This is a genomic window from Sunxiuqinia rutila (genome assembly GCF_050589705.1).
Lineage (GTDB): Bacteria > Bacteroidota > Bacteroidia > Bacteroidales > Prolixibacteraceae > Sunxiuqinia > Sunxiuqinia rutila.
The window spans coordinates 409834-457409 of the sequence record NZ_JBNGOT010000003.1; the positions used below are offsets into that span (position 1 = coordinate 409834).

Consider the following 47576-nt stretch of genomic DNA (forward strand, 5'->3'; position numbering starts at 1 on the left):
CAATGTTGGAAAATCCTCTTTGCTGAATGCACTAACCCAACAGGAAGTATCCATTGTTTCGGACGTAGCCGGCACCACCACCGACCCGGTTGAAAAACCCATGGAATTGCTACCTCTTGGCCCGGTGTTGTTTATTGATACTGCCGGCATGGACGACGTTGGCTCACTGGGAGAAAAAAGGGTTCAAAAAACAAAGGCCGTTTTTGAGCGTACCGATTTGGGAATTCTGATTTCGACCAGCGAGCTTTGGGGTGACTTTGAAGAAGCAACCCTGCGCGAGTTAAGAGAACGGGAGATTCCGACAATCATCGTTTTCAACAAGACTGACCTGCACCAGCCTCAAGCTTGCCTACTCAACAACTTAACGGCCGATAAAATTCCCATTGTTGAAACCTCGGCAACCACCAAAGCCGGAATTGACTCCTTGCGCCAAACCATTCTGAAAACGGCCCCTGACGATTACATCAACCGCCCGGCAATTGTTGCTGACCTGGTTGGCCCGGGCGAAGCTGCCATACTGGTTGTGCCGATTGACAAGGAAGCACCCAAAGGTCGGCTCATTCTTCCACAGGTACAAAGCATCCGCGATTTACTGGATGGCGACTCCTTTTGCATGGTGGTAAAAGACCAACAACTTCCCGAAGCCCTGTCAAGAATGAACACACCCCCAAAACTGGTAGTTACCGACAGTCAGGCATTTACCAAAGTGGCGGCCCTTACGCCCCCCGAAATCCCGCTTACAGGCTTTTCCATCCTCTTTGCCCGGTTCCAGGGTGACCTCAACGCCATGGTACGAGGCGCAATGGCTATCGACCAGCTGAAAGCCGGCGACCGGGTTCTTATTGCCGAAGCCTGTTCGCATCATCCCATTCAGGAAGATATTGGAACCGTGAAAATCCCCAAGTGGCTTAACCAATACGTGGGTGGAAAACTACAAATTGAGCACGCCCGGGGCCGCGATTTTCCGGCCGACATCAGTTCTTATAAACTGATCATTCACTGCGGGGCCTGTATGTGGAACCGACGCGAGATGCTATCGCGTATTTTAAGAGCCGAGCAAGCGGATGTCCCTATCACCAACTACGGGTTAACCATTGCCTATTCGCTGGGCATTTTTGAACGGGCACTGCAACCATTCCCCGATGCGCTGAATATTTATAAAAAATGGCAGCCATCAAGCTAATTTAATGATTGAACCAACGCGCAATTTAAACTTTCACTCGGGCAAAATGGAAAAATGAAGTCTGCCGATTTCCTCAAAAGAGATGGTGCCTTGGTGCTTATTAAAGAAATTTACGCAAGCCCAAACACCACTATCAACACTTTAAATTGTTGCGACTCCCATTTTTGCCTAATTTAGCGAGGTTTTCATCCCGAAGAAAATAATAAACCAACAACCGTAATACCAGTGACAGGCATGAAAAAAGTTGCATGAGCAAAATACGTAAGTTATTTTAGCTTAATGAACTCAAATTCCTGTTGGACTTGGCATTACTAAAAATGAATGATTAACCATGAAGATTTTAATTTCGACGATCTGCATTCTTTTTACTCTGAATGCAACAGTTGCTCAAGAGCGCTACCTGGAGGAAATAACGGACTCTGTACAAACAGAAACCTTTACTTACATTCAAAAAGACGGTCAGCAGCTGGAACTTGATGTTTATACACCGGCTTTCGACAGTCAGGACACACGTCCTGTTCTACTATATGTTCATGGTGGTGGCTTTTCAGGAGGTACCCGTGACGGAGGTAGGATCCCCGCCTTTTGCAAAAAAATAGCCCGACGTGGCTATGTGGTCGTTTCCATCACTTACCGCCTCACGCGCAAAGGCACACCCACAGGCTTTGGTTGCGATTGTCCGGCTGATGAAAAAATGAAAACATTCGCTGCAGCCGTTGAAGACATTCAGGATGCCACCTATTTCTTAATTCAAAACCGGGAGCAGCTGGGAATTGATCCCTATCGGATCATCCTTTCGGGCAGCAGTGCCGGAGCCGAATCTGTGCTTATGGCTGCCTATCAGCCGCCCTATTGCTACGATCTGGATAAAGGACCGGTGAGCTATGCCGGTGTCATTTCAATGGCCGGAGCCATTCCCGACACCTCCATTATTTATGCAGAGTCAGCCGTTCCATCCTTGCTTTTTCATGGCACCTGCGACAACCTGGTTCCGTATGGCTCCGCTCCACACCATTATTGCAACGAAGACAAACCGGGCTACCTGGTTTTGCACGGCGGAAAAACCATTGCCGACCGCTTGCATCAGCTCGACAAACCCTACTGGCTTTATACCCTTTGCGGGGAAAATCACCGGATTGCCAGCTCGCCCATGGTAGAGCAATTTGACGAAATCATCAGCTTTTGCAATGACTTTGTCCTTCATCAATCCAAAAACCAAATTCATACCGTCATCCCTGGCAAACACAATTGTCAGTATCCTGAATTCGACTATTGTCAAAACTAAATTATGCACCAATGAGAACCTCGATTTTTTTAATCATGATCCTTTTATCAGCTACAAATTCCATATTCGCCCAGTCTGCCAACGTCGTCACGTACAACATTCGTTACGCCAACGAGGGAGACGGAGTTAATGCCTGGTCAAACCGGAAACTTCTGGTTACCGACCTGCTGCGTTTTCACGAAGCCGACATTATTGGACTTCAGGAAGCCTTATACGAACAGGTAACCGATATTTCCCTGCAGCTTCCCGGCTTTGACCAAATTGGTGTTGGGCGCGAGGATGGCAAAGCAGAAGGTGAATATTCGCCCATTTTTTACAACAGCCGAAAATATCAGCTGAAAGATCATGGCTGGTTCTGGCTTTCCGAAACACCGGAGGTTCCCAGCATGGGATGGGATGCTGCTTGCAAACGGATTTGCACGTACGCCTGGTTTGAAGACTACGATAAAAGGAAGACCTTTTGGGTTTTCAACACGCACTTTGACCATGTAGGTGACGAAGCACGGCTCAACTCCGCCCGACTGATTCTTCAGAAGATTGACTCGCTGAACACCAAAAATGACCCGGTTATTTTGATGGGCGATTTTAACCTGACGCCGGAAGCTGCGCCAATTGCCCGCCTCGAAACCCAGTTTTTCGACAGCAAAAAAGTTTCTGCACAGGCCCCTTATGGCCCGGAAGGAACCTACAATGCTTTTGACTTCAACAGTGAATTAAAAAATCGCATCGACTATATTTTTGTCAAAGGAAAAATTGAAGTGCTGAAGTATGGCGTACTGACTGACTCCTACGAGCAGCGCTATCCTTCAGATCATCTTCCGGTGTTGATTGAAGTGGCCTTTTAACACTGAACTTTTTGGGACTTCTGCTGTCCTAAAGGGTAATGAAATTTGATTACCTGATTATCGGACAAGGATTGGCCGGCACCCTGCTTGTACACGCCTTAAGAAAACGCGGAAAGTCATGCATGGTGCTGGATAATCCGGAGCAGCCCAAAGCCTCTGAAGTTGCAGCAGGAGTGATCAATCCTGTTGTTTTCAGGCGCCTAACCAAAAGCTGGCTCATTGATGAGCTTTACCTCCAGCTACTCAGCACCTATGCCGAGTTAGAACACGAATTTGGTACCCGCCTGTTTTATCCGCTCCAAATCAAAAAAGTACTCGGTAAAGGAGAAAATGAATTCTGGCGAAAGAAGGTTGCTGACGACAAACTTCAGAACTACCTTCTTCAGGAACCGGAACCAATCAGCTCCCCATACATTGAGGCGCCGTTTGGAGTTGGCACAGTCATCCAAAGCGGACGTGTTGACCTCAGTCAACTGATTGAGAGTATGCGCCAACAGCTTCAATCGGAAAACTGTATTCGGTTTGAGAAAGTTGCCTGGAATAAACTTACCTTACAGGAAAACCGGGTCATTTACCAGGACCTGGAAGCTCAAAAAGTCATTTTCTGTGAAGGCCATGCCGTTTCCCAAAATCCATTCTTTAAAAACCTTCAGTTCAAACATACCAAGGGAGAAATGCTTCGGATAAAAACGACCACTTACAACGAAAACTTCATCCTCAACAAAGCCATGTTTTTAATGCCCGAAGGAGAACAGTACTACCGACTTGGTGCAACCTACGATTGGAATGATTTAAGTACCACACCTCAGGAACATGCCCGAATTGAGCTGACGGAAAAACTCAGCACATTCTTCACAGGTACGTATGAAGTGGTCGATCACCAGGCTGGCATCCGGCCAACCACGCACGACCGGAGGCCGGTTTTAGGGCTTCATCCCCACTTCCCACAGCTGGGCATTTTTAACGGTTTAGGCTCCAAAGGAACCATGCTTGGGCCCTACTTTGCCCGGCAATTTGCCCGCTTCCTGTGTGACGAAGATCAGGCCATTCAGCCAGAAGTAAACATAAACCGCTACTTCCCGGAAAGAAAATAGTCCCATTAGCGGGCTCAAAACCACGAACGAAAAAGCTCCAAGGGTTCGAAAAAATAAAAAAGCGTATATTAACGTGCTAAACGTTGGATATCATCCTGCACCTCAACATAAACGACCTGAATCAAAACTCATGAAGGCCATGCAAAATACCGTTAGAATTGTTTTCCTGCGTACGGGACGTTCAAAGGTCTTTGCCTGGCTTCATCAATTAAAAATTTAAAGAAAACATCATTTGACGCATATCAAAATGATGTTAACAGAAACATAAATCAGAATCGTTTGAAAGCATTTGGCGAAATCATTATCAAGTTATCGGATCTCATTTGGGGGGCTCCTCTGCTGATCCTCTTACTCGGAGGCGGACTTTATTTTTTATTCATTTCTCGGTTGGCTCCGATTAAATACATTGGTCATGCCATTCAGATTTTACGTGGGAAATACGATGATCCTGAAGAAGCCGGACAATTGCACCACTACCAGGCACTGGCAACGGCCCTGGCCGGAACCGTAGGAATGGGTAACATTAGCGGAGTAGCCATTGCCATTACCACAGGCGGACCAGGAGCCATTTTCTGGATGTGGATTTCTGCACTGGTCGGCATTTCAACCAAGTTTTTCACCTGCTCGCTGGCGGTTATGTACCGCGGAAAAGACAATGCCGGAGAAATACAGGGTGGCCCCATGTATGTCATCACCGAAGGCCTTGGCAAGCGTTGGAAACCACTGGCCATATTCTTCTCCGTTACGGCCATGCTTGGCGTGCTTCCAATATTTCAGGCCAATCAGCTCACCCAGGCCATTAGCGATGTGGTGCTGCAGCCCAACGGCATTCCGGTATCCTTTACCAGCAGTCTGATCATCGGGCTGGTGCTGGCATTTATTGTTGCTCTGGTTATTCTAGGCGGGGTTAAACGAATTGGAAAGGTAACCGGACGTGTGGTACCTGTTATGATCGTCGTTTATATTGTTACCATTCTCTACATTATTTTCTCCAATTCCAGCGAAATACTTCCAAGTTTAAAACTGATTTTCAACGATGCCTTTACCGGCAACGCTGTTCTTGGTGGTTCGCTCGGGGCCATCATCATCACCGGGGTTCGCCGAGCCGCGTTCTCCAACGAAGCCGGAGTTGGTACCGCTCCCATGGCTCATGGTGCCGCCAAAACCAACGAACCGATTCGCGAAGGACTCGTGGCTATGCTGGGCCCCATTATCGATACCATTATCGTTTGCACCATGACTGCCCTGGCCATCATTATTACCGGGGTTTGGAAGCACAGCGAGGCCGACGGCATCACCCTCACCGCCGAAGCCTTTGACCAGGTCATTCCGTACGGTAGCTATTTACTGACCATTTGTGTCAGCTTCTTTGCGCTGTCAACCATGTTTGCCTTTCCCTATTACGGCAGCAAATGCCTGAGCTTTGTTGCAGGAACCCAATATCAAAAATGGTATCACTACGCGGTGGTTATCCTGGTCGTTGTTGGTTCCGTGTCGCAACTTCAGGTTGTGGTTAGTTTTTTAGACCTGTCTTTTGCCCTAATGGCCTTCCCCACCATGATCAGCGCCATTTTGCTTTCCGGACAGGTGCGCAAGGCTGCACGGGTTTATTTCAAAAAACTCGAACTCAAACAATTTTAACGCGTTAGCCAAAAGGTTTCTTACTTCAGTCCGCTTAAAATGTTCTCATAATCGCCATGTTTTTTATAACTTAGAGCCAATTATTTTTGAACGAACCATTGAATTAATCAACCATGAACAAAAACGTTTTACTCCTATTGGCCGTTTTCGCCGGGCTGCTTTCGTGCACCCCTGAAGAGCCAACCGATTTAACCCAAACCCAGGTTATTCCGAAGCCTGTATCAGTTACTGCTACCGGAAAAGCATTCCGACTATCAGACCAAACCAAAATCTATGTTCAGGCGGGCTCCAACCTGGAAGCCACTGCCCAATACCTGCAAAGCAAACTTGCCCCCGCAACAGGATTTCAACTTCCGGTTGAAGCTGTTAGCGACATGCCTTCGGCAGGGATTTTTATCAGCCTGACCAATGATTCAGAATTGGGAAATGAAGGTTATGAATTACAAATCGACAAAAAATTGCTCACCCTGAAAGCCAACAAGGCTGAAGGTGCTTTCCGCGGTATTCAAACCATCCGCCAGCTGTTGCCGCTTTCCATTGCCAGCAGCAGTGTTCAGCAAACCGACTGGGTGATTGCAACCGGAACCATTCGCGACTTCCCGGAATATGAATACCGGGGAACCATGCTCGACGTTGCCCGTCACTTTCTGGGGGTTGACGATGTAAAACACTACCTCGACCTGATGGCGTATTATAAATTCAACATCATGCACCTGCACCTGACTGATGACCAGGGTTGGCGCATCGAAATTAAATCGTGGCCGAAACTGACCGAAATTGGTGGAAGCACGGAAGTTGGTGGTGGCGAAGGCGGGTTCTACACCCAGGACCAATATACCGAGCTGGTCAACTATGCGGCCGAACGCTTCATCACAATCATTCCTGAAATTGACATGCCCGGCCACACCAATGCGGCTTTAGCTTCGTATGCCGAGTTGAACTGCGACGGCAAAGCCACAGAGCTATACACCGGCATTGAGGTTGGTTTCAGCACCTTGTGTACCGACAAGGAAATTACCTACGAATTTATTGACGATGTCATTGGCGAATTGGCGTCATTAACTCCCGGACCATACATCCACATTGGTGGCGACGAATCGCATGTGACTAAAAAAGAGGATTACATTCCTTTTATCGAGCGGGTACAAGACCTGGTTTATGCCCACGGAAAAACCATGATTGGCTGGGACGAAGTAACCCTGGCTAAATTGGACGAGCGCAGCATTGCGCAGTACTGGTCAAGCGCCGACAATGCCAAAAATGCCGTTCAGCAAGGCGTAAAAGTCATCATGTCGCCAGCCAAGAAGGCTTACCTGGACATGAAATACGATTCCTTGTCTACGCTTGGCTTGCACTGGGCCGGATACATTGAGGTTGACACGGGTTATGACTGGGATCCGACCAAGCTGGAAAAAGAAATTAGCCGGGAAAATATTCTGGGCATTGAAGCTCCGCTGTGGACGGAAACCGTTACCAATCGCGCCGATATGGAATACCTGGTATTCCCGCGTCTGGCTGGCTATGCCGAAATTGGCTGGTCGCCTGCCGAAGGAAAAAGCTGGGATGAATACAAAGTTCGCCTCGCTGCTCATGGTCAGCAATACGACACCTGGGGCATCAACTATTACCGGTCAAAACTAGTTCCCTGGGAGGAATAAGAAAGAATAAAAAACAACAAAAGGCTGTCTCTAAAAAGGCAGCCTTTTTAGTTCTCAGGCATCGAGCAGGCGTTCTGGTTCATTGAGCAGATGTTCAGGCGCATCAAGCAGACGGTCAGATGCATTGAGTGATTGTTACGGCACATCGAGCGGATGTTCAGACTCATCAAGCAGGCGTTCAGTCACATCGAGCAGACGTTAAAGTACATTGAGCAGGCGTTCCGGCGCATTAAGCAGCTATTTGGAATATTCGTTGAATGACCAGGACCCAACAAGCTCACAAACACAAAAGCCGAATTTTCACACCCACTCTGTCGGCTTGAAAATTCGGCTTATTCTTTCATCAAGGATCTTCCCTTTTACTTGCTGAGTTATTTCACTTCGAAGTCAAAAAGCTTTCTACCTTCCAAAAAGCCTTCCAGGCGGTCGCCAATGGCTACTGGCCCCACTCCGGCTGGCGTTCCGGTATAAATCAGATCGCCAATTTTTAGGGTAAAGTATTTCGAAACCTGGCTAATCAGTTCATCAATGGCAAAAAGCATGTAAGCCGAATCGCCCTGCTGAACCAAATCTCCATTCTTCTTCAGCTGAAACTTAATGGAATTCACATCGGGCAAGTTCTCTTTCGCCACAAAGTCGGTTGAAATCACGGCAGAGCGGTCAAAACCTTTTGCTTTTTCCCAGGGAAGACCTTGATCTTTCAATTGATTTTGCAGATCACGGGCCGTAAAGTCAATCCCCAAGCCAACTTCATCAAAATAGCGATTGGCAAATCGGGGTTCAATGTTTTTCCCCAAGCGGTTTATGCGCAAAATCAACTCACACTCATAATGAACCTCCTGGCTAAAGTCGGGAATGTAAAACGGGTCATTGTTCCGTAACAAGGCCGAATCCGGTTTCATGAAAATAACCGGTTCATCCGGAATTTCATTGTTCAATTCGCGAACATGCTCGCTGTAATTGCGTCCGATACAAATGATTTTCATATAAACGAGTTTTGAGTCCAGAGCAAGGAGTAGCGCGTCATAAGGAGCTTGCAAGTCACTAATGTCCCGCTACTCACTGCCTCTTCAATCTTTCATTCTCAATTTAATGGCGGTCAGCACTTTTTTGGTGTAAAGCGGAAATTCGCTGTTAATGATCCAACCAAAATAACCTGGCTGCTCGCGCAAAACTTTTTCGACAGGTACCCCTTTGTTTTTCCCAAAGTTAAAAACCTCTACCCCATCTTCATTGTATACAATACGACCCACAAAATCAACATTCCGGTCATACGAAGAGAACTCGCTCAATGCACTGACATCATTTTGGATCGGCTTCGTTTTTACGCCTTTATTGTCCTCATACACTGTCTCCTCATAAACATCCAACTGAGCCTTCAGCACATCGTAGGTGGCTTTGGTATCGGCCATCGCACTGTGAGCATTAACCAGTTCCTGCTGACAATAAAATTTGAAGGCAGCCGCAAGGGTGCGCTTTTCCATTTTATGGAAGATAGCCTGCACATCAATAAACTTGCGTTTCTTAAAATCAACGTCAACTCCAACCCGCAGAAATTCTTCAGCCAGCAAGGGAATATCAAAACGGTTGGAGTTAAAGCCTGCCAAGTCTGCTCCTTCCAAAAAGTTAGCCAGGGTTTTGGCAACTTCCTTAAATGTTGGGGCATCCTTCACATCTTCATCATAAATACCATGGATTTTACTGACATGCTCCGGGATCGGCATTTCCGGGTTAATCCGCAAGTCACGCTCTTCTTCGCGTCCATCCGGATGAATTTTCAGTAAGGCAATTTCCACAATACGATCCGTAACAATATTGATCCCTGTTGTTTCCAGGTCGAGGAAAACCAACGGATTCTTCAAGTTTAATTTCATGGGTCTTTCTTTCAATTTGGTACTCTGCCACTTAGCAGGGCGCTATTTTATTTTTTGACTGATTCAAACAAAAAAAACCTAACAAAACAAATCTTGTTAGGTTCTCATCATGCTATTAGTTACAATTTAAGCATTGATCATCATTGGCATCAAGAGCATCAATACATCCTCTTCATCAAACTCTTTTTCGGCTGGCAACAATAAGCCGGCCCGTGTTGGATCGGATAGCTCCACTTTAACATCAGCCGATGAAAGGTTCGCTAAGATTTCCAACAGAAAAGTAGATTTAAAACCAATTTCAATTTCATCACCTTCATACTGACATTTCAAACGCTCAACAGCCGAAATCGAGAAGTCGATATCCTGCGCTGAAACGACCAGTTGGTTATCATCAATATGTAGTTTTACCAGATTACTGGCTTGATTGGCAAAAACAGAAACGCGCTTAACCGTATTAAACAACTCCAAACGATCCACAATCATTTTATTGACGTTGTTGTTCGGAATTACCGAGTTGTAGCTGGGGTAGTTTCCTTCTACCAAGCGGCAAATCAGCTTGTAGTTGCTCAGGGTAAAGAAGGCGTTTTTATCATCAAACTGCAGTTTTACATCAAATTCTTCTTTCGGCAGCAGGTTTTTCAACAAAGCAGCCGGTTTTTTAGGAAGAATAAAAGACGACTCCACTTCAGCCTTGGCATCGCTGCGCTTGTAACGCACCAGTTTATGGGCATCGGAAGCAACAAAAGTCAGATCATCATTTCCCAGTTCAACAAAAATTCCGTTCATCACCGGACGAAGCTCATCATCGGCGGTGGCAAACAAGGTTTTCGAAATTCCATTCAACAAAACATCGTGATTGACTTCGATGGTTGCCATCGCTTCTTCCTTCAATGCCGGAAGCTCCGGAAAATCCTCTCCGTTTTGCCCAACGATACTGAACTTTCCATTCTCGGAGTAAATATCAATGGCCGATGTATCTCCATTAATCTGGAACGTCAATGGCTGCTCCGGAAATTCCTTCAAGGTATCATTCAGCAGTTTGGCCGGAATAGCAACATCACCATTGCCTTCCGTATTGTCCAAATCAAGGCTGGTAATTAAAGTTGACTCTAAATCCGAAGCAGTAATCGTTAACCGATTATCTTCCAGTTGAAACAAATAATTATCCAGGATGGGTAATGTATTTTTCGAGCTAATCACCTTACTGATTGCATTCAGATGACTTAGTAATTCGGTACTGGAAACAACAAATTTCATTCGTTTATCTTTTTTTATATTTTTCGATGGTAACTCTCTGAAAATAGCGCCGTTTAATCATCCTTGCGGAATAATAGTTGTCCGGCTATTTCCTTGATCTCTGTTTTATTCTTTTGGTCTTTTTACCGTGCCTTTACAGAACGATTTTTTAGCACAATCATACGAATATACAAACTTTGCCTTTTCTAACCTATGCTTTCATGCCAGATTTTATACAAAGTAATTAACCACTATATTTTCGACGTCGGATTACACTGAATATCAAGCCAAGTACAGAAATCAGGGCCAAAGGGATGAGCACATTGAACAGCTGCCAGAATAAGCGTTGCTCACGAATTTTAACTTTATCCAGCAAGCGAATTTGAAACGCCTGCGACCGCAAAGACATCAATCCTGTTTTGTCGCACAAATAACTGATGGCATGAACCAGAAATTCCTTATTTCCGAAAGTCTGCTGCGAATAACGGTCATAGCCCAAAGGCAGAATCTGAACCTGGCCGTTTCGCCTGGAAACCTGATTCGCAATCAGACTGCCATCCGCTATAACAATCATGCGTGCAGGCTTCGACCGATCCATCACCTCAATTTTCTGGGTATTGAAGTCAGTCAACATCCGGTTTTGAAACACCGAAGGGAATTGTCCTTCCAGCAAGACACCAGTCATCAGGTACTTTTCGTTAAACATGCTTTGGCTTGGGGGCTGGTTGATGCTTTGTAAACTGACCTCCAAGGGAGTCTGAATTTTCCGGGAATAGTTGGACGTATGCAAAACAACAGATTTCCGGATGGCCGGATCTTTTCCAACCGTGTCAATGGTACTCACAAATTCGGCCTTCAGCTGATTCAGGTTGCGGCTTAACACGTGCGCCTGCGAGGGTTTTAACAACGGAGAATAATACCAGGGAGCTGGTGTATATTTGGGGGGACTTCCCACGGGAGCAGTATTCACCGGAATCATCAGGCATTCCACATCCTGCACCAGGTTTGGATTAACCCGAACGCCATAGCGAAACAGCTGATCATTCAAATTTAAATCGCGCGAAAAAGCCAGGGTGGTCTCTCCCCTGCTCAGGCTATCAAGACTCACGCGCACCGGATCAATCAGCCAAAGCAGGTTACCGCCACGCATCAGGTATTGATCAATGTAAAACTTATCCTGTTCCGAAAAAGCTTGCTTAGGATCAGCAATTACCAACACATCGGGTAAGCTTTCGGCCTGAAACAGAGCTTCGGCACGCAAGTCGGTTACGTGAAAGTTCTCAGTCAGCGTTTGCCGCATATCACGGGTTTCCGGCTCTGTTAGTTCATCTTGTCCTTGCAGAAAAGCAACTGTGGGCTTGTTGTCCGTCAGTAAAACGTTAAACGCCCGCATCAGCTCATATTCCAAGGTTTCAACCGACTGGTTCAAATTTGTTTCCGACGACAAGGACGGATTGTTTTTCAGCAGGTTAATCCCAATATCATAATCCTTATACTTAATGACTGCCCCCGGAAAAATCAATTTCGTAACCGTCCCTTCATCACGCTGCAAGCGCAAATCCGTTGGACGAAGCCCCAGACTCACCAAGCGATCAAACAACTTGTTTTGTTCTTCGGTAGTACTGACCAGCTTATACGGATCGAGCAATTCATAATGAACCCGATAATCCGCATAGGCATTAATATCCTGTATTTTTTCCACCAAGGCTTGCTGCAGTTTGCGAAAGCCCGGAGGCAATTCACCATCCAGAAAAATATCCACTTTGATGGGAGCGTCAAGTTGCTGAATCAATTGTTTTGAAACCGGAGACAAGCTGTAGCGTTTTTCAGAAGTCAGATCAAGCCGAAAAAACCAGGATCCCGCCACCAGGTTCAAAACAAGCAATCCGCCCATAAGTATCGCCAGCTTTTTCAGTTGCTGATTCCTGTTTTTCTGTTTTTGCTGAAGTAAAAGACTGGTGACCACCAAAAAGAAAAAACTAAGGGAAAGAAAATAGATCAAATCCCGGGAATCCACCACGCCCCGGCTAACCGACAGATAATGTTCATTGATTCCAAGTTGAATCAGCATTTCACGAATATTCGGCGAAAAATTCAAACCGGCAGCCAGCTCAAATCCCTGGTAAGTCAAAAAAGAAACAAATAACGCCAGCACAAAAGCCAGCAACGGGTTGTCAGTCGTGGCCGACGCAGCCAAACCAATAGCCACATAACCTGCAGCCAGACAAAATAAACCTATAAACGACCCCCACGATGCACCGGCATCCCAATTTCCGGCGGGGTTACCCAGCTGGTAAACAGTGCAAAAATAAACCAAGGTTGGCAGTAAACACAAAAGCACAAGCACCAGTCCGGCCAGGTATTTGGCCCAAACCAACTGCAACAAAGAAATGGGACGAGTTACCAAAATTTCAAGGGTGCCCGACCGTTTTTCTTCGGCCAGTAAACGCATGGTTAAAGCCGGAACCAGGAACAAAAAAATCCAAGGGGCCAGCGAAAAATATCCATCCAAAGTGGCATACCCATTATCCAGCAGGTTGTAATTACCGGGAAAGACCCACAAAAACAAGCCATTGGCAATTAAAAAAACAAAGGCAACTAAATAGCCTGTGAGAGAACCGAAAAATGTGGTGATTTCCTTTCGAAATAAACTATACATGTATGCTTTCGTTTTTTACTCAAACGAAGATAAAAAAGATTAGCTGATTTTGTTTAACTTCTGGATCATCATCGCAGCGGCGCGTTGCGATGCTCCCGGCTGCCCCAGGTGTTGATGCAACTCATCATAACTCCTCTGTACTTGGCGCTGGTAATCCTCATCAGTCAATAAACGCTCCACTTCTGCGCGGATATTTTTCACCGAACATTGATGTTGCAAAAGTTCCTTAACGGCCATCCGCCTCAAGATTAAATTAACCAGCGACACCCAGGTTATTTTCACCAAATACTTTCCAAGCCAGTAAAAAAGTGCACCGCCATCCATCCGGTAGAGCACAACTTGTGGGCAACGCAAAATACCGGCTTCCAAAGAAACAGTACCGGAGGCCAGAACCGCAACCTTTGCCTGCTGCATAATTTCGTACGATTGGTTATACAGTAAGCAGGCTTCCGGGTAACCGGCCAACAATTCATCGTAAATAGAGCGGTCGATGTTGGGGGCAGCGGAAACTACCAGCTGGCAATGGGTAAAAGCAGAAGCAGCTTCAAGCATACGAGGCAACAAGGACTTAATTTCCTGTAAGCGGCTCCCGGGCAAAAGCGCCAAAACAGGCTTCCCACTCAAATCATGCTTCTTGACAAAGGTTTCAAAGTCAGCTTTAGAAGGCTTACTCATCACCTCATCCAAAACCGGATTGCCAACATAATTCACCTCATAGCCTAAGCCCTTGTAAAAATCAGTTTCAAACGGAAGAATGGTAAACATCTCGTCAACAAAGGCCTTGATCTTTTTGATCCGGTGTTTCTTCCAAATCCAAATTTTAGGTGAAATGTAATAAAATACACGAATACCATGCTTTTTCGCAAACTCAGCCATGCGCAGATTAAAGCCCGGATAGTCTACCAAAACCAGCACATCCGGCTGAAAGTTTAGCAAATCTTCTTCGCAGGTTTTAAAGTTCTTTTGAATGGTGCGCAGGTTCATCAAAACCGGTAAAAAACCCATAAAAGCCATTTCGCGGTAATGTCGCGTCAGCTGCATTCCGGCACGTTCCATCCGTTCACCGCCAAATCCCCTCAACCGGGCATCAGCGTCTTGTTTTACAATTTCTGCAATCAGGTTGGAAGCATGCAAATCACCGGAAGCTTCGCCAGCTATAAAATAGTATTTCATAAATTAAAGGGCTTTCGAAACAATAACGAAAAAAGCATATAAAAAGGTGGCTAACAAAACTCCCCGTGCGGCCAGGTCATATTTTCGTTTAATCAGCAACAAAAAAAGCAACAGGTTAGGCAGCACACAAAGGGTAAGCAACTTGACCAACATGTTAAAACGCCACAAATTCTGAACGTATTCAGCAAAACGAACTTCATTGTAGCGCGCCAAATACATCACCAAAAACATGATGAGTGGCAGCAACAAGCCCGGCCAAAAGCCAAACTTCAACTTATTGATATTGGGTCCGATTCCTGCCATCTTAAAACTTCCAGGTTCTCATTTGCTCATAGGTTGTCCGACAAGTCATATCGACATTCACCGGAACAATCGACACAAACTGGTTGTCCAACGCATGCATATCTGTGCCTTCCTGGTCGGGTTCAAAATTTTTAAAATAACCAGCCAGCCAATAGTATTCCCGCTGATGTGGATCCGTGCGTTTTTCCAATTCTTCCACCCACTTTCCGGCAGCTTGGCGGCACACTTTAATGCCTTCAATATTGCCTTTCGGAATGTTCACATTGAGGCTGACAAAGGGCGGCAAGCCTTTTTCGAAAACCGACTGAAAAACCCGGGCCACCCACATTTTGGCTTTTGAAAAATCGGCATCCGGCGCATAATCGCACAAAGAGAAGCCGATGGAGGGCACTCCATGCAAACAGCCTTCAATGGCTGCTCCCATCGTTCCGGAGTAGACTACACTGATGGATGAATTAGCGCCATGATTAATGCCGGAAATCACAAAGTCCGGAAGCCGTTCCACCAAATGATTAAAGCCCAGTTTTACACAATCAACCGGGGTGCCACTGCACTTGTAGGCAATGTATCCCTCTTCCTCCTCCACCTTGGTGGCTCGTAAAGGCTTATCCACAGAAATGGCATTCGACATACCCGACATGGCCATTTCCGGTGCAACAACTATCACATCTCCAAAAAGACGCATTACCTCAGACAATTCTTTCAAACCTTTCGCCTGAATTCCATCATCATTGGTAATAAATATTAGCGGACGCTGTTTCATTTTTTCCATTTTTTATGCGAACCACAAAGATAATCTTATCCCCTTGAATGGCTAAAAAATTCAAACCCTATTTTCGCCCGAAATAAACCAACTGACCAACAGACTCGTTAAACAAGTACTAAAACGTCAGATTATGGAAAAACTAAAAGATGCCGTTGTATGGGCCGAAATACCCGTCCTGAATTTTGACCGGGCCAAAGCCTTCTACTCCAAAATTTATGATTATGACATGTACGAACAAATGATGGGCCACCACCGCATGGGCTTTCTGCCAATGGATCCGGACGCCCGCGGAGTTGGCGGAGCCATTGTTCAGGGGCAAGGCTATACACCAAGCGCATTGGGATCCAAAGTTTACCTGAACGCTGGCAATGACCTTAGCCTGGTGCTTAACCGGGTAAGCCTGGCCGGAGGGAAAGTCATTCAGCCCAAAACAAAAATTACAGATGAAATTGGCTATTATGCCGTATTTGAAGACACCGAAGGCAACCATGTCTGCCTGCATTCCATGAACTAAACGCAACCCGCAGCAGCTAATTTAAATCTCTGAGCAGCGATGTGGTCCATCGGATCAATCATACGTCAATTCTTTAGAATGCCTGTCACTAATTAACCTCTAAATGAAAAAACGTGTGAAAGTCCTTGAAAAAAGTGACTAATAATAAACACAGATTCATATAGCAAGATGAATTTTGAAGCGTTCAAACTTTGTCTTGCTTTTCTTTCGAATGCATACTCCAACAAATAGTTTTTTCTTATCGGGGCAAGTTTAATGCTTCTTTCTCGAATTCATCCAACGCTCGTTTTTTCGGCCCCCTAGCGCTTATCCAACATCAAAAACATGAAATTAAGTTCATTATTAAACAAAACAAAAGCCCAGCGACCAAACAAAAAAAAGAGCATGCTAAGTTCTTTAAGACACTGACAACAAACAACGTAACTCACAAAAAGATTTATTTGAACAATTTATAAAAACATAAAAATTTTCGATTAATTTTATCTATTTGTAAATTCGCAATTCAAATTAATTGACTAGATTTACTTTCACTGAAAAGTAAACAATCAAACTAAAGTAACACCTAACGACATGGTTCTGCGAAAGAAAGAAGATACGGACAATATGCAAATAAGCGAGTTGAAACACTACAAACTGCGCATGCAGATTATTCGTTATCTCTATAAAAAATCGCCGCAGCCAGCTTCTTACCTCAGTAAGAAAACCCATGTTAGTTTACCAACCGTTCGAGCTGTCTTGGATGAGCTGATTACTGAAAAAATTATATGTATTACGGGAATAGGCCCTTCCAAAGGAGGACGCCGCCCAATACTCTACAGTCTTTTATCTGAGGCTTATTACATTATGGCCGTAGAGGTTGGGCACCATAGAGCCAAGGCATCACTTTTCAATTGTCACAACAAAGAGGTAACAGAAATCCATGAGTACACCACCAATATTGATGATCCACATTTTTTAGAACATACTAAAGCTGTTTTCGATCAACTGCTGGTTCAATCGGGGTTAAAACGAAGCCAGATTGTTGCTCTAGGAGTAAGTATGCCTGGCTTAATCGACTCGGTGAATGGCATTAACAAAACCATTAAGGATCCAAAGGCACAAGCAGTAAAAGCCAGACTCTCGAAGCATTTTAACATCCCTATCTATATTGAAAATGACGCCCGGATGCAGGCCTTAGGTGAATCCGTTTTCGGAAAAGCCCAAAAAACCAAAAACACACTTGTTCTGAACTGGCATTGGGGACTGGGGCTGGGCATGATTCTGGACGGACAAATTTACCAAGGGGCTAATGGTTCTGCTGGCGAATTCAGCCACCTTCGGATAATACCGCAAGGAAAGCTTTGCACCTGCGGGAAACAAGGATGCCTGCAAACCATCGCTTCCACACAAACGCTGCTGGACATGGCCAAGGCCGAAATAGCAAAAAAAACGCCCTCGCAACTAACCAGTAGTTACGCCAGCAAACCGGAAGAACTGGATGTAACCGCCATTACAAACTATGCTAAAAGAGGAGATGAGCTTTCCATCTCGCTCCTGCATCAATTGAGTTCCAATCTGGCATGGGGGCTTTCCATCCTCATCGAGCTTTATAACCCGGAATTGATTGTTTTAAACGGCCCCGTTACCCAAGCCGGAAAATACATTCTAATTCCCATTCAACAAGCGTTAAATCAATACTGTCTGGATAACATTATTGAGGATATTCGAATTGAGATCTCCGAACTTGGAGAACATTCCGGACTCAAAGGAGTGGCAGTCATGGTGTTTCAAAAATTATTCCGCGACAAATCAACAGACTCGCATTATTAATGCCTAATTACTTCCCGCTAATTTTCCACAATTTTACGATTCTAGTTTCGCTTAACAGAAACAGGCTCAACGCCTCTGCGCGACAATAGAAACCAGCGATAACTTCTTTTAACGACACTTTATTAGCAAAGTGTGAACTTAGATTTTAGGTGCTTGTTTTCATATTCAATTACCTGACAAAACTTATTTCAATAGTTTATTTCTAATTTTGAGTGTTAGAAACACAGGAGACATACGAGATGGAAAATTCAACTTACAATTTCACCCCACTTCCCGGATATGAAAACTTTGAGGCAACCACTCAGATTATCATCGCTGAAATTCTCAGGCGCAAACTGCCTTTCGAGATCATTGATGCCGATAACAATTTACTGGCGGTTACCTTCAACGATAAAGAATATATCATTCATGAAGGGACCATTTCAGACGCAAACAGCCTGATTGCCTATTGGATTTCGAATGACAAGTGGATGACCCGCCAGTTTTTGAAACGGCAAAACATCCGGCAAGCCCAAGGAGTCTTGTTACTGCGAAATTATGCGGATCAGCAGCTTAGCGTCATCAACTTTCCGGCAGTGGTAAAACCCGCCAATACCGATCATGGCATTGCTGTAAGCACCAACATCCAAACAACCGATGAGCTCAAAAAAGCCATAGAACAGGCATTTCAGTATTCCGATAAAGTGATCGTGGAAGAGTTCTTTTCCGGCCGGGAATACCGTTTCCTGGTTATTGATAGCGAGGTACGTGCCATAGCCTATCGCGAACCAGCCAATGTATCAGGCGATGGGCAGCATACCATCCGGCAATTGGTTGAATTAAAAAATAAAGGCAGGGGAACCGATTACCGGCATCCGTTGTTAAAGATTACGATTGACGACGAAGTGCTCCGACACCTTAAAGCATCATCACTGAATCCGGACAGCATTTTGAAACCGGGAGAAAAAGTGTATTTACGCAAGAATTCAAATTTAAGTACGGGCGGCGATAGCATTGATGTTACTGACGATATGCCGGACTTTTACAAACAAGTAGCTATCCGCGCAGCACAAGCCGGAGGCCTCAACATTGCCGGCATTGATATCATTATTCAGGCAATTGATCAAACGCCATCTCCTGAAAACTACATTGTAGTCGAACTTAATGCGCCAGCCATGCTCTCGATGCACGATTTTCCCTACATCGGCAAAAACCGACAGGTAGAAAAATACGTCCTCGACAGCATTCTGAATTCAAAATAAATGGCACTTGCCCGTTTAAGCGGACAAGGAAAATCAACAGGAGCATGACATTGCAGGCTCCCATTAATTATTCATGGTACCATGACGAAAATCGAGAAACAACAAGAAATACTCCATAAATCACAGCTGGTTGCTTATTTTGAGCGGGGAAACAAACCCCCGGAAGACTGGGGAATTGGAACTGAGCACGAAAAATTTCTCTACGATCAAAGTTCTTTAAAACGGTTGGACTACGCCTCTGAAACGGGCATCCGAACCATTTTAAAACACATGCAGCAAAATGGCTGGCAGCCCATCATGGAGCAAGACAACATTATCGGGCTCAGCCAAAATGGCGCATCAATCACCCTGGAACCCGGAGGCCAGTTTGAGCTTTCGGGCAAAAATTTCAAAACCATCCACCATACCTTCATTGAAACCAAAAAGCATTTTGAAGAGCTAAAAACCATCTGCCAGAAATTCGGTTTTTTCAGCCTTCCCATGGGAGTCGATCCTTTATGGCAGGTCGATGAGCTTCCCTGGATGCCCAAGTCCCGCTATGTAATCATGCGGAATTACATGCCCACCAAGGGAAAACTGGGACTAGATATGATGACCAATACAGCAACAATTCAGGTAAACCTGGATTACGCCAGCGAAGCAGATATGATTCAGAAAATGCGCATTGCACAAGCCTTACAGCCCATTGCAACAGCCATTTTTGCCAACTCCCCTTTTTCCGGAGGAAAACCCAACGGGTATTTAAGCTATCGTGCCCAAATCTGGAACGATACGGATCCGGATCGTTGTGGCTTTTTGCCCTTCATTTTTGATAAAGGCTTTGGCTTCGAACGTTGGGTGGACTACTTATTGAATGTCCCCATGTATTTTATTTATCGCGACCAGGAATTTCTGCCTGCTCATGGAATGACCTTTAAGGATTTTTTGGATGGGAAACACGTACTAAAGCCCACCATCAACGATTGGGAAGTGCATGCCTCCACGGTATTCCCCGATGTACGTCTCAAACAGTTTATTGAAATGCGCGGAGCCGATGCAAGCTGTGTCAATCACATTGCAGCACTTTCAGCCTTCTGGGTTGGCTTGCTATATGACGAACAAAGCCGAAACGAAGCTTATGAGCTCATCTCAAAATGGACTGTCGAAGACATGCAGGCCATCCGGGCTCAGGTACCTAAAGCCGGACTAAATGCGTCCTCTGGTAACATCCATGTGGGGCAAACGGCCAAGCATTTATACCAACTTGCACTGGACGGACTCACCCGCCGATCGCAACTGTGGGGCTCCGAAGATGAAAGCCAATACCTCAACCCGGTACGTGACATTACCGCTAGCGGTATCACTCAAGCCGAAAGGTTATTGCAGCGCTTTCATACCGTGTATCACGAAGATGTAAGGGAGTTGCTATACACCTGGCAAAAGTTACAGTTACAGAGTTGCCCCAAGGAATAAAAAAATACGGATCTGCTGTCGGAACAATCCGGCAAATACAAAAGCATATAAACAAGGCATGTTTTCAAAACTAAAGTTCTTAATCAACTACATGCACCAATATCGTTGGTGGTATACCGGAGGAATTTTCTTCCTGGCCCTTACCGTCTGGATATCGGTTTCCATTCCCGAATACATTCAACAGGCTATCGACCTTATTGCCACAGGACGTTCAGGCAACGAAACAGCCTTCAACACCAATGTACTGATTATTGTTGGGCTGGCTGTAAGTTTGATTATCGTACGCTCGCTCTCCCGCATTCTGATTTTCATTCCCGCGCGGCTAATTGAAAAACAACTAAAAGGCGAGCTTTTTAAAAAGTTAGCCTCCTTCGGAAAAGATTATTACGATGAAAATGCCACGGGAAGCATTATCTCCCGCATTAATAACGATATCAACGGAGTGCGAATGATTACTGGATTTGGCTTTTTACAGATTGGTAACATCCTGTTTTCTTTATCGCTTACCCCATACAAAATGTGGCAACTCTCCCCCATCCTCACCTTGTACTGCATCATTCCGATGGTAGTTATTTTTGTGGTGGTGCGTATCGGGATGGCCGTGATGGTGAAAAACACCCGGCGGCAAATGAATATTCTTCAAAAGCTCTCCGGAAAAACCATTTCTTTTCTGTCGGGAAACAGCGTCATCAAAAGCTACAACATTTATGACTATGCCGAGCAGGAAGTTCAAAAAGAAAACGTTTCGCTGTTTGAAGCAACCCTGAAAATCACCTGGATTCGCTCCTTTATTATGCCCCTGCTTGCCAACCTTGGACAGATTCTCAAAATTGTAGTTCTGCTGGTTGGCGGAATGTACGTCATCAACGGGGAATTCACCATTGGAGAACTGACAGCCTACATCGCTTATGCAGCGCTGCTGAGCCATCCCATCATGGGGCTAGGTTGGGTGCTTACTATTTTCCAGCAAGGCTTTGTTGGTATAAGCAGTCTACAAACCATCAGAGATCGCCAAGGTCCCGATGAGCAGCGTCAGTTGCTTCCTCAACAGGAAAAAGAGCAACTATTCCAATCGGGCATCGAGGTTAAAAACTTAAGTTTTACCTACCACAATGGCAACCGCCCCGCCTTGCAAAACATCTCCTTTTCCATCAAGCCCGGACAGGTTGTTGGAATCACCGGGCAGGTTGGCTCCGGAAAAACAACCCTTATCAACTGTTTGAACGGTTATTTGCGTCCGGAAAAAGGCATGATTTATTTTGGCAAGAACGATGCTGCCGAACTTAAAAGTGAAGTAATCCGGTCGGCCGTCCGTACCGTTAGTCAGGAAGTTTTCCTTTTTTCTGACAGCATTGAAAACAACATTGCCTTTGGATCGTCTCAGGCTGCAAAACGAAATAATTTCGATGAAGTTATTTATAAAAGTGCATTTGCCGATGAACTGGCTCGCTTCACACACCGCGAAAAAACACTGGTAGGCGAAAAAGGCATTATGCTTTCCGGCGGTCAAAAACAACGGATAAGCCTGGCCCGGGCTCTTTATACGCCTTGCGACCTGCTTATTCTCGATGATGTATTTTCTGCAGTTGACACCGATACCGAACGGTTCCTGATCAAACAAATCTTTGAACAACGAACAGCACAAAGCCTGATTGTCATCTCAAACCGGATCAGCGTACTGGAGAAAACAGACTTTACGCTGGTGCTTGAAGACGGACAGATGGCTGCCAAAGGAACCCATCAGGAACTCCAGAATCAGTCAGACTTCTATCGGGAAATACTGAATCTGCAACAGGAAAGCTAGTAAAAAACGACAACTCAAGCGCAATGATAAACGCAACTCAAAAAATATTAAAAACAAAAGACTGGCAATTGCTTCAGCGATTTGGACGCTATTTTATTCCCCATAAAAAATGGCTCCTTTTCAGCATTGCGTCCATTCCAATTACAACAATTGCAGGTATTCTGTTTTTATGGCTGGTCGAAAATATTGTAGACAACTACATTGTACCGGGCAATAAAGAAGGCCTGCTCCTGCAGATTATTCTGCTGGCTGGGGTCCTCATCCTCAACCTGCTTTTTGACGGAATTTACAGCTATTCGTTTTCCAAATCAGGCGGGCTGGCCATTGTCGACGTTCGAAAAAAACTATTTGGTAAATCCCTGCGTTTTCCATTAAGCTATTTTGATAAAAAACCAATCGGAGTAACCCTTTCGCGCCTAACCAGCGATATGGAATCCATCTCTGAATCCTTCGCTGCCGGTATCCTTGGCCTGCTGGCCGACAGCATCAAAACACTAGCGCTGGTCGGTTACCTGTTCTATCTCAACTGGCGCCTTACCTTGGTGTTACTGTTGGTTGTGCCTGTCATTATTCTGGTCATGCGTTATCTTCGCAAAAAAATAAGAGCAGCCTACAACAGTTCGCGCTCCAGCCTGGCCAAGTCTGCGGCTTATTTGCAGGAAGCGCTGAACGGCATGAAAACCATTCAACTTTATGCTGCGGAAGAGGAAGCTCTAAACAAATATGACCAGCTGAACAAGCAATATTGCGATGCGCAAAACAAGTCGAATGTATACGACTCGGCTTTATATTCATTGGTTGAAGGCATCACCTCCATTGCCACGGCTTTGGTCATTTGGTATGGGGCCATTCAAATCTGGGACTTCGGCTTCACCATGGGGGTGCTGATTGTGTTTGTCACAACCCTCGAACGGCTTTTTGTACCTGTCAAACAGTTTGCCCAGCAAATTTCAACGATCCAACGAGCCTTGTCGGCCCTGGAGCACATCAATGAATTATTTGAGCAGCAAGTGGAAGATCCCTCAGAAGACCGCAGCCAGGCAAAACCACAAGCCCTGCCACTCCACGAAATCGAATTCAACAATGTTTCCTTTCGGTATTCTGAAGATACGCCGGATGTTTTAAAAAACATCTCCTTCAAACTTCGAAAAGGCGACCGCCTGGCCTTGGTAGGCACAACGGGCTCCGGTAAATCAACCATCATTAAACTGTTGGCCAAAACCTACACCGGCTATCGCGGATCCATCAAAATCAACGGAATTGAATTGACAGAACTGCCACTGGCGCAGATTCGCGAAACCATATCGGTTATGCAACAAGACATTTTCATGTTCAACAATACCATCGAATTCAACATTTCGTTGGGGCGCGAATCCATTTCACAGGAGGATGTCAAGCAGGCGGCTTCCTTCGTTTTTGCCAACCATTTTATTCACCAGCTGCCCGGAGGCTACCAGTTTGTGATTCAAGACAACGGAGACAACCTTTCGAAAGGACAGGCCCAGCTCATTTCGTTTGCACGGGCAATTTGCAGCAACAGCGAATTGATTATTCTGGATGAAGCAACCAGCGCAGTAGACTCCTTAACGGAACAGTACATTCAGCAGGCCATCGCCAATATTTTCTCGTTAAAAACGGTGATTGCCGTAGCTCACCGACTCAGCACAATCAAAAATTCGGACCTGATTCTTGTTTTAGAAGACGGACAAATTATTGAACGAGGAAACCACGAGGAACTGCAAAAGCAAGGCGGAAAATACGCGCAATTACTGCATCAGTTTGAAGAGGAAAATAAAGGTATTGAATAAGAACATCAGATAAAAAAGACGGCCACTCCCAATACGGTGATGATGGCTCCTATAATTTCTTTCCAGTTGACCCTTTCCTTAAAAATAAGAATGGCAGGCGGAATTATCAGTACCGGAACAATGGCCATAATGGTAGCGGCAATACCTGCCTTGGTGTGCTGAACGGCAAGCAGCGAAAAGGCCACGCCCAGAAAAGGTCCGAAAAAAGCGCCCAGACTGATTCGTTTCATGGCCGATGTATTTTTTACCGCAGCCCACACCCGCTGATAACGTTTCATGAAAAGCAACAGCAGGCCAAAGCCAACAATCCCAGTCATTACCCGAATTTGTGAAGCAGCAAAAGCGTCATAATCTCCCATTCCCTTTTTGCTTAGCACCAATCCTGTAGCCTGTCCGAGCGCACCACCCAAGGCAAGCAAAATACCCGACACGCTGTAGGCCGAAGTTAAGCGCTTTCGCATTTTCACCCCGCCATTCAAGGCACTGTTCTCCCGTTTCAAAATAACCATACTGATTCCCCACAGGGTAATGCCCATCCCCACCCAGTTCATTGGCGACAAAACTTCACCCAGCATGAAGTACGAAATAAAGGCGGTGAAAGGTGGTGTCATGGCCATGATGAGCATGGAGATGCGGGCCCCCACAACAACAAACGCCTGAAACAAGAGCAAGTCACCAATAACAAAACCGATTAGGCCCGATAATGCCAGCCAGCCCCACTGATACGAGCTTGCATCGAAAGGGAACCACATACCTCGCGAAATCTGCGTATAAATGGCGTAGATAAAGAAAGCAATGATTAAACGAATCAAGTTAACTGCCAGCGAACCAACTTTCTTCCCGGCCGACTCAAAGGCCATGCTGGTTACGGTCCAAAACACAGCCGTTAACAATGCGGCAATTTCACCCCAATAAGCTGCCATTAGCTAAAGTCCTCCCTATTGGAATGATAAAAACTGATTTTCAGATACAGACGGTAAAAACTGGTCGTTACTTTCATTTGAGGAATAATTTCAATGGCCCTAAAAATAATTAAATAATTCAGCCCCATCCTCCTGTCCTTCAATTTTACAGGCATTTTTTCTGATTCGATAAGATTCCTTTATCTTCGAAAATAAAAAAAAGATGCGACTGTTAATTATCAATAGTGCAGAGCCAGACGTAAGCGAATTTGCCGAAAACATTGCCCGGATTCTGCAAAGCTTGCGGGTGAACTATGATCTGATCAATTACTCATCCTGTTCTGAGGTTAACTGGTCAGTCTACCAGGGCGTACTGATTTCCGGCTCTCCTCAGGGCGATGATATTGTCGAACATCATCAGCCTTATTTTCAGTGGATCAAATCCTTTTCAAACCCCATTCTGGGAATTTGTGCCGGACACCATATCACCGGAGTCATGTACGGGGCTGAATACCTACGAAGCCGTGAACCTGAGTCCGGCGATTGTACCGTAGAAATTGTTCAGGAGGATCCGATATTCGCTGGTTTTTCCAAACATTTCACCGTTCGGCAAATGCACAATGACTCCGTCAGTTTACCTCAAAATTTTATCCATTTAGCCCAGTCGGCGGTCTGTTACAACCAGGCCATGAAACATTCAGAAAAGCCTTTGTATACGTTCCAGTTTCACCCCGAATACCTGAATCCGAAGCTGATTGAGAATTTTGTCGCCATTTGTACCCAAAATAGAAAGTGATTGAACCGGAACAATAACTTGCCATTACTTTTTGATGCTTTTTTGCCCGCGAAGCATCAATTAAGAAAAACATTGCGTTAATTCGCATGATCAAATCTGAAGACCATTCTTCATTTTTGTTACTCATGAATGAAAGGCCGCCTAACCAACGGCCTTTCTGTTTTATGCTGATCACAGTTTATTCGGTTCAACCCGTTTTCAGCACAGCCTGAAAACGAAAAAGCCAGTGTCCTCTGACACCGGCCTTCACTCATTTTTGGCAAAATGTGCATTGCCTTTACAGCAATGCGATAGTTCAATTTAAGTTTCTCCCAAAACTATTTTTCAAAAATAACCGCCTGCTCATGCACTCCACTAACGGCACGTCCTGATGGATCAGCATTGTTTTGAAACGAAGCATCCCAGGCCAAGGCTTCGGCCGTGCTGCAAGCAATTGAAGGTACCGAAGGCACACAAGCAGCAGCTGCATCAGAAGGAAAATGCTCTTCAAAAATGCTGCGATATAAATATTCTTCTTTTGATCGCGGGGTGTTAATCGGGAAACGGAAGTTGGCATGAGTCATCATTTCGTCCGACACCTGCTCTTTGGCTATTTGTTTCAAGGTGTCAATCCAACCATAACCCACACCATCCGAGAACTGCTCTTTCTGCCGCCAGGCCACACTCTCGGGAAGCAGATCTTCGAAAGCTTTGCGTACAACCCATTTCTCCATGCGCCCATTTCCGGCCATTTTGGCTTCAGGGTTTAAGCGCATCGCCACATCAATAAATTCTTTATCCAGAAAAGGAACACGCCCCTCAACGCCCCAGGCTGCCAAAGACTTATTGGCCCGCAAACAATCGTAAAGGTTGAGTTTATTCAGCTTTCGCAAAGTTTCTTCGTGAAACTCTTTGGCATTTGGCGCCTTATGAAAATACAGGTAGCCCCCAAATATTTCGTCGGCCCCTTCACCTGTGAGCACCATTTTAATCCCCATCGATTTAATCACACGTGCCAACATGTACATTGGAGTCGATGCCCGAATGGTGGTTACATCATACGTTTCGATGTGATAGATGACATCCCGGATCGCATCAAGCCCTTCCTGAATGGTATAGTGAATCTCGTGGTGAATGGTGCCGATATGATCGGCCACTTTGCGGGCAGCCACCAAGTCGGGCGAGCCATCCAGTCCAATTACAAATGAGTGCAACTGTGGCCACCAGGCATCTTTCTGATCACCATCTTCAATGCGCTTGGCCGCATATTTTTTTGCCAATGCCGAGGTTACGGAAGAGTCTAGTCCTCCTGAAAGCAGCACCCCATAAGGTACGTCTGACATCAGTTGCCGATGCACAGCGTCTTCCATCGCCTTTTTCAAATCTGAAACACTGGCCTTATTATCCTTCACATTTTCATAGTCCATCCAGTCACGGCTCCACCAGCGCTTGATTTCACCATCTTTGCTATACAAATAGCTGGCCGGCGGAAACTCCTGAATTTTGGTGCAGACACCCTCTAACGATTTCAATTCTGAACCAACATAAAAGTTACCCGACTTATCCCAGCCCATATAAAGCGGAATTATTCCAATATGATCGCGCCCAATCAGGTAAGCATCATTTTCTTCATCGTACAAAGCAAAAGCAAAAATACCGTTCAGGTCATCCAGAAAGTCAACGCCTTTTTGCTTATACAAAGCCAAAATAACTTCACAGTCAGAGCCCGTTTGATACGCATAGGTAGCTTTGGTTTGCTCACGAATTTCGCGGTGATTGTAAATTTCGCCATTCACTCCAAGAATAAGCTTTCTGTCTTCACTATACAAGGGCTGACCTCCGGATTCGGGATCAACAATAGATAAACGCTCGTGGGCTATAATCGCTCTGTCCCCACAATAAATGCCAGACCAGTCTGGTCCACGATGTCTAAGTTTTTTGGATTGTTCCAAAACCTGAGGTCTCAATTCCTGCGCATCTGTTTTTAAATCAAATACACCTACTATTCCACACATATTGCCAGTAATTTTTAAAATGAGTTATCAATTTGATTTATTCTTCAATCAAAAGTAATCATTTTGACTTCACATCAAAGATTGAAATGACATTTTTTCGATAAAAGTTCATTTTCAATATCACAAACATCATATCACAGGTGTTTTTTGCTCAATTTGCAAGGACTGCAAACTGCAATCTCGATCAAGGAGTAAATGAGAAAACCTGAAGCAAACCCAGAAAAAGAAAGAACCGAAAGCTGAAAAGCCAGCAAGCATTTCGCATAAAAAACAGCGACCGGCAAACGCCAAACGTAAATTCAGGAAAGATTGAAGCAAAAAAAAGCAGCTCATCAATGAACTGCTTTTTCTGATTCTATTTCGTTTTCTACAAGAAAATCCACTGGGTAACAATGTAAACCGGCAATAAAATAATGAGTGAGAATTTAAGGATATAGCCAAAGAAACTTGGCATATCAATTTTATTCTCTTCGGCAATTGCTTTCACCATAAAGTTGGGGCCGTTACCAATGTAGGTCATGGCTCCAAAAAACACAGCTCCCAAACTAATGGCTTTCAACAAAACTTCAGGAATATTTGCCACCAGGTTTGCACCTGCAAACTGATCGACCATCCCTAAGGCCAGGTTGTGAAAAGACACGGCTGTTGGCGCATTATCCAGAAAAGAACTCAGCGTTCCGGTGGCATAGTAAAAATGCAAGGGTGTCGACAATCCAAACGAATGGGCATTTTCCTTTAAGTACAACAAAGCCGGAACCATGGTAATAAAGATTCCGAGGAACAGATAAGCAACTTCAATAATTGGTGCCCAGGTAAACTTGTTCTCTTCGTAACGCATTTTTTTGTTGGTAAAAACCAATGACAAAATGGCCATCAATAAAATTACGCCTTCGCGAATAAACCCCAGGTAATGATTATCGTGAATGGCGTGAATGTATTGCTGGTTTAGAAAAGCAACAGCCAATACCACCCCGATCAGAAAAACAAAGTTAAGATTCCCTGTCAGCTTAATGGGCTCAACATGTGAGCGGTCCTGCACAATTGATTCTGCTGATTCTTTTTTGTGGTAGTAAGTATCAAAAATGAAATAAATCAACAGCAACAGCACGTTGGCAAAAAGCCAGGGGCCAACCAAGCCAAAGAACCAGGAAAACGGTGCTCCACGCAAGTACAACAGAAATAAGGGAGGATCTCCAAGTGGTGTCAGCATTCCTCCGGCATTGGCTACAATGGCAATAAAAAAGAGGATGGTGTGCACTTTAAACTTACGCTCTGAGTTGGTTTTAATCACCGGACGGATCAACAGCATCGCCGCGCCAGTAGTTCCCATAAATGAGGCAAGCAAACCTCCGATAGCCAAAAAAAGCGTATTAACAGCCGGCTTGGCCTCAATATCACCCTTCAGGTGAATACCGCCGGTAATTACAAAGAGGGCGCCCAACAAAATAATGAAAGGGACATAGTCGAAAAGCATTTGGTGGATTAGTTCATGATGCAGGCCGCGAGCAATCAGAACGATTGCCAGAGGGACTCCCAGAATCAATGAAACTTTTAACTTATTTATATTTTCCTCCCACCAGTGATGGAAAAATAAAGGACCTATTGCAATAAAGAGCAACATAGCCACAAACGGTAAGGATAACCATAAAGGCATACTTTCTACTGTTCCATGGTTCATAGTCAAACTAGTATTAATTTTTGATTCGATGCCGAAATTAAAAAAATATTTCCCAACACGATTGCAATATATTTTATAACATTCCTGGAAAACCAGCGATCAAGCTTATTTATTTCAATTCTAAATCCATAGGAAATATCCAAGCCAACAGCTCTAACCAACAAAAAAAGGGACCGAAGTCCCTTTTTTCTATATTCTGAAGCTGTTTTTCTTACACATTAAATCGGAAGTGCATGATATCGCCATCCTGAACGACATACTCTTTTCCTTCCACCGCCATTTTTCCGGCTTCCTTACAAGCTTGTTCGGAGCCCAGTGTCACAAAGTCATTGTATTTAATAACTTCGGCGCGGATAAATCCCTTTTCAAAATCGGAGTGAATAACGCCAGCCGCCTGAGGAGCTTTAAATCCTCTATGATAGGTCCAGGCCCGCACTTCTTTTACCCCTGCCGTAAAATACGTTTCCAGTTGAAGCAACTCGTAAGCCTTTTTAATCAGCTTATTCACGCCAGACTCCTTCAAGCCCAGGTCTTCCAAAAAGAGTTGACGTTCTTCAAAGTCCTCCAACTCTGCAATATCGGCTTCCGTGGCAGCTGCAATCATCAACATTTCTGCGCGCTCATCTTTAATGGCTTCTTTAACAGCGTCCACATAAGCGTTTCCATTCACTACCGCTGGTTCATCCACGTTGCACACATACAACACCGGTTTATTTGTCAGCAACTGCAGGTCTTTGGCCAGCTTCATGTCAGCTTCGTCCAGTTCAACCGTACGCGCTGATTTTCCCTGCAGCAAAGTCTCTTTATACAGCGACAGCACTTTAAACATGCGTTTCGCTTCCGGATCGTTACCGGTACGTGCTTGCTTTTCAACTTTGGCAATGCGGCTTTCTACAGTTTCCAAATCTTTCAGCTGCAACTCAATATCGATGGTTTCTTTATCCCGAACCGGATCAATAGTGGTATCAACGTGGGTAATATTCTCATTTTCAAAACACCGCAACACATGAATAATGGCATCTGTTTCGCGGATATTCCCCAGGAATTTATTTCCCAATCCTTCGCCTTTACTTGCTCCACGCACCAACCCGGCAATATCAACAATTTCAACCGTTGTAGGCAACACACGCTCTGGCTTAACCAGTTCTTCCAGTTTTATCAGTCGTTCATCCGGAACCGTAATCACCCCAATATTGGGTTCAATTGTACAAAAAGGAAAGTTTGCCGACTGTGCTTTCGCATTTGACAAACAATTGAACAAGGTTGACTTTCCAACATTGGGAAGTCCTACAATACCACACTTTAAAGCCATTCTTTCTCTTCTTAAAAATTGAGGGGCAAAGTTAATCCTTTTTGACTATTTTTGGACATCCAGACTTTGAGCGGCAGAATAATTTAACAATGCTGTCTGAATTAACGGGTTGAGAGCAGCACTGCCGTGAATCGCCCTCTTGTGTGAGGCCTTTTTTCATCAACAAAAAACCAACATGCGCTGCTAAATTGCGACGCTGCATTAAACTTTTAAGAACAAAACGAATCTATCGTATAAAATCATCCGGCGAATTCATGAAAAGCGACCAGCAAATTATAGCTGAACTAAAAGACGAAAGTACCAAGCAGGCAGCTTTCCGTGCTTTAGTGTCCCGTTACAAAGAACGGCTGTACTGGCATATCCGTAAGATTGTGCTGAGTCATGACGATGCCGATGATGTTTTGCAAAACACCTTCGTTAAAGTTTGGCGCAACATTGAAGGATTTCGCGAAGAATCGGGTTTATTTACCTGGTTGTTTCGAATTGCCACCAACGAATCGCTGTCCTTTATTTCGCAAAAAAAGAAGCGGGCTTTTATCAGCCACGAGGAAACCAACACCTATATCCTGGAGAACCTGGAAACAGATCCCTATTTTGATGGCGATGACATTCAGTACCGCTTGCAAAAAGCCATTGCCCGCCTGCCCAACAAGCAAAGACTGGTTTTTAACATGCGCTACTATGATGACATCAAATACCAGGACATGGAAAAGATTCTTGAAACATCGGCCGGAGCGCTCAAAGCATCCTATCACCATGCCGTTAAAAAAATTGAAGACTACTTAAAATCAGAAGAGTAGAACCTAAAAAATCAAAAGTCATTAAACTTTTTTTAATACAAAGAGTCAAAGCAACGATGAAAGAAAAGAAAGACATATGGACTGAATTGCAAAATCCACCCTCCAAACCACCTTTTAAGGTGCCGGAAGGTTATTTTGACTCGTTGGAAGATCGCATAGAAGCGAGAATTGCCAAGGAAACAGAACAAGTTTCATCCCAAGGCAAACTCATTCGCATGCTCAAACCTGTTTTAGCCATGGCGGCCAGTTTTGCCCTGATCTTTATGCTGGTTTATTACCCGCTGAGTGTTTTCCTGCCTTCCTATTTGGCAAAAACATCCCAGGAATCGGTGGAAAAACCCAATACCTTATCCGAAGATGAACTGTTATTTTCTTATTTTTCTGCCTCAACAAACTCTCTTTATGACTTATTTGGAGACGAAGAGGAAGTTCAGGAGGAAGTTGACGCAGAAGAACTTTTGGATTATTTATCGACAGAAATGAACGAAACGGAAATCTTTGCTTCTTTAAACAATTGAAAGTAAAAACATGAATAAGATGAAAAAACTTATTTTATTTCTGGGAGTCCTTCTCCTGACAGCAAGCTACGTAGCAGCACAGCCAGATATTAAACGCAATGATGACTGGATGCAAAAAATAAGAGCAGAGAAGATTGCATTCCTGACCACAAAACTGGAGTTAACACCAGAAGAGGCTCAAAAATTCTGGCCGGTTTACAATGAGTTCGAAGAAAAACGTTTCGAGATTCATATGAAACGAAGACATATGGAAAGACATACCATGGACGAACTGGAAGGCTTAAACGAAGAACAGCTCAAAAAAATTTCGAATGATTTTATCAACTTGTTTCAAAAGGAAGCAGACCTGATGAAAGAATACAACGAAAAATTCTTTAAAGCTCTACCTCCCAGAAAAGTGGTTAAATTTTACGACATGGAAAATGATTTCCGGTCGCACATGCTTCGTGAATACCGACAAAAACAACGCGGTGAAAAACGATAACCTAAAAGAGGCCGAAAATTCGGCCTCTTTTTTTTATGCAAATTTCCCCTTCTCCAGGAAAGCAATTGTTTCATTAATTCCTTCATACATCAATGTATCCTCGCGTACAAAGGAGACATGTTGCCGATACTCTTCCAAAAATCCGGCCAGGTAGTCAGAGGTTTTAAGCGGCCGTCGGAATTCCATAGCCTGTGCCCCATTGTACAATTCGATTGCCAATACTTTCAAGACATTATCAGTTACTTTCAACACTTTTGTGGCTGCATTTCCTCCCATACTCACATGGTCTTCCTGTTCGTTGGACGAAGGAATGGAATCGACCGAAGCCGGTGTACACAGCTGTTTGTTTTGACTAACAATGGAAGCTGCTGCATATTGCGGAATCATAAAACCGGAATTCAATCCGGGATTGGCTACCAAAAATTCGGGCAAGCCCCGTTCTCCTGAAATCAGCCGGTAGGTTCGTCGTTCTGAGATGCTGGCCAACTCAGCCATGGCAATGGCCAAAAAGTCGAGCGAGAGTGCCAGCGGTTCGCCATGAAAGTTTCCTCCGCTAATGATCAGATCATCGTCCGGAAATACCGTGGGATTATCAGTGACCGAGTTGATCTCAATTTCAACCACTCGCGATACATACTCCACAGCATCCTTTACCGCGCCATGCACTTGCGGAATGCACCGAAATGAATAAGGATCCTGCACATGGTCCTTTTTCCGGTTGATCAGCTCGCTGCCTTCAAGCAACTTTCGGAAATTTTCTGCCGTATCAATCTGTCCGGCATGTGGCCGAATTTGTTGCACCTGCGCCATAAATGGCTCAATCAGCCCATCAAAACTATCCAGGGAAATGGCCCCAATTACATCGGCATATTTTACAACTTTAAAAGCTTTTAGCAAGGTGTACACCCCATGAGCACTCATAAACTGGGTTCCGTTCAATAAGGCCAAGCCCTCTTTGGCTTCCAGCCGGATTGGCTCCCAGCCCATTGCTTCCAACACTTCAGCCGATTTTACTTTTCTGCCTTGATAATTGACTGTTCCCAGTCCCAACAAAGGCAAAAACAGCATGGCCAGAGGAGCCAGGTCGCCACTGGCTCCAAGCGAGCCTTGCTCAAATACTTCGGGTAAAATAGCTTCATTAAATAGATCCAGGATGCGCTGTACCGTTTTAAGCTGCACCGCTGAATTCCCTTTGGCCAGGGCATGTGCTTTCAAAAGCAACATCAGGCGAACAACATCCTGCGGAACTTCGGTTCCAATATTACAGGCATGCGAAACCACCAGGTTTTCCTGCAGTTTGCTCAGTTCAGCCTTGGAAACCTTGATATCGCACAAGGCTCCAAAACCGGTATTGATGCCATAAATCGGATCTTCGCTTTGAGCCAGTTTCTGATCCAGAAAAGCTTTTGATTTTTGAATTAACGCAACTGATTCCTCAGAAAGAATCAGCTTTTTCTTTTCTTCCAGAATTTCTTCAATAATCTGGAAACTTAAAGGCTCCGGGGTAATATAATGACAATTAGACTCCATCTTTTTTTATTTTAATCATTCAACAATTCGTTGTTCAATTTAAAAAGAAGAGTCCCGTTCAGGGGCAACGTATGTCGCTGCCAATGGCCTTTACCGGCCGGTCATTACGCCCAATTGGTCTGGTTTTGCTTGTCTGCATACAAGCAAGAACGTCAAATTCAAACTACTCAGAAAGGATTTTTATCAGTTCTTCGGGGCTTACCAATTGCTGATCGCCCGATTTCATGTTTTTCAATGTTAGTTTTCCTTGCTTAATTTCTTCTTCTCCAACCATCACTACAAAAGCGACTTGCTTCCGATCGGCCCAAGTCATTTGCTTCTTCATTTTGGCAGCTTCCGGGTAAATCTCCGCATTCACCTTATTAGCACGCAAACGAGCTAAAATAGGTAAACAGTAAGCTTCTTCCTTTTCACCAAAATTGACAAACAACACCTTGGTTGAAGCAACGGCTTCATCCGGGAACAGCTCCAGCTGAGTCATCACATCATAGATGCGATCGGCGCCAAACGATATACCAACACCTGATACATCCGGCATTCCAAAGATCCCCGTCAGGTCATCGTAGCGACCACCACCACAAATGCTGCCTATTTGAACATCCTTTGCTTTTACTTCGAAAATTGCTCCGGTGTAATAGTTCAATCCGCGGGCCAGCGTTAAGTCCAGCTCAACTTCAGTGGTTAACTCAAATCCGGAGAGGTAAGCAAACAGTGTGCGCATTTCTTCCACGCCTTTTTTCCCCACGGTTGAGCCACCAATCACTGCTTCAATCTGATCGAGTTTTTCGGCATTGCTTCCACTCAATTGAAGAATGGGCTGCAACTTATCCACAGCTTCCTGCGACACTCCTTTGTCCAGCAATTCCTGGTTTACTTTTTCAAGGCCAATTTTATCAAGCTTGTCGATGGCAACCGTGATGTCGATTATGCGATCAGCTTCGCCAATGGTTTCAGCAATACCGGCCAAAATCTTCCGGTTGTTGATTTTCACCACCGTAATAATGTTCAACTGATTAAACACATCGTTGATGATTTGCACCAACTCCAGCTCATTAAGCAGTGAGGTGCTGCCAATCATATCCACATCGCACTGGTAAAACTCGCGGTAACGCCCTTTCTGAGGACGATCGGCACGCCAAACCGGTTGTATTTGGTAACGCTTGAAAGGAAAAGAAATTTCGTTGCGGTGTTGCACCACATAGCGGGCAAAAGGAACCGTTAGGTCATAACGTAAACCTTTTTCCGAAATTTTGTTGGTCAACCGAACGCTGTTCCGTTCCTGCAACTCATCTTCAGAAACTTTGGAAATAAAATCGCCTGAATTCAGAATTTTAAACAGCAGCTTATCCCCTTCTTCTCCATATTTCCCCATCAAGGTTGAAAGGTTTTCCATAGCCGGCGTCTCAATGGGTTGAAAACCGTAACGTTGAAAAATTTCCTTAACCGTGTCGAAAATATAATTCCGGCGAGCCATCTCTACCAGTGAAAAGTCGCGTGTTCCTTTTGGAATTGAAGGTTTCTGAGCCATAATCTGTTTTTCTAAATTTCGAACTGCAAAAGTAACTAAAAACAAGAAAAGCCGGAATTGATCCGGCTTTTTTCAATACTTTTTCTTTTTTACTTCAAAAAACGAATAGACCAGGGATAACGATAGAATTCGCCCTCATTCGCTTTTAGAGCAGCAATAATGGTAAATACCATAGCTGCAACACCGATAATGGCCAATAGCAAAATACCGATGCCGATAAATATCAACATTCCGGCAATAACTCCCAGAATGGTAACGGTAATCTGAAAGTTTAAGGACTCTTTTCCCTGATCTTCCACAAAATCATACTGGTCCTTTTTCAGTAAATAAACAAGAAGAGGTCCGATAATGTTACCTGCCACAGGGATTATAAAGCCGGCAAAAGCAGCAACATGACAAAGCATTCCCCACATGCGCTCGTCACGATCATCAATTATTCTATGCATAATTTATTTTTTTCTACAAGATAGAGAAGCACGCGCTTAATTCAAAAAAAGAAACAAATTCTTCAAACTCAAATGACACGAATACTGAAAATTACTTTTCGATTCGGATCCGGGCATCCACGGCCAGTATTTTATCGCCTTTTCCCAATAAGGGGTTAATGTCCATTTCTTTTATCTCCACAGCAAAACGAAGCATGCTGGATAAGCGAACTATAATTTCGGCAAACTTCCGCTGATCAGCGCCTTCCTGCCCGCGGTAACCTTTAATGATTTTATACGACTTCAGGTTTTTAATCATCGAAGAAGCCTCGCATATCCCCAATGGAGCCAAGCCGGAAGTCACATCTTTCAGCACTTCCACCATGGTGCCTCCCATGCCGCAAAGAACAATATGTCCAAAACGATCTTCGTACTTGGCACCAACAAACAGTTCGATGCCAGAGGCCATTTCAGCCATCAACACGGCCTCGGTTTCCGGAATATTCATCAAACGGTTAAACTCATGCAGCACCGTTTCCTGGTCGTGCACATTAAGCACCACTCCCCGCACATCGCTTTTATGCACCGGCCCAATCACCTTCATCACCAAAGGCCAGCCAAGTTCTGCAGCGGCTTCTATCGCTTCCTCCGGTGTGCCAACCACCAACTCTTTTACACGTGGAATGCCAGCTGCATCAAACAACCGGTGAACCATTTCGGGCGGCTGGTAGCCATTATCGGCCTGATCAATAATCCGACGAATTTCGGGTATATCCACACCATCCAGGAAAATCTCATCGGTATGCGGTTTGGGCGTATTGGCTACTTTAGCCAAAGCACGTCCCAACAAAACCTCGTCCGGGAAGTTGACATTGCCTTCGGATAAAAAATACGCCACATCATCGCTAACGTTAATTACTGAAGGTAAGATGGGATAAATCGGTTTTTTGCACGTATGCATTTTTTTATTGAGCACCTCATACACGTCGCCAACCGGGAACAAACCGGGGCTTCCGTAAATAACAGCCATACCATCCACCTCTCTGAAATCATTGTCGCAGGCATCAATAATTGCCCCCAGCTGTTCCGCATTGCCGGTTGCCAGAAAATCAATAGGATTTTCAACCGAAGAGCCAGGGAATAACTCTTCTTTCAGCTTCTCCTTGGCCGGCGAATCCTGAATCTGCGGAATCTTAAGACCGCCGGCTTCAAGCGCATCTGTCAGCATCACTGCCGGGCCGCCGGCATGGGTAATAATCGCCATGCGTTTGCCTTTCATTTCTTTACACATAAATACGCAACCTATAGTGGTCAACTCTTCGCGGCCGTAACAACGCACAATTCCCGCTTTTCGGAAAAGCGCCTCTACCGCCAAGTCTGAACTAGCCATAGCTCCGGTATGTGACGATGCTGCACGACTTCCGGCATCGCTGCTTCCGGCTTTTATCGCCGCAATTTTACAGCCTTTTTTGATGAGCGAAGACGCGTGCTTCAACAGCTTATCCGGATTCTGGATGCTTTCAATATAAAGTAATTTGACACGTGTACTGGTTTTTGGGTCAAACACATCGTCCATAAACTCCAGCACATCTTCAACTCCTACCTGGGCGGAGTTGCCCACAGAAAAAACACTGGCAAAATGAAGGCCTTTGGGAATACCCGATTCCATAATGAATACCGCAGTAGCGCCCGAACTCGAAATAAAGTCGCAGCCCATCTGGTCGAGTTTGGGAACTGGCGTGGTGAACACACTGGCATGAGCCGGAGTGATAATTCCGATGCAGTTTGGCCCAATTAAGGAGGCACCATAGTGATTGACAATCTCCACAATTTCCTGTTCCAGCTTTTTACCGGCTTCGCTTTCCTCACTAAATCCAGCTGAAATAATGATGATGCCCTTGGTGTTCTTGTCGCGACACAGCTGCAAACAGATGTCCGGACATAGTTTGGCCGGCACAGCCAGCACGGCCGTTTCAACCGGTGGCAGTTCGGCAACCGACCGAAAAGCTTTTAGCCCCTGAACCAAGTCTGTTTTGGGGTTGACGACATACAAGTCACCATCAAAATTATTATCGATCAGGTTTTTGAGCAGTTTTCCTCCGGGCTTAGCCACATCGTTTGAAGCGCCAATAACAGCAATGCTTTTCGGCCAGATGAGTTCTCGTGTCAGCATATTTTCAGTTTATTTTTATCAAAAATACGAATTCCCTGCACTTAGCTCCTGATATTATTCAGGATGAAGCAGAAAATAATCCGCAAAAAAGACGGGCTGCAGGAAATGGCATTTTACAAGTTCTTTTTTTTGAATAGTTTTGCCATTAGCAATGGGAAACATCACCGAACAAAGAATCATGGTTCACTGCGACTTCTCCGAGTCGATGAATGACGCAATCGTCCATGGATTGCGGATAGCCGGTATTTTTCGAAAAGAGTTGTGCTTGTTTCACCCCTTACAGGAAAAGGGCAAAGCCGATAAACTGGCAGTGCAAAAGGCCTTAACCACCATTATTCACCGTTTGAAAAAAGATGTGTCCACCATTCCCATGTCCAGTTTGACTCTGAAAGGAGACCTGGCCAACTGCATTGACCGTGTTGCTGAACAATACGATGGCGTGATGCTGGTGTTGACCTCCGAAAAGCTGAAAGGCAAACTCAAGGCTTTACAGATCAGCCAGATTCCGTTTTTATTTGTGCAGGGACACACTCCCGAATCACTTCGCTACAAAAAAGTGATGCTGCCTATTGATTTTCGGAAAGTAATGAAAGACACCTCACTGTGGGCCAGCTATTTTGGAAGATTCAACCAAGCGGATGTCACCATTTTAGGTGCGACTGAAAAGCCGAAAGATCATGCTAAAATGATCGGCAAAAACTTAAAGTTTATCACCCAACTATATACCAAACTGCTGATTGATTTTCAACAAACCAGCACCCCAAAAAACAGTTTTGGGCTTCCACACCGCGCACTTGAACAATGCCACAAGGAAAAGTATGACTTACTAATCATACCATCGAGTAAAAACATCAGCCTGATTGATCTTCTTATCGGGCTTCCGGAAACAAAAATTCTGAAAAAGGCGGGGCACCTTCCTGTGCTGTGCATCAACGCCAAACGCGACATGTATATTCTGTGTGATTGATGCCTGTTGGAGTTCCTATAATTCAAAATTTTATTATTCCTTTGTAGAACGACCTGAAAACGGGTCAAATCAACCATTCAATTCTTTAGAATCATGCGTGTAATCCTTGTCATTACTCTTCTGTTTACTGCCTTTGGTAGTTTTGCTCAAAAATTTGAATATGATGTTTTATTTCACGGAATTGGCGATAACCGGGAATATTTTAGCGGAGTAGCAAACTCGCAAACCATCCTTGGAGAACGAAGCAGTTTTGCCGTTGGCACAACCATCGATGGCGTGCATGAATTCCGAATCGGCCTGAGTCATTTGTTTGAATTTGGCAGTGAAATTGCGGATCAGAAACCGAAGCTGACAGCGTATTATCATTATTCGGATGAGCAAAAAGAATTTTACTTCGGGGCTTTCCCCCGCATGGGACTGATTGATTTTCCGTTGGCCTTAATTACCGACACCTTTTTGTACTACCGCCCCAATATTGAAGGCTTGTACGGTAAATACAACTGGGACTGGGGCCATCAGAGTGCCTTTGTAGACTGGACCGGACACCAAACCGTCAGTCAGCGTGAAACTTTTATGGCCGGTTTCTCGGGCGAAATGCGTCAACAACATCTTTTCTTTCAGAATTACATTACCCTCTTTCATTATGCCGGCACCAGCCTGCGTCCGGAAGGGGAAAATATTCACGACAACCTGGCGGCTGCTTTTTTTGTGGGTTCCGACCTTGATCAGCTGCTCCCCATTCACAATTCCTACCTGAAAATGGGTTTACTTCACTCCAAGCATCGAGAGCGCCATGTTTCTGATGGCTATGAAAATTCCAGCAGCTTGTTGGCCGAGTTGTATGGCGAAGTGAAACAGTTGGCCTTACGCTCTACCCTGCATGTGGGCGCTGGACACCGGGTAATGAATGGTGATCGGTTTTACGATGCTGACAGCTACTGGCGAACCGATTTTATTTGGCGTTTCATTTCCAGCGAGCATGTGGAAGGCCGCTTCAACCTGTCGTTGCATCTGCTTGACGGAAACGACCTGGATCAATCACAACAGCTGTCACTCATTTACCGCTTTGGTAATTAATCCTTCAAGCACGCATCGTGTAAACCGGAATATTATTTCGAGCTGAATCCTTTTTTCAAAAAAAAAAGAGATGGCCTTCGAAAAGACCATCTCCTCCATACTTTTTTATAGACTTAAGTTATTCGCGGATCAAATCCATTTCGTCCAGCAAATAACCTGCCCCGGCAAACTTATCAACGATAAACAAAACGTAGCGAATGTCGACCATAATGTTGCGGCACTGATCCGGATCAAACATGATGTCGCTCATGGTGCCTTCCCAGCAACGGTCAAAATTCAATCCAACCAATTGTCCTTTGGCATTAATGGCCGGGCTTCCGGAATTTCCACCCGTTGAATGAATAGAGGCTGTATAAGCTACAGGCATTTGCCCATCCTCTCCGTATTCGCCAAAATCAGCCGTTTCGTAAAGTGTTTTCAGCTTTTCAACCTCTATATAGTCAGGATTTCCAAGTTGGTATTTTTCCATTATTCCCTGTAAAGTTGTGTGATGAGAATATTCAACACCATCACGCGGTTGGTACCCTTCAACCTTACCATAGGCGACACGCATGGTAAAATTCGCATCGGGATAGAGTTGTGCATTTTTTTCCATGGCCATAATGCCCTTCATGTATTGTTTTTGCACACGGGCTATGTTGCTTTTAATATCTTGATAAACACGCTCAATATTTTGCTGATAATGCTGACGCAAGCCGTTGTACAATTTTATCACCGGATCCTTTTGCAGTTTATCAATGGCTTTGGAATCAAATTCAGCTACAATCTCCTTTAACTTGGAAGCATCAGCTAAAACGGATTTCTGATACACTTTACGAATCAGTTTCTCGTCATTGTACTTCGCCAGCAAGTCGGTAAACTCCTTTGGCAAAAAGCTTTGATCCAGGTCAGCTCGCAAAAGCCGAAGCAATTCGGTGAAAAGTTCCTGATCGGTGCCCAGGTCATAATCATCAAAATAGTCCGTCATTTTCTGATCCAGCGCTTTCCGAACAAGTCCCTGCTTTTCTCCGTCCAGTCTATTCCAGCCTTTATCATTGCGGGGGAAATTTTCTGCCAGTTTGAAAATATCAATTCCTTTAAAAACAATTTCCTGATAATAATTATTCGCCTTTTCATAAGGCTGCAAGTTGATATACAACTGTTCAAACTGAGGCAACACCGAAGCGTAAGCTTCTTCCAAGGTATCGTTCTGCATATACCAAACCTCAAAGTCAGCTTCGTAAGCTTCCTTTACCATGATGGCATTCAGTCGGTTCAACCCGCGAATTTCCCCTTTCCAGCGTTTCCATGAGTTACTGGTGCTTGCATACTTCGACGCATATTGAATGCGTACTTTCGGATCCTGTTCCATATGCTTTGAAAAGATATCCAAAATAGCAGTTCGGATTTTGATCCGATCCGGGTTACTCTGGTTGATTATCATATCCACCGCTTGCGAAGGCAGGTACTGCTGCGTGGTTCCCGGATAGCCCATCAACATCATGAAATCGTCCGGATGAACTCCGTTCATTGAAATTGGCAACCAGTTTTTGGGTTTGTAGGGTACATTATCTTCCGAATAAGGAGCCGGCTCGTTATTGGCATTGGCGTACACGCGAAATATGGAAAAATCGCCGGTGTGACGGGGCCACATCCAGTTGTCGGTGTCACCACCAAACTTCCCAATAGCCGATGGCGGAGCCCCCACCAGGCGCACATCAGTGAAAACCTGATACACATATAAAAAGTACTGGTTGCCGAAATACAAAGGTTTAACAATGGCTTCATACTTCCCCTCTTCCGATGCCTGTTGCTGAATCCGACGGATATTGTAATCCAATTTGGCTTGCAAGGAATCGCCTTCCAACTGTTCAGTCCCTGCGAATACAGAATCAGACACATCTTCCATCCGGTCCAAGAATTTGGCAGTCAATCCCGGGTTAGCCAGTTCCTCTTCCTGCGACATGGCCCAAAAACCATTGGACAGGTAATCCTGCTCTACCGAGCTATGCGACTGAATGGCCGAATAACCACAATGATGATTGGTCAGCAGCAAGCCTTTATCGGAAATCATTTCGCCGGTACATCCTCTTCCGAAAATGACCACGGCATCTTTCAAACTATTCTGATTAACACTATACACGTCTTCAGCACTCAGGCGAAAGCCCATCTGCTGCATTTCTTCGATGGTATATTTTTCCAGTAAGGTGGGAACCCACATTCCCTCTTTTGCCATGCTTGAAAAACAAAGCATTGACACAAAAACAAAAAGAATTAATTTTTTCATTTATAGGTAATTTTTCTGCAATACAAATTCAGCAACACGCTTTGGAATTGTGGTGTTGGTTATCGATAAGCAAGGAACTTGCGCCCTAGAATTTCTTCAGGAACTGATATACTTTATGAACCGGAAGTCCCATTACATTGAAGAAGGAACCTTCAATTTTATTGACGCCAACAAAACCAATCCACTCCTGAATTCCGTATCCACCTGCTTTATCATAGGGTTGGCAACGCTCAATATAGTATTCAATTTCATCATCGGCCAGTTCATCAAACCAAACTTCGGTTACCGCATGAAACGAATATTTTCGATTGGCCGATTGAATATTAACCCCGGTAATTACCTGGTGTTGGCTTCCGGATAAATGCTTGAGCAGGTCAATGGCTTCCTGTTTTGTTGCCGGTTTTCCAAGGACTTCCTCATCTTTCCAGACAATGGTGTCGGCAGCAATAACCAGGCAATTATCGCCCAATTGTTTGCGCACGGCAGTTGCCTTCAGCTCGGCCAAATACTCGGGAATAGCGGTCATTCCCAGCTCCGGCGGAAAATACTCCTTTACATCTGAAACATGAACTTCAAAATTAAGACCGAGTTCTTCCAGCAAATGCTTACGCCGAGGCGACTTTGAAGCCAATACCAGCCGATAATTTTCTAAATTTTGTAGTACCATTAGGTTGATCTCCAAAAATATGAATGTTCGTTAATCCAGGTATCTTGTGCCTTCATTACCTGTTCGATGATATCACGGGCACAGCCTTCTCCCCCTTTCTTATCCGAAATATAAGAAGAAATTTCCTTTATTTCGCTGACAGCATCCAAGGGACAAACAGCCACACCAACGGCTTGCATGACCTCGTAATCGACCAGGTCATCGCCCATGTAGAGCACGTCTTCCATGGTAACACCTGTTTTTTCAATAAAATCATGGAGGCATTTCATTTTGTCGCGCACGCCCATGTAGATGTGCTCCACTCCGAGGTTCTCGTAACGTGTTTGAACCAATTCCAGATTTCCTCCGGTTATGATTCCCACCTGGTACCCCATGTTCAATGCATTTCGAATGGCATAGCCATCCTTTACGTTAGCCGTCCGAACAGGAACTCCTTGCTCGTTCAGGGGCATGGTATCCAACGATAGCACGCCATCAATATCAAAAATAAGTGCTTTAACTTGCTTCAGTTTATCTTTAAAAAACACCATGGTATTAGTTGCTATTTTTAGTTTTATAAATGCTTTCAGAGACAAAGCTATAGATTTTCTGTAATTCGGGCTTGTCAGCCAATAATTGCAGGTGTTTATTGATGATTGTTTCATCAAACCTCACAGCTGGGCCAGTTTGCGCATCGCTGGGCTTCAAGTCTTTTACTTTTAGGGCTGTTTCAAGAATCAAGGGTTGCAATAATTCAAAATCCATTCCCCTTTCTTCTAAAAGACTGTCCCCCAGATGATAAAAATGATTCACAAAGTTACAGGTGAAAACAGCTGCCAAATGCAGAACTTTCCGTTCTTCGGAATTAATGGATCGTACCGTTTCTGATAAACGACCAGCCAGTTTATGCAGCTCGTCATAAAATGTCGCAGTGCTGGCTTCCAAACAAATCGGGATACTTGTAAAGTCGACATCCCGCTTTTTAGAAAATGTTTGAAGGGGATAAAAAACACCGTACTCGCCAACATAAGAAGCCAGCAATTTCATCGGAACACTTCCAGCAGTATGTACCACCCAGGCGTGGTGTCTGAGCTGGTCCAAAACCTGTTCCAATGCATCATCTTTTACTGAAACAATAATTAAATCTGTCTCTTCCAGCTGAGCCAAATCGATGGTGTACCGACAATCTAAAACAGTGGCTAAGGTTTGGGCTGAACTTTGGGTTCGGCTATAGACCTGGTTTATATGGAGTCCGGCCTGTTTTAGTGCTTTACCCAGTTGGGTGGCTAAGTTTCCGGCTCCTACCAAACTTATATTTCTAATCATAGTTACTTCAATTCTGAATTATCAAAGTAACAAAAAAACCGGCTAAAAACCGGTTATTATAAGGAGTTTTGGTAGCGTCTGCCCACCTCGTCCCAATTAATGATATTCCAGAAGTTCCCGACATAGTCGCCCCGGCGATTTTGATAATTTAAGTAATAGGCATGTTCCCAAACGTCAAGAGCCAATAGCGGTGTACCTTGTTTTTCCACTACATTCATCAAGGGGTTATCCTGATTGGCTGTGGAGGAAACAAATAATTTACCATTGGCGCCCAATGAAAGCCAGGCCCATCCACTTCCAAACTGCGTTTTTGCCGCTCCTTCAAATTGCTCTTTAAATGCTTCAACCGAGCCAAAGTCAGCCTCGATGGCAGCCTTAAGCTGATTATCCATGGTTGTTTTGTTCGGACTCATGTTTTCCCAAAAGAGTTGGTGATTGTAAAAGCCACCACCATTGTTCCGGACAGCCTCACCGTGTTGATCAATTTTTGCAAAAATTGATGGCATTGGTGTTTGCTCCAGTTTTGTGCCTTCAATGGCTTTCATGAACTTAGCAAAATAGCCTCGGTGATGCTTGTCGTAATGCAACTCCATGGTTTGTGCATCAATGTTTGGTTCAAGGGCATCGTAAGCATAAGGAAGATCAGGAAACTGATGTCCGCTGAAAACTTCTTTTTTACTTTCACTACCGCAAGCCACCAAACCTGAACCGATAATGGGGGCTGCCACGGCCATTTTTCCAACTAGATTGATAAAATTTCTTCTTTCCATACGTTCTTTTTTCTACTTTTTTTAAACATAACAGCAGAAAGAAAAGAATGTTTTCATTTTAATATGAAGCTTTCTGCTAAATTAAAATTGAAAAGAAACAAGCAGTGATCGAATACTTTAGGCACAAAGCATGGACATCATCAAGCAAAAGCTATTTCGTTATTGTTCGTTGTTTACCCCTCGAATAAAAAGACAATAGAAAAAGGCAAAGAAGCTACTTCCAACGTGCGTTTCAAAATTGGAGTCGCCAAAGTTTGCAATAGCCATACTAATCAGAAATAAAAGAAAGAACGGATTTCGATAGGTTCCAGTCCAAATTACCGGATAGGCAATTGCGAATAAAATCCAAAGACATCCGATAAGTCCAAACTTCACCATATAATTCAAGTATTGGTTGTGTGCATCCGCAAAACGATCAGGATCCATCTGCGCTTTATTCTCAAGGTAGGCCGTATGGTAGGCTTCTTTCCAGTTTCCGGTTCCCACTCCAAGCCAAAAATGATCCTTAATAATAGTCAATGCAGCTTTGGTATATTCCATGCGCTGTGCCAATGATTTATGATCGGCATAACCCGTTTTAAAATACGTATCCAACTCCCAAATGCTGGTATACACTCTGGGATAAAGGGACAATCCCCGTTTGGCCAAAAGATAATTACTCACTCCGGCTTCTATGTTCTCAATATCCTTTTTGCTAAGCGAAGTCACCCCTGCAGCATCCTTGCGCAGATTTTTAGAAGTTAAATACCGAACCAAGGTGTACTTGACCTCGTAGCCATTCACATCTTTCTCTCCATATTTCAACCGAGCACGAGCATCCCAGGCTTCCTGCATCTCCTGTTCATTCCAATACAGGCCAACATAGTGTCCATTCTCCAACTGCTGGTCATCGAAATCATGCCGATAAGGGTTTCCTTGTGCAGTCAGGCTATCCAGTTCAGCATAGTTAACCAAATCAACCGTATAAAACCGGTCAACCGCATAATACATATAGCCGAACGGAATTAGCAAGATCAGGACAACTGAAGCCAAGGCCAGAAAACGAACCAATCGCGTCTTCATTTCAGCAATCACTATAAACAAGCCAACGATAGCTGTTCCCATAAAAGTAAGTAAGCCCGTAAAAGATTGGTGCCACACCAAGAAAAGCAACAGAGATATAATTAAACTGATAGCGGCAAGTTTTAAACCTCTCTTAAACATTGACCAATGCCGGTAAAGAAAAACCGAGATGATAACCATGGCAAATACCACTTGAAAACTGAAACGAATATGATGAATGAAACCAAACTCCTGCGCCTTTAGCACAGACAACTCATCTTGTAAGTAAAAGTTAACGACAGTTATTAAGGCCGAAGCAGAAACCGCGCCAACAAAAAGCCTTAACAGGTTGTTCAACTGCCTCAATTTAATGGAACACCCGTTTATAAAAGCTAAAGGAATGATCAGGTAAGCAATATTCTTTTGCAAATCGTAAAAAGCCCACTTCGAATCGGTGGAAAAGAAGCTTCCGATAAGATAAACCAGGTAAATACTGCTGAAAAAAAGTAAGGATTTATTTTGACTGAATCGCTTTGCGACAGAACCATTTTCTCGTGACCAAAAAGAAACCAGCAACAATAAGACACCAGCAATGGAGATAAGTGCCTCGGAAAAGGGTAATGCGACCACAAAAAGTGCAAGCACTCCGTAAAACCAGTTGATATCTTTCAATTGAATCATTCAGGTACCAAAAGTATAAAACTTAAGTTTGATTGCCCTAAAAATTATCCAACCTCCTTAAAATAAAAAACCCGTTGCTCCGAGGAACAACGGGTTTAAAAAGAAAGGCGACGACCTACTCTCCCACATTTCTGCAGTACCATCGGCGCTGGCGGGCTTAACTTCTCTGTTCGGAATGGGAAGAGGTGGGACCCCGCCGCAATAATCACCTAAATTCTTGCTTTGCTTACTACTTCAATCTAATCTTGAAGCGTACTCAACACTTAAATACGTTTAACATACCGGGAAAAAATGTAAATTAACCTAAAACCTTAAAA

39 protein-coding genes and 1 rRNA gene (1 of these 40 running past the window's edge) are annotated in these 47576 nt (G+C 44.4%); 18 read left to right on the plus strand and 22 right to left on the minus strand.

Annotated elements, in window-relative coordinates; genetic code table 11:
- The 6 genes from hydF to ACRD6K_RS05300 all read left to right on the plus strand — a co-directional run.
- On the plus strand, nt 1-1183 hold the 3' portion of the coding sequence (hydF, locus tag ACRD6K_RS05275) for a [FeFe] hydrogenase H-cluster maturation GTPase HydF (RefSeq protein WP_430972368.1). 50 nt of this gene lie to the left of the window's left edge; the window shows 1183 of its 1233 coding nt (coding positions 51-1233); its start codon lies off the left edge, out of view; its stop codon occupies nt 1181-1183.
- A 331-nt stretch (nt 1184-1514) separates the two neighbouring features.
- Nucleotides 1515-2468, plus strand: a complete 954-nt coding sequence (locus tag ACRD6K_RS05280) for an alpha/beta hydrolase (RefSeq protein ID WP_430972369.1) — start codon at nt 1515-1517, stop codon at nt 2466-2468.
- Nucleotides 2469-2479: 11 nt separating this feature from the next.
- Nucleotides 2480-3313: an endonuclease/exonuclease/phosphatase family protein gene (locus ACRD6K_RS05285; RefSeq protein WP_299584622.1), complete on the plus strand. Its 834-nt coding sequence runs from the start codon at nt 2480-2482 to the stop codon at nt 3311-3313.
- A gap of 38 nt (nt 3314-3351) precedes the next feature.
- Complete coding sequence (locus ACRD6K_RS05290; protein ID WP_430972370.1) at nt 3352-4407, plus strand: NAD(P)/FAD-dependent oxidoreductase; 1056 nt, start codon at nt 3352-3354, stop codon at nt 4405-4407.
- Between the two features lie 279 nt (nt 4408-4686).
- Nucleotides 4687-6048: an alanine/glycine:cation symporter family protein gene (locus ACRD6K_RS05295; protein ID WP_430972371.1), complete on the plus strand. Its 1362-nt coding sequence runs from the start codon at nt 4687-4689 to the stop codon at nt 6046-6048.
- A 113-nt stretch (nt 6049-6161) separates the two neighbouring features.
- Nucleotides 6162-7706: a beta-N-acetylhexosaminidase gene (locus tag ACRD6K_RS05300; protein WP_430972372.1), complete on the plus strand. Its 1545-nt coding sequence runs from the start codon at nt 6162-6164 to the stop codon at nt 7704-7706.
- Nucleotides 7707-8077: 371 nt separating this feature from the next.
- Here ACRD6K_RS05300 and ACRD6K_RS05305 read toward each other — a convergent pair whose 3' ends face one another.
- The 7 genes from ACRD6K_RS05305 to surE form a co-directional block, all read right to left on the minus strand.
- Complete coding sequence (locus ACRD6K_RS05305) at nt 8078-8692, minus strand: fumarylacetoacetate hydrolase family protein (protein ID WP_430972373.1); 615 nt, start codon at nt 8690-8692, stop codon at nt 8078-8080.
- 84 nt (nt 8693-8776) lie between these two features.
- Nucleotides 8777-9580: a 3'-5' exonuclease gene (locus ACRD6K_RS05310; RefSeq protein ID WP_430972374.1), complete on the minus strand. Its 804-nt coding sequence runs from the start codon at nt 9578-9580 to the stop codon at nt 8777-8779.
- Nucleotides 9581-9706: 126 nt separating this feature from the next.
- Nucleotides 9707-10837, minus strand: a complete 1131-nt coding sequence (dnaN, locus tag ACRD6K_RS05315) for a DNA polymerase III subunit beta (protein WP_299584135.1) — start codon at nt 10835-10837, stop codon at nt 9707-9709.
- Nucleotides 10838-11060: 223 nt separating this feature from the next.
- A complete protein-coding gene (gene gldG, locus ACRD6K_RS05320) occupies nt 11061-13475 on the minus strand; it encodes a gliding motility-associated ABC transporter substrate-binding protein GldG (RefSeq protein ID WP_430972375.1) in 2415 nt (804 codons plus the stop codon).
- Nucleotides 13476-13514: 39 nt separating this feature from the next.
- Nucleotides 13515-14648, minus strand: a complete 1134-nt coding sequence (gene lpxB, locus ACRD6K_RS05325) for a lipid-A-disaccharide synthase (protein ID WP_430972376.1) — start codon at nt 14646-14648, stop codon at nt 13515-13517.
- Nucleotides 14649-14651: 3 nt separating this feature from the next.
- Nucleotides 14652-14951 carry a hypothetical protein gene (locus ACRD6K_RS05330; RefSeq protein ID WP_430972377.1) on the minus strand — a complete coding sequence of 100 codons (300 nt, stop codon included), beginning with the start codon at nt 14949-14951 and terminating at the stop codon, nt 14652-14654.
- Between the two features lies 1 nt (nt 14952).
- Nucleotides 14953-15723 carry a 5'/3'-nucleotidase SurE gene (gene surE, locus ACRD6K_RS05335; protein ID WP_430972378.1) on the minus strand — a complete coding sequence of 257 codons (771 nt, stop codon included), beginning with the start codon at nt 15721-15723 and terminating at the stop codon, nt 14953-14955.
- Nucleotides 15724-15847: 124 nt separating this feature from the next.
- Here surE and ACRD6K_RS05340 point away from each other — a divergent pair, with 124 nt between their 5' ends.
- The 6 genes from ACRD6K_RS05340 to ACRD6K_RS05365 all read left to right on the plus strand — a co-directional run bounded on the left by ACRD6K_RS05340 (nt 15848) and on the right by ACRD6K_RS05365 (nt 24345).
- Complete coding sequence (locus ACRD6K_RS05340; RefSeq protein WP_430972379.1) at nt 15848-16231, plus strand: VOC family protein; 384 nt, start codon at nt 15848-15850, stop codon at nt 16229-16231.
- 570 nt (nt 16232-16801) lie between these two features.
- A complete protein-coding gene (locus ACRD6K_RS05345; protein ID WP_430972380.1) occupies nt 16802-18040 on the plus strand; it encodes an ROK family protein in 1239 nt (412 codons plus the stop codon).
- Nucleotides 18041-18279: 239 nt separating this feature from the next.
- Complete coding sequence (locus ACRD6K_RS05350; RefSeq protein WP_430972381.1) at nt 18280-19281, plus strand: glutamate ligase; 1002 nt, start codon at nt 18280-18282, stop codon at nt 19279-19281.
- 81 nt (nt 19282-19362) lie between these two features.
- Nucleotides 19363-20733 carry a glutamate--cysteine ligase gene (locus ACRD6K_RS05355; RefSeq protein WP_430972382.1) on the plus strand — a complete coding sequence of 457 codons (1371 nt, stop codon included), beginning with the start codon at nt 19363-19365 and terminating at the stop codon, nt 20731-20733.
- 58 nt (nt 20734-20791) lie between these two features.
- Nucleotides 20792-22537, plus strand: coding sequence for an ABC transporter ATP-binding protein (locus ACRD6K_RS05360; protein ID WP_430972383.1), 1746 nt, complete (start codon nt 20792-20794; stop codon nt 22535-22537).
- 23 nt (nt 22538-22560) lie between these two features.
- Entirely contained in the window at nt 22561-24345 is a 1785-nt protein-coding gene (locus tag ACRD6K_RS05365; protein ID WP_430972384.1) for an ABC transporter ATP-binding protein, read from the plus strand.
- A 5-nt stretch (nt 24346-24350) separates the two neighbouring features.
- Here ACRD6K_RS05365 and ACRD6K_RS05370 read toward each other — a convergent pair whose 3' ends face one another.
- Nucleotides 24351-25268, minus strand: a complete 918-nt coding sequence (locus ACRD6K_RS05370) for a DMT family transporter (RefSeq protein ID WP_430972385.1) — start codon at nt 25266-25268, stop codon at nt 24351-24353.
- A gap of 202 nt (nt 25269-25470) precedes the next feature.
- Here ACRD6K_RS05370 and ACRD6K_RS05375 point away from each other — a divergent pair, with 202 nt between their 5' ends.
- Nucleotides 25471-26043: a type 1 glutamine amidotransferase gene (locus tag ACRD6K_RS05375; RefSeq protein WP_430972386.1), complete on the plus strand. Its 573-nt coding sequence runs from the start codon at nt 25471-25473 to the stop codon at nt 26041-26043.
- 317 nt (nt 26044-26360) lie between these two features.
- Here ACRD6K_RS05375 and asnB read toward each other — a convergent pair whose 3' ends face one another.
- The 3 genes from asnB to ychF form a co-directional block, all read right to left on the minus strand.
- Nucleotides 26361-28037 (minus strand): asparagine synthase B, encoded by a 1677-nt coding sequence (gene asnB, locus ACRD6K_RS05380; protein WP_430972387.1) that lies wholly within the window; start codon nt 28035-28037, stop codon nt 26361-26363.
- A gap of 367 nt (nt 28038-28404) precedes the next feature.
- Nucleotides 28405-29715, minus strand: a complete 1311-nt coding sequence (locus ACRD6K_RS05385; protein WP_430972388.1) for a sodium:proton antiporter — start codon at nt 29713-29715, stop codon at nt 28405-28407.
- Nucleotides 29716-29926: 211 nt separating this feature from the next.
- Nucleotides 29927-31027, minus strand: coding sequence for a redox-regulated ATPase YchF (gene ychF, locus ACRD6K_RS05390; protein WP_299584185.1), 1101 nt, complete (start codon nt 31025-31027; stop codon nt 29927-29929).
- Between the two features lie 254 nt (nt 31028-31281).
- On the opposite strand from ychF, the gene ACRD6K_RS05395 reads away from it, so the two are divergent.
- From ACRD6K_RS05395 to ACRD6K_RS05405, 3 genes are read left to right on the plus strand one after another with little or no spacing between them, the layout of a single operon-like run.
- On the plus strand, nt 31282-31827 hold the full coding sequence (locus tag ACRD6K_RS05395; protein ID WP_430972389.1) for an RNA polymerase sigma factor: 546 nt from the start codon (nt 31282-31284) through the stop codon (nt 31825-31827).
- 56 nt (nt 31828-31883) lie between these two features.
- Entirely contained in the window at nt 31884-32345 is a 462-nt protein-coding gene (locus ACRD6K_RS05400) for a hypothetical protein (protein WP_430972390.1), read from the plus strand.
- Nucleotides 32346-32364: 19 nt separating this feature from the next.
- The gene (locus ACRD6K_RS05405) at nt 32365-32829 is read left to right on the plus strand and encodes a hypothetical protein (RefSeq protein WP_430972391.1); all 465 of its coding nucleotides are present in this window, start codon (nt 32365-32367) and stop codon (nt 32827-32829) included.
- Between the two features lie 33 nt (nt 32830-32862).
- Here the strand turns inward: ACRD6K_RS05405 and hutH are convergent, their stop codons facing one another.
- The 4 genes from hutH to ACRD6K_RS05425 all read right to left on the minus strand — a co-directional run bounded on the left by hutH (nt 32863) and on the right by ACRD6K_RS05425 (nt 38485).
- Nucleotides 32863-34359, minus strand: coding sequence for a histidine ammonia-lyase (hutH, locus tag ACRD6K_RS05410; RefSeq protein ID WP_430972392.1), 1497 nt, complete (start codon nt 34357-34359; stop codon nt 32863-32865).
- Between the two features lie 163 nt (nt 34360-34522).
- Nucleotides 34523-35887: a histidine--tRNA ligase gene (gene hisS, locus ACRD6K_RS05415; RefSeq protein ID WP_430972393.1), complete on the minus strand. Its 1365-nt coding sequence runs from the start codon at nt 35885-35887 to the stop codon at nt 34523-34525.
- Nucleotides 35888-35976: 89 nt separating this feature from the next.
- Nucleotides 35977-36333 carry a DUF4870 domain-containing protein gene (locus ACRD6K_RS05420; protein WP_299584203.1) on the minus strand — a complete coding sequence of 119 codons (357 nt, stop codon included), beginning with the start codon at nt 36331-36333 and terminating at the stop codon, nt 35977-35979.
- Between the two features lie 91 nt (nt 36334-36424).
- Nucleotides 36425-38485 carry an acetate--CoA ligase family protein gene (locus ACRD6K_RS05425; protein ID WP_430972394.1) on the minus strand — a complete coding sequence of 687 codons (2061 nt, stop codon included), beginning with the start codon at nt 38483-38485 and terminating at the stop codon, nt 36425-36427.
- 178 nt (nt 38486-38663) lie between these two features.
- Between ACRD6K_RS05425 and ACRD6K_RS05430 the strand changes: the two genes are divergently transcribed.
- Complete coding sequence (locus ACRD6K_RS05430; protein ID WP_430972395.1) at nt 38664-39452, plus strand: hypothetical protein; 789 nt, start codon at nt 38664-38666, stop codon at nt 39450-39452.
- A gap of 93 nt (nt 39453-39545) precedes the next feature.
- Nucleotides 39546-40529 carry a hypothetical protein gene (locus tag ACRD6K_RS05435; RefSeq protein ID WP_430972396.1) on the plus strand — a complete coding sequence of 328 codons (984 nt, stop codon included), beginning with the start codon at nt 39546-39548 and terminating at the stop codon, nt 40527-40529.
- A 118-nt stretch (nt 40530-40647) separates the two neighbouring features.
- Here the strand turns inward: ACRD6K_RS05435 and ACRD6K_RS05440 are convergent, their stop codons facing one another.
- The 7 genes from ACRD6K_RS05440 to rrf form a co-directional block, all read right to left on the minus strand.
- Nucleotides 40648-42795 carry a S46 family peptidase gene (locus ACRD6K_RS05440; RefSeq protein ID WP_430972397.1) on the minus strand — a complete coding sequence of 716 codons (2148 nt, stop codon included), beginning with the start codon at nt 42793-42795 and terminating at the stop codon, nt 40648-40650.
- An 85-nt stretch (nt 42796-42880) separates the two neighbouring features.
- Nucleotides 42881-43462, minus strand: a complete 582-nt coding sequence (locus ACRD6K_RS05445; protein WP_430972398.1) for a Maf family nucleotide pyrophosphatase — start codon at nt 43460-43462, stop codon at nt 42881-42883.
- The gene (locus ACRD6K_RS05450) at nt 43462-43992 is read right to left on the minus strand and encodes a KdsC family phosphatase (protein WP_430972399.1); all 531 of its coding nucleotides are present in this window, start codon (nt 43990-43992) and stop codon (nt 43462-43464) included. The genes ACRD6K_RS05445 and ACRD6K_RS05450 overlap by 1 nt, the downstream gene beginning before the upstream one ends.
- Nucleotides 43993-43996: 4 nt before the next feature.
- Nucleotides 43997-44767 carry a Rossmann-like and DUF2520 domain-containing protein gene (locus ACRD6K_RS05455; protein ID WP_430972400.1) on the minus strand — a complete coding sequence of 257 codons (771 nt, stop codon included), beginning with the start codon at nt 44765-44767 and terminating at the stop codon, nt 43997-43999.
- Nucleotides 44768-44823: 56 nt separating this feature from the next.
- Complete coding sequence (locus tag ACRD6K_RS05460; RefSeq protein ID WP_430972402.1) at nt 44824-45537, minus strand: superoxide dismutase; 714 nt, start codon at nt 45535-45537, stop codon at nt 44824-44826.
- Nucleotides 45538-45696: 159 nt separating this feature from the next.
- The gene (locus tag ACRD6K_RS05465) at nt 45697-47259 is read right to left on the minus strand and encodes an O-antigen ligase family protein (protein WP_430972403.1); all 1563 of its coding nucleotides are present in this window, start codon (nt 47257-47259) and stop codon (nt 45697-45699) included.
- 102 nt (nt 47260-47361) lie between these two features.
- A 5S ribosomal RNA gene (gene rrf / locus ACRD6K_RS05470) occupies nt 47362-47472 on the minus strand.
- Nucleotides 47473-47576 lie beyond the last annotated feature (104 nt).

Excerpts from the sequence above, each read along its gene's own strand:
- ACRD6K_RS05280 (WP_430972369.1), top strand. The coding sequence starts at position 1,515 with ATGAAGATTTTAATTTCGACGATCTGCATTCTTTTTACTCTGAATGCA.
- ACRD6K_RS05285 (WP_299584622.1), top strand. The coding sequence starts at position 2,480 with ATGAGAACCTCGATTTTTTTAATCATGATCCTTTTATCAGCTACAAAT.
- ACRD6K_RS05290 (WP_430972370.1), top strand. The coding sequence starts at position 3,352 with ATGAAATTTGATTACCTGATTATCGGACAAGGATTGGCCGGCACCCTG.
- ACRD6K_RS05300 (WP_430972372.1), top strand. The coding sequence starts at position 6,162 with ATGAACAAAAACGTTTTACTCCTATTGGCCGTTTTCGCCGGGCTGCTT.
- ACRD6K_RS05305 (WP_430972373.1), bottom strand. The coding sequence starts at position 8,692 with ATGAAAATCATTTGTATCGGACGCAATTACAGCGAGCATGTTCGCGAA.
- ACRD6K_RS05310 (WP_430972374.1), bottom strand. The coding sequence starts at position 9,580 with ATGAAATTAAACTTGAAGAATCCGTTGGTTTTCCTCGACCTGGAAACA.
- dnaN (WP_299584135.1), bottom strand. The coding sequence starts at position 10,837 with ATGAAATTTGTTGTTTCCAGTACCGAATTACTAAGTCATCTGAATGCA.
- gldG (WP_430972375.1), bottom strand. The coding sequence starts at position 13,475 with ATGTATAGTTTATTTCGAAAGGAAATCACCACATTTTTCGGTTCTCTC.
- lpxB (WP_430972376.1), bottom strand. The coding sequence starts at position 14,648 with ATGAAATACTATTTTATAGCTGGCGAAGCTTCCGGTGATTTGCATGCT.
- ACRD6K_RS05330 (WP_430972377.1), bottom strand. The coding sequence starts at position 14,951 with ATGGCAGGAATCGGACCCAATATCAATAAGTTGAAGTTTGGCTTTTGG.
- surE (WP_430972378.1), bottom strand. The coding sequence starts at position 15,723 with ATGGAAAAAATGAAACAGCGTCCGCTAATATTTATTACCAATGATGAT.
- ACRD6K_RS05340 (WP_430972379.1), top strand. The coding sequence starts at position 15,848 with ATGGAAAAACTAAAAGATGCCGTTGTATGGGCCGAAATACCCGTCCTG.
- ACRD6K_RS05345 (WP_430972380.1), top strand. The coding sequence starts at position 16,802 with ATGGTTCTGCGAAAGAAAGAAGATACGGACAATATGCAAATAAGCGAG.
- ACRD6K_RS05350 (WP_430972381.1), top strand. The coding sequence starts at position 18,280 with ATGGAAAATTCAACTTACAATTTCACCCCACTTCCCGGATATGAAAAC.
- ACRD6K_RS05355 (WP_430972382.1), top strand. The coding sequence starts at position 19,363 with ATGACGAAAATCGAGAAACAACAAGAAATACTCCATAAATCACAGCTG.
- ACRD6K_RS05360 (WP_430972383.1), top strand. The coding sequence starts at position 20,792 with ATGTTTTCAAAACTAAAGTTCTTAATCAACTACATGCACCAATATCGT.
- ACRD6K_RS05365 (WP_430972384.1), top strand. The coding sequence starts at position 22,561 with ATGATAAACGCAACTCAAAAAATATTAAAAACAAAAGACTGGCAATTG.
- ACRD6K_RS05370 (WP_430972385.1), bottom strand. The coding sequence starts at position 25,268 with ATGGCAGCTTATTGGGGTGAAATTGCCGCATTGTTAACGGCTGTGTTT.
- ACRD6K_RS05375 (WP_430972386.1), top strand. The coding sequence starts at position 25,471 with ATGCGACTGTTAATTATCAATAGTGCAGAGCCAGACGTAAGCGAATTT.
- asnB (WP_430972387.1), bottom strand. The coding sequence starts at position 28,037 with ATGTGTGGAATAGTAGGTGTATTTGATTTAAAAACAGATGCGCAGGAA.
- ACRD6K_RS05385 (WP_430972388.1), bottom strand. The coding sequence starts at position 29,715 with ATGAACCATGGAACAGTAGAAAGTATGCCTTTATGGTTATCCTTACCG.
- ychF (WP_299584185.1), bottom strand. The coding sequence starts at position 31,027 with ATGGCTTTAAAGTGTGGTATTGTAGGACTTCCCAATGTTGGAAAGTCA.
- ACRD6K_RS05395 (WP_430972389.1), top strand. The coding sequence starts at position 31,282 with ATGAAAAGCGACCAGCAAATTATAGCTGAACTAAAAGACGAAAGTACC.
- ACRD6K_RS05400 (WP_430972390.1), top strand. The coding sequence starts at position 31,884 with ATGAAAGAAAAGAAAGACATATGGACTGAATTGCAAAATCCACCCTCC.
- ACRD6K_RS05405 (WP_430972391.1), top strand. The coding sequence starts at position 32,365 with ATGAAAAAACTTATTTTATTTCTGGGAGTCCTTCTCCTGACAGCAAGC.
- hutH (WP_430972392.1), bottom strand. The coding sequence starts at position 34,359 with ATGGAGTCTAATTGTCATTATATTACCCCGGAGCCTTTAAGTTTCCAG.
- hisS (WP_430972393.1), bottom strand. The coding sequence starts at position 35,887 with ATGGCTCAGAAACCTTCAATTCCAAAAGGAACACGCGACTTTTCACTG.
- ACRD6K_RS05420 (WP_299584203.1), bottom strand. The coding sequence starts at position 36,333 with ATGCATAGAATAATTGATGATCGTGACGAGCGCATGTGGGGAATGCTT.
- ACRD6K_RS05425 (WP_430972394.1), bottom strand. The coding sequence starts at position 38,485 with ATGCTGACACGAGAACTCATCTGGCCGAAAAGCATTGCTGTTATTGGC.
- ACRD6K_RS05430 (WP_430972395.1), top strand. The coding sequence starts at position 38,664 with ATGGTTCACTGCGACTTCTCCGAGTCGATGAATGACGCAATCGTCCAT.
- ACRD6K_RS05435 (WP_430972396.1), top strand. The coding sequence starts at position 39,546 with ATGCGTGTAATCCTTGTCATTACTCTTCTGTTTACTGCCTTTGGTAGT.
- ACRD6K_RS05440 (WP_430972397.1), bottom strand. The coding sequence starts at position 42,795 with ATGAAAAAATTAATTCTTTTTGTTTTTGTGTCAATGCTTTGTTTTTCA.
- ACRD6K_RS05445 (WP_430972398.1), bottom strand. The coding sequence starts at position 43,462 with ATGGTACTACAAAATTTAGAAAATTATCGGCTGGTATTGGCTTCAAAG.
- ACRD6K_RS05450 (WP_430972399.1), bottom strand. The coding sequence starts at position 43,992 with ATGGTGTTTTTTAAAGATAAACTGAAGCAAGTTAAAGCACTTATTTTT.
- ACRD6K_RS05455 (WP_430972400.1), bottom strand. The coding sequence starts at position 44,767 with ATGATTAGAAATATAAGTTTGGTAGGAGCCGGAAACTTAGCCACCCAA.
- ACRD6K_RS05460 (WP_430972402.1), bottom strand. The coding sequence starts at position 45,537 with ATGGAAAGAAGAAATTTTATCAATCTAGTTGGAAAAATGGCCGTGGCA.
- ACRD6K_RS05465 (WP_430972403.1), bottom strand. The coding sequence starts at position 47,259 with ATGATTCAATTGAAAGATATCAACTGGTTTTACGGAGTGCTTGCACTT.